78 protein-coding genes and 1 tRNA gene (1 of these 79 cut by a window edge) are annotated in these 51820 nt (G+C 70.1%); 4 read left to right on the top strand and 75 right to left on the bottom strand.

The genetic code is table 11. From position 1 onward, the window contains the following. The 4 genes from AB0P17_RS36735 to rfbB all read right to left on the bottom strand — a co-directional run. On the bottom strand, positions 1–1135 hold the 5' portion of the coding sequence (locus tag AB0P17_RS36735; protein ID WP_365818183.1) for a UDP-N-acetylglucosamine--N-acetylmuramyl-(pentapeptide) pyrophosphoryl-undecaprenol N-acetylglucosamine transferase. It extends 71 nt beyond the left edge of the window; only the first 1135 of its 1206 coding nucleotides appear in the window; the start codon lies at positions 1133–1135; its stop codon lies off the left edge, out of view. Positions 1136–1305: 170 nt separating this feature from the next. Then, the gene (locus AB0P17_RS36730) at positions 1306–2445 is read right to left on the bottom strand and encodes a DegT/DnrJ/EryC1/StrS family aminotransferase (RefSeq protein ID WP_365818181.1); all 1140 of its coding nucleotides are present in this window, start codon (positions 2443–2445) and stop codon (positions 1306–1308) included. Further along, on the bottom strand, positions 2442–3680 hold the full coding sequence (locus AB0P17_RS36725) for an ATP-grasp domain-containing protein (protein ID WP_365818179.1): 1239 nt from the start codon (positions 3678–3680) through the stop codon (positions 2442–2444). Before AB0P17_RS36725 ends, AB0P17_RS36730 begins: the two co-directional genes overlap by 4 nt. Further along, on the bottom strand, positions 3670–4698 hold the full coding sequence (gene rfbB, locus AB0P17_RS36720; RefSeq protein WP_365818177.1) for a dTDP-glucose 4,6-dehydratase: 1029 nt from the start codon (positions 4696–4698) through the stop codon (positions 3670–3672). Before rfbB ends, AB0P17_RS36725 begins: the two co-directional genes overlap by 11 nt. Before the next feature lie 479 nt (positions 4699–5177). Here rfbB and AB0P17_RS36715 point away from each other — a divergent pair, with 479 nt between their 5' ends. Beyond that, positions 5178–6302: a sporulation protein gene (locus tag AB0P17_RS36715; RefSeq protein ID WP_365818175.1), complete on the top strand. Its 1125-nt coding sequence runs from the start codon at positions 5178–5180 to the stop codon at positions 6300–6302. Positions 6303–6381: 79 nt separating this feature from the next. On the opposite strand, the gene AB0P17_RS36710 is transcribed toward AB0P17_RS36715, so the two are convergent. From AB0P17_RS36710 to AB0P17_RS36500, 43 genes are all read right to left on the bottom strand, one after another. After that, positions 6382–6645 carry a hypothetical protein gene (locus tag AB0P17_RS36710; RefSeq protein ID WP_365818173.1) on the bottom strand — a complete coding sequence of 88 codons (264 nt, stop codon included), beginning with the start codon at positions 6643–6645 and terminating at the stop codon, positions 6382–6384. Beyond that, on the bottom strand, positions 6642–6875 hold the full coding sequence (locus tag AB0P17_RS36705; RefSeq protein ID WP_365818171.1) for a holin: 234 nt from the start codon (positions 6873–6875) through the stop codon (positions 6642–6644). Before AB0P17_RS36705 ends, AB0P17_RS36710 begins: the two co-directional genes overlap by 4 nt. Before the next feature lie 14 nt (positions 6876–6889). Continuing rightward, complete coding sequence (locus AB0P17_RS36700) at positions 6890–7759, bottom strand: peptidoglycan-binding protein (RefSeq protein WP_365818169.1); 870 nt, start codon at positions 7757–7759, stop codon at positions 6890–6892. A 73-nt stretch (positions 7760–7832) separates the two neighbouring features. After that, a complete protein-coding gene (locus AB0P17_RS36695; RefSeq protein ID WP_365818167.1) occupies positions 7833–9632 on the bottom strand; it encodes a glycosyl hydrolase family 28-related protein in 1800 nt (599 codons plus the stop codon). Next, a complete protein-coding gene (locus tag AB0P17_RS36690) occupies positions 9632–10573 on the bottom strand; it encodes a hypothetical protein (protein ID WP_365818165.1) in 942 nt (313 codons plus the stop codon). Before AB0P17_RS36690 ends, AB0P17_RS36695 begins: the two co-directional genes overlap by 1 nt. Positions 10574–10576: 3 nt before the next feature. Beyond that, positions 10577–11737: a siphovirus ReqiPepy6 Gp37-like family protein gene (locus AB0P17_RS36685; RefSeq protein ID WP_365818163.1), complete on the bottom strand. Its 1161-nt coding sequence runs from the start codon at positions 11735–11737 to the stop codon at positions 10577–10579. Between the two features lie 3 nt (positions 11738–11740). Beyond that, a complete protein-coding gene (locus AB0P17_RS36680; RefSeq protein WP_365818161.1) occupies positions 11741–12700 on the bottom strand; it encodes a phage tail protein in 960 nt (319 codons plus the stop codon). Continuing rightward, positions 12701–15520: a hypothetical protein gene (locus tag AB0P17_RS36675; protein ID WP_365818159.1), complete on the bottom strand. Its 2820-nt coding sequence runs from the start codon at positions 15518–15520 to the stop codon at positions 12701–12703. Positions 15521–15654: 134 nt separating this feature from the next. After that, a complete protein-coding gene (locus tag AB0P17_RS36670) occupies positions 15655–16101 on the bottom strand; it encodes a hypothetical protein (RefSeq protein WP_365818157.1) in 447 nt (148 codons plus the stop codon). Positions 16102–16114: 13 nt separating this feature from the next. After that, the gene (locus tag AB0P17_RS36665) at positions 16115–16621 is read right to left on the bottom strand and encodes a hypothetical protein (RefSeq protein WP_365818155.1); all 507 of its coding nucleotides are present in this window, start codon (positions 16619–16621) and stop codon (positions 16115–16117) included. A gap of 2 nt (positions 16622–16623) precedes the next feature. Beyond that, on the bottom strand, positions 16624–17112 hold the full coding sequence (locus tag AB0P17_RS36660) for a hypothetical protein (protein ID WP_365818153.1): 489 nt from the start codon (positions 17110–17112) through the stop codon (positions 16624–16626). Next, positions 17113–17283, bottom strand: coding sequence for a hypothetical protein (locus AB0P17_RS36655; RefSeq protein ID WP_365818151.1), 171 nt, complete (start codon positions 17281–17283; stop codon positions 17113–17115). A 10-nt stretch (positions 17284–17293) separates the two neighbouring features. Continuing rightward, positions 17294–17746, bottom strand: coding sequence for a hypothetical protein (locus AB0P17_RS36650; protein ID WP_365818149.1), 453 nt, complete (start codon positions 17744–17746; stop codon positions 17294–17296). Beyond that, positions 17747–18565: a hypothetical protein gene (locus AB0P17_RS36645; RefSeq protein ID WP_365818147.1), complete on the bottom strand. Its 819-nt coding sequence runs from the start codon at positions 18563–18565 to the stop codon at positions 17747–17749. Between the two features lie 14 nt (positions 18566–18579). After that, positions 18580–19170, bottom strand: a complete 591-nt coding sequence (locus AB0P17_RS36640; protein WP_365818145.1) for a hypothetical protein — start codon at positions 19168–19170, stop codon at positions 18580–18582. Continuing rightward, positions 19170–19577: a hypothetical protein gene (locus AB0P17_RS36635; protein WP_365818143.1), complete on the bottom strand. Its 408-nt coding sequence runs from the start codon at positions 19575–19577 to the stop codon at positions 19170–19172. Before AB0P17_RS36635 ends, AB0P17_RS36640 begins: the two co-directional genes overlap by 1 nt. A gap of 78 nt (positions 19578–19655) precedes the next feature. Next, positions 19656–20900: a phage major capsid protein gene (locus AB0P17_RS36630; RefSeq protein WP_365818141.1), complete on the bottom strand. Its 1245-nt coding sequence runs from the start codon at positions 20898–20900 to the stop codon at positions 19656–19658. Between the two features lie 64 nt (positions 20901–20964). Next, positions 20965–21750, bottom strand: a complete 786-nt coding sequence (locus AB0P17_RS36625) for an HK97 family phage prohead protease (RefSeq protein ID WP_365818139.1) — start codon at positions 21748–21750, stop codon at positions 20965–20967. A gap of 8 nt (positions 21751–21758) precedes the next feature. Further along, positions 21759–23123: a phage portal protein gene (locus tag AB0P17_RS36620; protein WP_365818137.1), complete on the bottom strand. Its 1365-nt coding sequence runs from the start codon at positions 23121–23123 to the stop codon at positions 21759–21761. After that, positions 23120–23320, bottom strand: coding sequence for a hypothetical protein (locus AB0P17_RS36615; RefSeq protein WP_365818135.1), 201 nt, complete (start codon positions 23318–23320; stop codon positions 23120–23122). The genes AB0P17_RS36620 and AB0P17_RS36615 overlap by 4 nt, the downstream gene beginning before the upstream one ends. Then, entirely contained in the window at positions 23314–24933 is a 1620-nt protein-coding gene (locus tag AB0P17_RS36610; protein WP_365818133.1) for a terminase, read from the bottom strand. Before AB0P17_RS36610 ends, AB0P17_RS36615 begins: the two co-directional genes overlap by 7 nt. A 487-nt stretch (positions 24934–25420) precedes the next feature. Next, complete coding sequence (locus tag AB0P17_RS36605; protein WP_365818131.1) at positions 25421–25861, bottom strand: AAA family ATPase; 441 nt, start codon at positions 25859–25861, stop codon at positions 25421–25423. An 82-nt stretch (positions 25862–25943) separates the two neighbouring features. Next, positions 25944–26156 carry a hypothetical protein gene (locus AB0P17_RS36600; RefSeq protein ID WP_365818129.1) on the bottom strand — a complete coding sequence of 71 codons (213 nt, stop codon included), beginning with the start codon at positions 26154–26156 and terminating at the stop codon, positions 25944–25946. Between the two features lie 29 nt (positions 26157–26185). Further along, positions 26186–26452 (bottom strand): hypothetical protein, encoded by a 267-nt coding sequence (locus tag AB0P17_RS36595; protein ID WP_365818127.1) that lies wholly within the window; start codon positions 26450–26452, stop codon positions 26186–26188. Continuing rightward, positions 26446–26730: an HNH endonuclease gene (locus AB0P17_RS36590; RefSeq protein ID WP_365818125.1), complete on the bottom strand. Its 285-nt coding sequence runs from the start codon at positions 26728–26730 to the stop codon at positions 26446–26448. The genes AB0P17_RS36595 and AB0P17_RS36590 overlap by 7 nt, the downstream gene beginning before the upstream one ends. Positions 26731–26746: 16 nt before the next feature. Beyond that, on the bottom strand, positions 26747–27109 hold the full coding sequence (locus AB0P17_RS36585; RefSeq protein WP_365818123.1) for a hypothetical protein: 363 nt from the start codon (positions 27107–27109) through the stop codon (positions 26747–26749). A gap of 337 nt (positions 27110–27446) precedes the next feature. Then, positions 27447–27668, bottom strand: coding sequence for a hypothetical protein (locus tag AB0P17_RS36580; RefSeq protein ID WP_365818121.1), 222 nt, complete (start codon positions 27666–27668; stop codon positions 27447–27449). Between the two features lie 39 nt (positions 27669–27707). After that, positions 27708–27905 carry a hypothetical protein gene (locus AB0P17_RS36575; protein WP_365818119.1) on the bottom strand — a complete coding sequence of 66 codons (198 nt, stop codon included), beginning with the start codon at positions 27903–27905 and terminating at the stop codon, positions 27708–27710. A 13-nt stretch (positions 27906–27918) separates the two neighbouring features. After that, entirely contained in the window at positions 27919–28332 is a 414-nt protein-coding gene (locus AB0P17_RS36570) for a hypothetical protein (RefSeq protein WP_365818117.1), read from the bottom strand. A gap of 149 nt (positions 28333–28481) precedes the next feature. Further along, positions 28482–28877 carry a hypothetical protein gene (locus AB0P17_RS36565; protein ID WP_365818115.1) on the bottom strand — a complete coding sequence of 132 codons (396 nt, stop codon included), beginning with the start codon at positions 28875–28877 and terminating at the stop codon, positions 28482–28484. A gap of 151 nt (positions 28878–29028) precedes the next feature. After that, a complete protein-coding gene (locus AB0P17_RS36560) occupies positions 29029–29418 on the bottom strand; it encodes a hypothetical protein (RefSeq protein WP_365818113.1) in 390 nt (129 codons plus the stop codon). Between the two features lie 159 nt (positions 29419–29577). Then, positions 29578–29946, bottom strand: a complete 369-nt coding sequence (locus AB0P17_RS36555; protein WP_365818111.1) for a hypothetical protein — start codon at positions 29944–29946, stop codon at positions 29578–29580. A 156-nt stretch (positions 29947–30102) separates the two neighbouring features. Then, positions 30103–30474, bottom strand: a complete 372-nt coding sequence (locus AB0P17_RS36550; protein ID WP_365818109.1) for a hypothetical protein — start codon at positions 30472–30474, stop codon at positions 30103–30105. Positions 30475–30766: 292 nt separating this feature from the next. Further along, entirely contained in the window at positions 30767–31141 is a 375-nt protein-coding gene (locus AB0P17_RS36545; protein ID WP_365818107.1) for a hypothetical protein, read from the bottom strand. Positions 31142–31299: 158 nt separating this feature from the next. Beyond that, positions 31300–31515 carry a hypothetical protein gene (locus AB0P17_RS36540; protein ID WP_365818105.1) on the bottom strand — a complete coding sequence of 72 codons (216 nt, stop codon included), beginning with the start codon at positions 31513–31515 and terminating at the stop codon, positions 31300–31302. Between the two features lie 14 nt (positions 31516–31529). After that, a complete protein-coding gene (locus AB0P17_RS36535) occupies positions 31530–32120 on the bottom strand; it encodes a hypothetical protein (protein WP_365818103.1) in 591 nt (196 codons plus the stop codon). Next, entirely contained in the window at positions 32117–32620 is a 504-nt protein-coding gene (locus tag AB0P17_RS36530; RefSeq protein ID WP_365818101.1) for a helix-turn-helix domain-containing protein, read from the bottom strand. Before AB0P17_RS36530 ends, AB0P17_RS36535 begins: the two co-directional genes overlap by 4 nt. Before the next feature lie 77 nt (positions 32621–32697). Next, on the bottom strand, positions 32698–32922 hold the full coding sequence (locus tag AB0P17_RS36525; protein WP_365818099.1) for a hypothetical protein: 225 nt from the start codon (positions 32920–32922) through the stop codon (positions 32698–32700). A 3-nt stretch (positions 32923–32925) separates the two neighbouring features. Further along, complete coding sequence (locus AB0P17_RS36520; protein WP_365818097.1) at positions 32926–33519, bottom strand: hypothetical protein; 594 nt, start codon at positions 33517–33519, stop codon at positions 32926–32928. Continuing rightward, positions 33512–34057: a hypothetical protein gene (locus AB0P17_RS36515; protein ID WP_365818095.1), complete on the bottom strand. Its 546-nt coding sequence runs from the start codon at positions 34055–34057 to the stop codon at positions 33512–33514. The genes AB0P17_RS36520 and AB0P17_RS36515 overlap by 8 nt, the downstream gene beginning before the upstream one ends. Before the next feature lie 92 nt (positions 34058–34149). Next, on the bottom strand, positions 34150–34554 hold the full coding sequence (locus AB0P17_RS36510; protein WP_365818093.1) for a hypothetical protein: 405 nt from the start codon (positions 34552–34554) through the stop codon (positions 34150–34152). 40 nt (positions 34555–34594) lie between these two features. Then, positions 34595–34667, bottom strand: a tRNA-Ile gene (locus AB0P17_RS36505). Between the two features lie 94 nt (positions 34668–34761). Further along, a complete protein-coding gene (locus AB0P17_RS36500) occupies positions 34762–35880 on the bottom strand; it encodes a DUF932 domain-containing protein (RefSeq protein ID WP_365818091.1) in 1119 nt (372 codons plus the stop codon). 140 nt (positions 35881–36020) lie between these two features. On the opposite strand from AB0P17_RS36500, the gene AB0P17_RS36495 reads away from it, so the two are divergent. Continuing rightward, entirely contained in the window at positions 36021–36281 is a 261-nt protein-coding gene (locus AB0P17_RS36495) for a hypothetical protein (RefSeq protein ID WP_365818089.1), read from the top strand. 1 nt (position 36282) lies between these two features. Here the strand turns inward: AB0P17_RS36495 and AB0P17_RS36490 are convergent, their stop codons facing one another. The 26 genes from AB0P17_RS36490 to AB0P17_RS36365 form a co-directional block, all read right to left on the bottom strand. Continuing rightward, positions 36283–36849 carry a hypothetical protein gene (locus AB0P17_RS36490; RefSeq protein ID WP_365818087.1) on the bottom strand — a complete coding sequence of 189 codons (567 nt, stop codon included), beginning with the start codon at positions 36847–36849 and terminating at the stop codon, positions 36283–36285. A 282-nt stretch (positions 36850–37131) separates the two neighbouring features. Continuing rightward, a complete protein-coding gene (locus tag AB0P17_RS36485) occupies positions 37132–37398 on the bottom strand; it encodes a hypothetical protein (RefSeq protein WP_365818085.1) in 267 nt (88 codons plus the stop codon). Further along, positions 37398–37751 carry a hypothetical protein gene (locus AB0P17_RS36480; protein ID WP_365818083.1) on the bottom strand — a complete coding sequence of 118 codons (354 nt, stop codon included), beginning with the start codon at positions 37749–37751 and terminating at the stop codon, positions 37398–37400. The genes AB0P17_RS36485 and AB0P17_RS36480 overlap by 1 nt, the downstream gene beginning before the upstream one ends. Next, a complete protein-coding gene (locus AB0P17_RS36475; RefSeq protein ID WP_365818081.1) occupies positions 37748–38053 on the bottom strand; it encodes a hypothetical protein in 306 nt (101 codons plus the stop codon). Before AB0P17_RS36475 ends, AB0P17_RS36480 begins: the two co-directional genes overlap by 4 nt. Further along, on the bottom strand, positions 38053–38217 hold the full coding sequence (locus tag AB0P17_RS36470) for a hypothetical protein (protein ID WP_365818079.1): 165 nt from the start codon (positions 38215–38217) through the stop codon (positions 38053–38055). Before AB0P17_RS36470 ends, AB0P17_RS36475 begins: the two co-directional genes overlap by 1 nt. Before the next feature lie 184 nt (positions 38218–38401). Beyond that, positions 38402–38731, bottom strand: a complete 330-nt coding sequence (locus AB0P17_RS36465; protein WP_365818077.1) for an HU family DNA-binding protein — start codon at positions 38729–38731, stop codon at positions 38402–38404. A 66-nt stretch (positions 38732–38797) separates the two neighbouring features. Next, positions 38798–39271 (bottom strand): hypothetical protein, encoded by a 474-nt coding sequence (locus AB0P17_RS36460; protein WP_365818075.1) that lies wholly within the window; start codon positions 39269–39271, stop codon positions 38798–38800. Next, positions 39268–39537: a hypothetical protein gene (locus AB0P17_RS36455; protein ID WP_365818073.1), complete on the bottom strand. Its 270-nt coding sequence runs from the start codon at positions 39535–39537 to the stop codon at positions 39268–39270. The genes AB0P17_RS36460 and AB0P17_RS36455 overlap by 4 nt, the downstream gene beginning before the upstream one ends. Continuing rightward, positions 39537–39938, bottom strand: coding sequence for a hypothetical protein (locus tag AB0P17_RS36450; protein WP_365818071.1), 402 nt, complete (start codon positions 39936–39938; stop codon positions 39537–39539). Before AB0P17_RS36450 ends, AB0P17_RS36455 begins: the two co-directional genes overlap by 1 nt. 1 nt (position 39939) lies before the next feature. Next, positions 39940–40659, bottom strand: coding sequence for a hypothetical protein (locus AB0P17_RS36445; protein WP_365818069.1), 720 nt, complete (start codon positions 40657–40659; stop codon positions 39940–39942). Then, on the bottom strand, positions 40656–40937 hold the full coding sequence (locus AB0P17_RS36440; RefSeq protein ID WP_365818067.1) for a hypothetical protein: 282 nt from the start codon (positions 40935–40937) through the stop codon (positions 40656–40658). Before AB0P17_RS36440 ends, AB0P17_RS36445 begins: the two co-directional genes overlap by 4 nt. Beyond that, complete coding sequence (locus tag AB0P17_RS36435) at positions 40934–41269, bottom strand: hypothetical protein (protein ID WP_365818065.1); 336 nt, start codon at positions 41267–41269, stop codon at positions 40934–40936. The genes AB0P17_RS36440 and AB0P17_RS36435 overlap by 4 nt, the downstream gene beginning before the upstream one ends. After that, on the bottom strand, positions 41266–41652 hold the full coding sequence (locus tag AB0P17_RS36430; RefSeq protein ID WP_365818063.1) for a hypothetical protein: 387 nt from the start codon (positions 41650–41652) through the stop codon (positions 41266–41268). Before AB0P17_RS36430 ends, AB0P17_RS36435 begins: the two co-directional genes overlap by 4 nt. Before the next feature lie 14 nt (positions 41653–41666). Then, a complete protein-coding gene (locus tag AB0P17_RS36425) occupies positions 41667–42005 on the bottom strand; it encodes a hypothetical protein (RefSeq protein ID WP_365818061.1) in 339 nt (112 codons plus the stop codon). Further along, positions 42002–43285 carry a hypothetical protein gene (locus tag AB0P17_RS36420; protein ID WP_365818059.1) on the bottom strand — a complete coding sequence of 428 codons (1284 nt, stop codon included), beginning with the start codon at positions 43283–43285 and terminating at the stop codon, positions 42002–42004. Before AB0P17_RS36420 ends, AB0P17_RS36425 begins: the two co-directional genes overlap by 4 nt. 65 nt (positions 43286–43350) lie before the next feature. Continuing rightward, positions 43351–43863, bottom strand: a complete 513-nt coding sequence (locus AB0P17_RS36415; protein ID WP_365818057.1) for a hypothetical protein — start codon at positions 43861–43863, stop codon at positions 43351–43353. Further along, positions 43860–44399, bottom strand: coding sequence for a Holliday junction endonuclease (locus AB0P17_RS36410; RefSeq protein WP_365818055.1), 540 nt, complete (start codon positions 44397–44399; stop codon positions 43860–43862). Before AB0P17_RS36410 ends, AB0P17_RS36415 begins: the two co-directional genes overlap by 4 nt. Next, the gene (locus AB0P17_RS36405) at positions 44396–44767 is read right to left on the bottom strand and encodes a hypothetical protein (protein WP_365818053.1); all 372 of its coding nucleotides are present in this window, start codon (positions 44765–44767) and stop codon (positions 44396–44398) included. The genes AB0P17_RS36410 and AB0P17_RS36405 overlap by 4 nt, the downstream gene beginning before the upstream one ends. After that, positions 44764–45624 (bottom strand): recombinase RecT, encoded by an 861-nt coding sequence (locus tag AB0P17_RS36400; RefSeq protein ID WP_365818051.1) that lies wholly within the window; start codon positions 45622–45624, stop codon positions 44764–44766. The genes AB0P17_RS36405 and AB0P17_RS36400 overlap by 4 nt, the downstream gene beginning before the upstream one ends. Before the next feature lie 2 nt (positions 45625–45626). Further along, positions 45627–46649: a lambda-exonuclease family protein gene (locus tag AB0P17_RS36395; protein ID WP_365818049.1), complete on the bottom strand. Its 1023-nt coding sequence runs from the start codon at positions 46647–46649 to the stop codon at positions 45627–45629. 95 nt (positions 46650–46744) lie between these two features. Then, entirely contained in the window at positions 46745–46978 is a 234-nt protein-coding gene (locus AB0P17_RS36390; RefSeq protein ID WP_365818047.1) for a hypothetical protein, read from the bottom strand. Continuing rightward, on the bottom strand, positions 46975–47460 hold the full coding sequence (locus tag AB0P17_RS36385) for a hypothetical protein (protein ID WP_365818045.1): 486 nt from the start codon (positions 47458–47460) through the stop codon (positions 46975–46977). The genes AB0P17_RS36390 and AB0P17_RS36385 overlap by 4 nt, the downstream gene beginning before the upstream one ends. Continuing rightward, complete coding sequence (locus AB0P17_RS36380; RefSeq protein WP_365818043.1) at positions 47457–47753, bottom strand: hypothetical protein; 297 nt, start codon at positions 47751–47753, stop codon at positions 47457–47459. The genes AB0P17_RS36385 and AB0P17_RS36380 overlap by 4 nt, the downstream gene beginning before the upstream one ends. Next, positions 47746–48060, bottom strand: coding sequence for a hypothetical protein (locus AB0P17_RS36375; protein WP_365818041.1), 315 nt, complete (start codon positions 48058–48060; stop codon positions 47746–47748). The genes AB0P17_RS36380 and AB0P17_RS36375 overlap by 8 nt, the downstream gene beginning before the upstream one ends. A gap of 170 nt (positions 48061–48230) precedes the next feature. Continuing rightward, positions 48231–48416: a hypothetical protein gene (locus tag AB0P17_RS36370; protein WP_365818039.1), complete on the bottom strand. Its 186-nt coding sequence runs from the start codon at positions 48414–48416 to the stop codon at positions 48231–48233. After that, the gene (locus tag AB0P17_RS36365) at positions 48416–48676 is read right to left on the bottom strand and encodes a helix-turn-helix transcriptional regulator (RefSeq protein WP_365818037.1); all 261 of its coding nucleotides are present in this window, start codon (positions 48674–48676) and stop codon (positions 48416–48418) included. The genes AB0P17_RS36370 and AB0P17_RS36365 overlap by 1 nt, the downstream gene beginning before the upstream one ends. A 150-nt stretch (positions 48677–48826) precedes the next feature. On the opposite strand from AB0P17_RS36365, the gene AB0P17_RS36360 reads away from it, so the two are divergent. Both AB0P17_RS36360 and AB0P17_RS36355 read left to right on the top strand, forming a co-directional pair. Then, positions 48827–49309 (top strand): hypothetical protein, encoded by a 483-nt coding sequence (locus tag AB0P17_RS36360; RefSeq protein ID WP_365818035.1) that lies wholly within the window; start codon positions 48827–48829, stop codon positions 49307–49309. A 139-nt stretch (positions 49310–49448) separates the two neighbouring features. After that, positions 49449–49802: a hypothetical protein gene (locus AB0P17_RS36355; protein WP_365818033.1), complete on the top strand. Its 354-nt coding sequence runs from the start codon at positions 49449–49451 to the stop codon at positions 49800–49802. Here the strand turns inward: AB0P17_RS36355 and AB0P17_RS36350 are convergent. Continuing rightward, complete coding sequence (locus AB0P17_RS36350; protein ID WP_365818031.1) at positions 49780–51384, bottom strand: recombinase family protein; 1605 nt, start codon at positions 51382–51384, stop codon at positions 49780–49782. The genes AB0P17_RS36355 and AB0P17_RS36350 overlap by 23 nt on opposite strands. Beyond that, on the bottom strand, positions 51384–51743 hold the full coding sequence (locus AB0P17_RS36345; RefSeq protein WP_365818029.1) for a hypothetical protein: 360 nt from the start codon (positions 51741–51743) through the stop codon (positions 51384–51386). The genes AB0P17_RS36350 and AB0P17_RS36345 overlap by 1 nt, the downstream gene beginning before the upstream one ends. Positions 51744–51820: the final 77 nt, after the last annotated feature.

Raw genomic sequence — 51820 nt, 5'->3', positions numbered from 1 at the left:
GAGCGGCTGCCCGTGCGGCCATCTGCTCACGGCGCTGCGGGGAGGTGATGAGCGGTTCCAGTGCCCGGCGCAGTTCCTCGGGGGTCGCCCGTTCCCTCGTCAGTGCGGTGGCCGCCCCGGCTCCCTGGAGGTGAAGGGCGTTGTGCTCCTGCTCGTTGCCGGCCGACGAAGCCAGCGGGATCAACACAGCCGGTTTACCCAGTGCGGTCAGTTCGGCGATGGTGCCGGCGCCGCTGCGGGAGATCACGACGTCGGCCAGGGCCAGGACGTCGGGCAGTTCCGGACCGATAAAATCGCTCACCCAGTACCGGCCGCGCAGCTCGTCCGGGAGTGTTTCAGCGAACTGGCGTGACTGCTCCAGCGTCGTCGCTCCGCACTGGTGGATCACGTTGGCGGCCGTCAACAGCCACGGCAGAACACCGCGTACCAAGCCGTTGATCTGCGCGCTGCCCTGCGCTCCGCCTGTCACGTACACGCAGGGCAAGGCGCTGTCGAAGCCGGACAGTCCGAGCGACGCCACGGCCTGCTTGGGGTCTCCTGTGAAGACCGCCGGGCGTACGGGGTTGCCGGTCACCACCGTTGAGGCGGCCACGCTTTCCGACAGCAGTTTCAATGAGGACTCGGAGGAGACCGCGACCGCGGTTGCGAAGCGCGACAGGATACGGTTCGCCAGCCCGAGGCGCACGGTCTGCTCGTGCACCACGAGCGGAGTCCTCGTCATTCGGGCCGCGAGCCCTACCGGTACGGCGACGTAGCCGCCCGTCGACAGGATCACGTCGGCCTTGTAGTCGGCGGCGATCAGGCGGGCCTCCGCGACACCCTTCGGTACGCGGCCCATGTCCCGCACGTTCTCCCGGTTGATCATGGCAAGCGGGTTGGCCGAACGGCGCAGCTTGCCCGTGGGCACCGTCTTGAAGGGGATGCCCTCTGCCGGCGCAACGCGTGCTTCGAGCCCTTCGGCCGTGCCCACCCACAGGACATCGAGGGGCGATCCGTGAGCGGCCAGCCGGGTCTGCAACTCGCGAACCGCGGTGAGGGCGGGATAGGTGTGGCCACCGGTTCCCCCGCCCGTCACGAGTAGCCGGAACGGTCGGTGTAAGGAAGCCAGACGGCTGGAGAGGTCGTCGCTGTTCACTGGAGGAAGGCATCCGATCGTGAGGGCTTGGCGTACGCCAGGGTGCCGACGGGCTACGAACCTTGCGGACGATATCAGGCGTTCTCGCCTGAGTGAGCGGCCGTCAGAGCACGGCCGCTCACTGTCCATCTGATGCTGGCGCGACGGGTGTTGGTGACTATCGGCCCGTCTTACCGGAGGTGCCGTTGGACGGTGGTCAGGGCCTGTCCCAGGGCCGACACCGCCAAGTGCACGTCCTCGGAGTCCATGGCGGGGTGGAACGGCAGGCTCATGATCTCCTCGCCGACCATTTCAGTTACCGGCAGGGGGCGGTGCCATGGGGCGAACGCGGGCTGCGTGTGATTCGGCGGGTAGTGCACTCCGACCCCGAGGCCCTGGGCGCGAAGGATCTCGTGGATCCTGTCTCGCTCCGGCACCCTCACGACGCAGTTGAAAGGCACGGAGCGATCCACGTCCACGTCGACCCTGAGCACGTTCCTCATGCCGTGCAGCTCGGCCTCGTACGCTCGCCACAAGGCTTTGCGCTTGGCCGCGACGATGGGGAACTGCTCCAGCTGAACGCTGCCCACCGCCGCGTGAACGGATGACAGGGTGGCGCGGAGCCCGAAACCGTCGACCGTGTAGGTCGTCGTACGGCCGCGCTCCGCCTGCGACTGGGTGATGCCCAGAGTCCGCAGACGACGGGCCACTCCCGCCTCCTGGGATGTACGCGGGACGATCGCGCCGCCCTCGATGCACGTCAGGTTCTTGATCGGGCCGAAGCTGAAGCACGTCAGCGCGCCAGTGCTGCCGACCAGCCGGGTCCCGAGGCTGGATCCGAAAGCGTGGGCGGCGTCCTCGATGACGGTGATGCCGCGCTCACTGAGGACTTCCTCAGCGGCGGTCAGATCGACGGCCCTGCCGCCGTACAGCACCGGCATGACCGCCCGTGTGGCCGGAGTGATCGCCTCCAGCACCGCCCCGCTCTCGACACACAGAGTGTCCGGGCTGACCTCCACGAAGCGCGGGCTCGCGCCGCACGCCACGATCGACTGTACGGTCGCGCAAAACGTCTGCGACGGAACGATCACCTCGTCTCCCGGCCCGATTCCGGCTACCAGGAGAGCGATGTGCAGAGCCGCGGTGCCCGAGGAGACCGCCACGGCGTCGTCGACGCCAAGGAACGCGGCGATCCCGCGCTCGAACTCCTCGGTGACGCCGGTGTGCCCGTACTGGCCGGACTCCAGGACCTGGGCGACGGCGGCGGCCTCCTGACCGTAGAGGTACGGGCTGGCGTTGCGCCGGGCATCCGGCCTTGACGAGTTGATCATGACTCACCCTTCGCCACTGTGATCGGTTGGACGATCGGTCGAAGCAGCGCGCCGGCCGTCTCCAGAGCCGCGGACACATCCGCAGTCGACGGCCCGGCGGCGACGAGCATGCCGATCTTGTGGCCGGACTGGTCATGCGGCCGTACCAGGTCACCCGGCTGGGCATACAGCACGACGTCGGTGATCCCGGGGACGTCGCGGGCTTCGGCGACGCCTTCCCACGCGACCAACTCGCCGTTCGTGACGAGCGGTGAGCCGACCAACTCCACTGCCGCATGCACGTTGCGCGTCTGTACGAGATGACCGTCGAACGGCTCGCCGAGCGCGAGTGCGACGAGTGCACCCACGACGTTCACGCCGTAGGCGGCGGCGTGCAATCGCGGGATGCTGTCGCCGCTGAGACGCGGGTTGGCCTCGATGATGCGCCCCTGACCGTCCGCACCGAGGACGAGGTCGAAGTTCGCTGGTCCATCGACGATGCCTAGCGCACGGCACAACCGTTCGGCACTCGTCTCAAGGTGGTCGTGCTCCGCCGAGGGCAGTTCCACCGTGCCGATCCGCCTGACGACGAAACCCCCGGCGACGAACTCTTGCTCCTTGACGCAGGTCATCATCGACCTGCCGTCCTGCAGGAAGAGATCGATGGTCAGCTGCCGCCCTTGAACGAACTCCTCAGCGATCACGGTCTGAGAGGCGGAGTAGGCACGGGCGTGGGCGACGGCGGTGGGGAGGTCGTCGGGGCGTGCGACGAGGGTGACGCCTTTGCTGCCCGAACCGTCCACGGGCTTGATCACGAGCGGGAAGGCCAGCCCGGCCGCCTTTGCGACGACCTCATCCGGATCGCTCGCCGCAGCCCATCCGTAGTCGGTGATGCCACAGGACGCGACAACGGCATGGAAGGCGGCCTTGTCGAGAGCCGCGAATGCGTCCGCGGGGTACACGTACGGGGCGTCGTACCGCACGCCTAGTGCGTGCCAGGTGGCCAGCGCGGCGTCGCTCGCGCCGCCGACGATCCCGGCGGGGCGTACGTCGCCCAGCGCATAGGCGATGGCTTCGATGTCCCGGGTGGAGATCTGCAGCGCCGCGTCGGCACATGGGAACGCGGGAGCATCCGCTCTCATGTCCACAGCGATGGTCGGAATCCCGCGACGTCGCGCCTCCTGGTACAGGGGGATGTGCTCCTCCGACGCGCCAAGCACCAGCAGCGCGTTCTGTGGCAACTGGTCACAGGACATGGTCACGCTCCGACCTCGGGGCCGCGATGTGGACGGCCGGCATCGTGGCCTGCGGGTTGCGGGAGAGCGGTGCCCAGCGGTCCGGGTTACGCCGGTACCACTCCGCGGTCTCGGCGAGACCGTCGTCCAGGTCGCGGGTGGGCTGGTAGCCGAGGTTGTCGGCAATCTTCGTCCAGTCCATGGAGTACCTGATGTCGTTGGCTCGCCGGTCCGGCCCGTACGTAACCGAGCCCCAGTCGGCCCCGCACACGCGCAGGAGCGCTTCGGTCAGCTCCAGGTTCGTGAGGTCCGTCCCGCCACCGATGTTGTAGACCTCGCCCGGCGCACCGCCGCGCAGCACCAGTTCGATCCCCGCGCAGTTGTCCTCGACGTGCAACCAGTTGCGTACGTGCTGACCGCGACCGTGAAGGGTGACCGGCTCGCCCCTGAGCAGACGAGTGATGAACAGCGGGATGATCTTCTCCGGGTGCTGGTACGGACCGTAGTTGTTCGAGCTGCGCGTGACGCACACCGGAACCTCGTAGGTGTGGAAGTAGCTCAGGGCCACGAGATCGCTGGCAGCCTTCGACGCCGCGTACGGGACGCTGGGGCGTAACGGGTCGTCCTCGGTGGCGGTGCCGACCGGCAGCGGCCCGTACACCTCGTCCGTGGAGACGTGGACGAACCGCTGGATGCCGTGCTTCACAGCCGCGTCCGCGAGGGTCTGGGTGCCGAGGACGTTCGTGGACAGGAACGTCCTGGCCGCGGAGAAGCTGCGGTCGACGTGGGACTCCGCGGCGAAGTGCACGACGGCCGTGTGCTGGCTGACGAGGTCGTCCACCAGGCCGGCGTCCAGGATGGTCCCGTGTACGAATCGGAGCTTCGGGCTGAGGAACGCTTCGCCCAGATTTTCGATGTGCCCCGCGTAGGTGAGAGCGTCGAGAACCGTCACCTTGGCCACGTCGTCCGATCGCAGGAGACGTTTGACGAAGTGCGAGCCGATGAAGCCGGCTCCACCCGTAACAAGAACCTTGTCCATGAGCGTTCAGTCCCATCCGGAGAGGCGGATACGAGTCATGCCCCTTCCCGCGTCGGGAGAGGCACGGCACCAGGAAACCTCGCAGCGGTGCCCCCGCAGCAGGCACACAAGGGGGGCTCACAACTCACGAAAACCGGCCCCGGGACACGGCGTTGTGCCTACGCTCGCCTCAGCGCCCTGTGGCAACGGGCCACAGCCAGAACCCTGAGGGAGCCGCCGTGGCAGCGTCGCCGCGCCGGACCAAACAGCCGAACCAGGCCCTCGGCCGACTCATCACAGCCTCCGGCGCCAGCCACAAGGCGCTGGCCCACCGGGTCAACCAACTCGCCCAAAGAGCCGGAAAGAAACGGGAATACACCCATACGAGTGTCGCGAACTGGGTTGAGTACGGAATGCAACCCAAACCCCCGATACCATCACTGATTGCCGCAGCGCTGGGCGAGCGCTGCGGCCGACCCGTCAGCCTCGCGGAAATCGGGATGGACAGCCCCAACGTGCCGGACGCCACGGGCCTGGACTTCGCGAGAGATCCGCAAGACGCCATCCGCCTCGCCGCCGACTTCTGGAGTCACGTGGACCGCCGTGCACTCATCGGTACCAGCGCCTTCGCCATCAGCGCTTTCGCGACCCCTGTCACCAGATGGCTGGTCAGACAGGCAGACGACGAGGTCGCCCGGTACGACGGCCGTCGCGTTGGCCGCGCCGCCGTAGCCGAGCTGTGGGAGGCAGCCCGCGAAGCCCAGAGCTGGGACTCCAAATACGGGGGCGGCAACTGGAAATCGAACCAGGTCGCGGACTGCCTCACCCATCGTGCCGCGCCCCTGCTGCGCGGCCAGTACACCGAGCCCGTCGGCCGGGCCCTCTTCTCCGTCACCTCCGAACTGTCGCGGGTGGCCGGCTGGAGCGCCCTCGACATCGGTCACCACGACGTCGCGCAGCGGCACTTCATCCAGGCCCTCCGACTCGCCCGCGCCGGCGCGGACGTGCAACTCGGCTCGTATGTCCTGACCACGATGGCCCTCCATGCGGGCTTACGCGGGTACACCGGCGAGGCCATCGACATGGCGCAGGGCGCGTACGAGCGAGGCAAGCGGGCCGCGGCCCCGCGCGTTCTCGCGTTCACCAAGCTCATCGAGGCGCGAGCCCACGGCAAGGCCGGTGACCATCGCAGCGCCGCGCGGGCCCTCGCCGCGTCGGAGACTCTGCTCGACCAGGCACGCACCCAGCTCGATGAGCCGGAGTGGATCAGTTACTTCACCCATGCCCGTATGAGTGCCGACGCTGCCGAGATCTATCGTGACCTGCACATTCCTCACATCGCTCTTCAGTGGCATTCCCAGGCAGCCGCCATGTCCGCGCACTCCTTCACCAGATCTGTAGGACTTCGCTACGCCGTGGTCGGTACGGTCCATCTCCAGAATCGGGACCTGGACCAGGGTCTTAACCTGGGCAAGCAGGCCGTCGCCATACTCGCCAATGTCGAATCCAGCCGGGCGCACGACTACGTACGCGACTTCGTCACCGCTCTCGCCCCGTGGCAGAGGGAAAGCCGCGTCAACGACTTCATCAAGCACGCGCGTCGGGAACTCTCGATGAGTGCGTGACCAGCTCCGGCAGCGGCCGGAACACGAAAGAGCGCCCCTCTGTCCAGCCCTTTACGGCTGGACAGAGGGGCGCGGTGTATCAGCGGTAGAGCGCGATGAGACCGGATGCCGTACCCGCGACACCCGCGAGAACACCGATGGTGGGCAGCGGCCAGCGGGCCCGTTCGAGGGTGCGGAGCCTGGCTTCGTGGTCGGCGACGTCGGATCGGATGTCCTTGGTCTCGTTCAGGACCTCATCGAGTTTCAGCTCGATACGGTCGACCGTTCTGGCCAGGTCCCGCACCTCCTGATAGGTCTGTGCCGGGCTGATGTACACGCCCGGGTCCGGCGGCGGCGCGGTCACTGGCGGTCCCGTACGGTCTCCGTCAGGCCGGGCCCTTCGGCTCCGCCGCCGGAGGCGGCTATCCCGGTCAGGACTGCCAGAAGCGCGGCGCCCGCAGCGAGGGACAGGCCGTCACCCCAGTCCGCGGATACGACTCCGACGGTGTCGAGGCCGAGCGTGGCCGCCAGGACCTGAGCCCCGGTGCGTACGGCCCGCTCTCCGGTCGACTTCCAGAAAGCAGCAGTGAACATGGAGCGTCCTTTCATCAGGTGTTGTGGGGGACCTTGAGCCGGTCCCAGCTCGCCTTGCCCGGGATGCCGTCGGCGTCTCCGCCCTCGTACCCCAGCTTGCGCTGCCACGCCGCGTACGAGTCGCGATCGGCGGTCGACCACGCGGGGCCGGGCCCGACCTTGTACCGGCCGCACCCCTCCGCCACCAGCCTCTTGCCCATGGCCGTGACGAGCGCGCTGCGCCGCCCGGCCGCGAAGAACGCGGTTCCGGGGAACGGCTCGTACGCCGCCGGGGGCTTGGCCGGAGGCGCCGCGCCGCCGAGCCTGGCGCCGATCCGGGCACGCATCGAGTCCATCGTGAAGCCGCGCGGATCGATCTTCCCGGGCTGCCACTCCAGGTGGCCGATCACCGAACGCTGCGTCCAGCCATGCGCACGGCAGATCGCCGCCGAGACCCGCTCGATCGCGTCGAGCTGCGCGGCCGGCCACGGGTCCTTCCCGTCGCCGAGGTTGACGCACTCGAAGCCGTAGAAATGCCGGTTGCCGTCCGTGTCTGCCGCTCGGTCCGCGGGCAGGGCACGCTCAGCGATGACCGCCTGGAGGACGGCGTTGTCGCCCAGACCCGCATGGTTCGTCCGGCCGTGGCCGACGAGGTGGACGACGCCCGTCTTGTCGATGACGCCGTGGCACAGCGGCCCCGGCAGCGCGGAGTGCCCGTCCCGGCAGAGCGCCACGGAGCCCGCGGTTCCCGAGGTGACGGTGTGGTGGATCATCACTCCGTTGACCGGGCCCCACAGGCCCTTGTGGTTGCGGTTGTGCGTCCGCCAGTTGCCGACCTCGTTGACCTTCACGCCCTCGGCGCGCAGGGCCGCGAGGAGCGCGACGGGGGACAGAGGTATGGCCATGAGCCCTCCCAGGGCATGAGGAAGAGCCCCGGCCGGGCTGGCTCGGGGCTGGTGGTGGGTGTCTGGCTGCCTCTTACGCAGGCTCGACCAGCAGCCACGCGATGACGGACGTCTCGGTATTGCTGCTGGACGTGATGGTGAAGGACGTCCCGGCGGTGCGGCTGACGGACAGGTGTCCCAGGGCCCCGCCTGCTGTCTGGCGGAACACGGCGACGCGGGTGGTGGCGGTGACCGATGTGTTCGTGACGGTGACCGTGCCAGCCGCGAGGGTGGCGGTGCCCATGCGTGCGTTGGCGCCCTCGGCGATCGCCACGCCGCCGCCGGCCGCGCCGAGGTTCAACGCGTTGACGGCGCCCGCCCAGATGTTCCATTGCCCGGCGGACTGGCCGCTGGCCGTGGCCAGGTAGCCGCCGACGCTAAGGTTCCCGGCAACGTCCGTCGGCGGGGCGAACGCGTCGACAAAGGTGTCCGTAGTACCGGCGCGCTCGCCGATGTTCAGGCCGCGGCGCAGCACGGTGTTGTCGCCTGCGTCGGACCATCCCGCCTCATCTGCGTGCAGGAACCCGGCGTCCACGCTGACGTAGGTGCATCCGGTGGCCCGGAATCCGTACTGCGGGCTGTTCTCCTGGGTGCCGTCGTCGTCGATGCCGGGGTAGCAGTTGAGTAGTCCCACGATGACGGGCACGGTCGCGCCGTCGCAGGCGAATCCCGCGTACCCACCGCCGCCCGCGCCGTTGTTGCGGCCGTCGCGGCGGGTGACGATGTTCTCGAACTGGATCGGCGGATTGCCGGCCGCGTCGACGAGGAAACCGTTCGCCCCATTACGGTCGGTGGTGCAGTCACCGACCAGCATGCCGCCGGACCCGGTGCCTGCGGCCCAGTCCCCCGTGATGTGGAAGCCGTTGCCAACGTTCCACTCGGCGCGGCACCCGATCGCCTGCGAGTTCGCGGCGTTGGCGATCTCGAAGCCGGACGCACCGTTGCCGATGGCCTGGCAGTCGATGAGCGTGATGTCCGTCATTACCTCAAACGCGGCTCCGTGCCAACCGCAGTTATCGAGCATCACCCGGTGGAGCCGCCACGAGTAGGGGAAGAACCCGCCGTTGAACTCGGTGTGCACGCCGGCGCCGGTGACCCGGCGGACAGTCACGTCTCGCATGGCGACGTTCTGAACGTTCCCGCGGGCCCGGATCCCGTCGATACCCGGCTCGGTGAGGTCCGACCCGTCGATCATCACGGAAAGGATCCGGTGCTCGGCCGAGATGGTGGAGTATCCGCCGTCGATCTGGTCGAGGAAGGAGATCACCGCGCCGCCCGTAAAGGAGGCCAGGGGCTTGATGTAGCACGGCGGATCGGCCAGGCCGGGCACCGTCATGAGGTTGGTGTGGGTGCCCATGAGGGTGACGGCCGGGGGGATGGTCAGCGGTGCGCTGGTGCGGTAGGCGCCTGCGGGGAGGTAGACGATGCCGCCCATCGGGGCTGCGGCGAGCGCGGTCTGGATCGCTGCGGTGTCGTCAGTGACGTTGTCGCCCTGGGCGCCGAAGTCGCGCGCGTTGAGCCAGTCGCGCACGCTCCCTGCGGCGGCCTCGGTACTGCCGACGTTGTGTGCTTCCACCCACGCGCGACTTGTGCCGCCCGCGTCCGCCCACATCCCCTCAACGCCATCGGGCCCGAAGAAACGCGGGATGCTGCCGTACTCGGTGGCGGTGACGGAAGTGATGGGAGTGCTGCCGGCATCGAGGAGATCGCTGTACTGCCCGCCGCCGACGGGCGCGTCCCAGAACGTCACCACGGCGCCGACGGCCACAGTCCAGATGCCGTCTGACGGGGTGACGACGAAGTCGGCGACCCCTGCGCCGTATTCGTACCGCATCAGTCCACCACCCAGCTCATGCCGCTCTGCGTCAGGATGTTCTGCCCTTCCAGGACATCGGGGTGCTGGGTGAGCCAGACCTGCCCGGCATCCGTGCTCAGCTTGGAGTAGATCGTGGCCCGCCCGATCCGGGCGCCGGTGACGTAACAGATCACGTACTGGTCTCTCGTCGGATGCCGGTATGCGGACGGAATCAGGACCGGCAGCCTGCTCGGCGTGACATTGTCGAGAGTGCCCGCCGTCCGCGTGAATGAGCCGAGCCGCAGATGCACGGCGCCGTTCTTCATCTCCAGCACGGACGGCGTCCCGATCGCCCAGTTGGCGATGGGCGAATCCACAGAGATCACGCCCGATTGAGCGAAGACCAGCTGCCAGGCGGACCCGGTCCACAGTCGGACGCGTCCGGTGTCGGTCTCGAACACCAGCTCCCCGCGGTCCGGTTCCGGGTTGCGGGCGGTGGACAGGGCAGGGCGGATACGCGCGCCCACGTACAACTCAGCGCGGGCAACGGTGACGCTCCCGGCCCCGGACAGGATCGTCACCAGAGCGAGAGGGACTTCATACAGGCCGCTGCTGCCAGTGCTCTGCACCAGCGCGGGGGCGCCCGCGCCGGGGGTGCCCTGGCGGATGACCGCGCGCACAGTCCAGTTGTCCCGGTCCAGGCGCAGCACCACACGGTCGGTGCGGGTCTGGCCGCTGCTGTTCGCTGCGACGGGCAGGGTCACCGTGGATGTGCCGGAGTACCAGGCGTGGCCGCGCACGCTGGCACGCGCGCCTGAACGGACCGCGACGGTCAGGCCCACCCCGGCCGACACGACCTGTGTGCCCGCCGGGCTGCCGTATACGCCGTCGCCGGAGAACCGGGCGGCGAGCTGCTCGTACTCGCCGTCAGTCACCGCCCTGTCATTGTGTTCGGGGCTGGGCCAGGAGTCCTGTGCCATGCCTCACCTCCTGGTTTCGAGCCGCGCGAGGCGGCGGGTCAGGGTGCGCACCAGACGCACCATCTGGGGGTCGCTCGTCGCGGCCGGGGAGCCGACCACGGCAGTGACGTACTCGCCGCTGCCGGGCGTCGTTTGCAGATGAATGGAGCGCACGACGTCGGTGACCTCCAAACCGTGCGGCAGTGCCACGGTGACCCGGTCGCCCAGGTCGTAGTCGATCCCGGCCCGCAGATCCGGGGTGTCCACCGTGGCCGTCGCAAGTTCCACCGGGGCGGCGCCCTCCGCCAGCTCGGCGTTGCCCGCGGCGGTGAGTTCCCCGGCCGCGTCCGTGTCGGCGCCACCATCGAGGTACGCCTCCGTCCGCCACCACAGAGCCGCCGCGGCCGGGTCACCGCGTTCGACGAACGTCCGGGTTGTCGACCCTTCGGTCTCGGTACCGGCGACCAGGATGTGTGTCGCAGCCGGCGCCGATGCCTTGAACGCGAGCGAGCGGAGGTTGCCCAGGCCCAGGGAGAACCGTGCGCTGTCTGTGCGGTCGACGGGGGCGTAGCAGCCGAAGCGGATCGCGGTGCCGATCTGCTGGGTGCGGAAGCCGATGCCGCCGCCGTCGATCGCGACTCGGCGCGCGACCTCCAGCAGCGGTTCGAACCGCGTACGTACGGTCGTCGACGTGCCGACCCCGGCGGCAGTGGCCATGGCGAAGTTGGGGATCCTGCGGGCGGCCAGGGCGCCGGGCCCGCAGTTCTCGTTGACCAGCGTCCGGATGATCGTCTCGGAGTTCGCCGAGTTGATCTGCCGCCAGGTGTTGCCGTGCTGCCCGGTCCAGGCCGAGGCGGGTTCGGGCCAGGTGATGTATCCGGCGAGGACGGCCAGGTCGTCGGAGAAGGAGACGCTGACGCTGCCGACGCCGGAGTCCTGGTCGACAGACCATGCGTAGTCCGCCGGGATCTCCATTGGTCCGGCCAGCCAGATTGCCCCGTCACGGATCACGACGATCCGGTTGCCGGGCTGGAGCTGTGCCATCGCCTCCGGTGTCGCCGGCAGCGTCACCGTGCCGCTAGCGGGTTCGTTGAACCGCTTGGTCGCGTCGACGCTGGTCCACCCGGCGAGTGGGTCGCCTTGGACAATGCCGTACTCGTCGGTGATGAGGAGTTGGATCGTCATGGGTCAGGCCATCTCGTAGCGGGGGTAGAAGGTCAGATCCACGGCTGAGCCGGGGCCGGAGCCGTCGAGTTGGAACGTCACCGGGCAGCCGCCCGGAGGCAGCGACCACAGCACGGCCTGGGGCCAGTTGAGAGCGCCGATCCAGTTGTCCCCCGTGGCGGACCGCACGCTCGGCGGGTCGGTCGAGATGGTGACCGTCTCACCGGAGAGGAGAGCGCCGTGGCTGGTCTCGGTCATGTCGAGCGCGAAGGACTCGCCGGTGTCCTCGCGGATGAACGTGATCAACGTGGCGGGCCCTGTGATGGTCCAGGTCGGCCAGACGTCGACGTCGCCCGGGTTCATGACCGTGGTCGCGCCGAGGACCTGCGACGAGGACACCGACGGGTACGGGACAAGGTAGTCCACCAGGGCGCCGGTCTCGCGGTGCACCGACACCGGCGCGGCGTCGACGTAGTACGGATCTTCGCACCAGAGGGTGAGCACGGCGCTGTCCCAGGTGATGCCGGTCGCGGTGCGGCCCTGGCCGTCCCACCCCTCCTGGTAGTACACCCGGATCTGCCGGATCCTGCCGTTTGGCCGGGCGATCTCCAACGTCCCGGGCCCCTCGTGCAGCGTCCGCGTGAATGCCCGCCCGAGCGCCCGCCAGTTGTCCGTGAACGACGTGTGGTCGGAGCCCTTGACGAGGACGGGCCAGATGATGGTGCGCGGCTGCGGCTGGACGTGCCGCAGCCGCGCCCCGCCCCGCGGGTGCGGGTCCGACGTCAGTACGTACGGCGCCGCGCCCAGGCCGGAGACGCCTTCGGCGAGGGTGTACCAGTCGGCGGTGAGGTCGGTCATCGGCCACCGGGTGCCCGTCGGGTCGATGTATGTGACCGACGAGTATCCGACCTCGGGGATCTGCGTGGCGGGCGGTGTGTTCGGGGGGTCCGGCGGGGCGATGACTGGGGCTGTGATCAGGGGCATCTATCGGGGCCTTCCTACGCGCTGCCGCGCCTCTTCCTGCCGCTGGATCAGCCGCAGGTCCTCGACACTGATCACCGAGGCGCGCGGGTATACGTTGTAGGTGACCGTCGGCCGGTCCTCCCCGGTACGGGCCGCTCCCGCCGCGGCCACGGCTGGCCGGCCGGGCGAAGCCGCCAGGCCCGTAGGGAGACGTCCTTCGTTCACGGCGTCCATGAACTTCTCGCCGTACTTGGCGACCGAGGCGGCCTTGATCATGTACTCGCCGTTAGAGCCCCACAGCAGGATGGAGTCCGACGTGCTCGTGCCCGGACCTTGAAGGAGGCCCCCGCTCGGGTACCCCGGGATGGGGCCTCCTCCCGCGCGCCGGATGGGACCGCCCTGCGCTCGGAGATAGTCGGGCGCGTACGGCCCCGGGCCTGGCCCGTTCTGGAAGTACGAGGTGCGGACGTTGATGTACGCCGTCGCGGTCTTCCCGTCGATACCGTTGAGCTCCCGCTCGGCAGCGGCGATCTTCCGTTGAAGGTCCGAGATTTCACCCCGGATCCGCGCGGTCTTCGAGCTGGGCGCGTTCGCGAGTCGCTTCTTCGCGTCCGCGAGTTTGGCCCGCAGGTCATTCAAGTCGCCCCGCAGGTAAGCGGTCTTGTCGGGCGTTCTGAGAATCTGGTCCGCGAGCCGCGCCGCCTGGTCGCGGGTGAGTCCCATCTGCATGGCGTTCGCTATGAGTTGCTGCCTGCCACGCTCATAGATGCTGCTGACCTCATTCCACGAGGCGCCAGACTCCCGCGCGGCCGAGGTGGCCTCGTCCGTCTTCGCGGCGAGATCGGTCAGCGACGATGCCGCCGCCCGCTGCGCCTCCGTGTTGAGCGTCAGCTTCCCGTTGTGCACGTCGAGCACGTTGGCGTTCTCTGCCGCAGCCTTCGACGCGGCATCGATCGCAGCCTCAAAGCCGATCATGCCGGTCAGAGCTTGGCGGTTGACGTCATTCAAGGCGATGATGCTCTGCCGCAGCCCGTCAGCGCTGGCCTTCTGCGCGTCGATCTTGGCCTGGACTTCCTGCGCCTGCTGACCGAACATCCCCATGGACTCGGCTGCGAGCCGCTGCTCGAAGGCAGCGGCCTCCAGCGCCGCGTTGTAGTCGCCGAGGCTCGCGGTGAACTTGTCGGCCTGCTCCGGGTTCATCTCCTTGAGCATCCCGGTCAGCGCAGCCGCAGCCAGGTCCGCTTTACCGCCCGAGACGAGACCGGCCAGGGCCTCATCGATCCCATCGACGGTCTTGGTGTACTTCTCTGTCGCGTCCCCTGCATCCAGAAAGCCGCCGCTGACCTTGGCGCCCCAGTTGTTCACCGACTCCACGACGCTGGGACTGATCACCTCGGACAGTTGCTTACGCAGCTTCTCGAAATCCTTGCCGAGGACAGAGGCCGCCTCGCCCGTGACCTTGCCGGTGTTCCCGAAATGGCCGAGAGCCGTGGTCAGCTTGTCCACGTCCGGCGCGGTCTCCTTGCCACTGGACGACAGCTCTGTGAGCGCGATCAGCAGCAGGCCAATACCCGTACCCGCGACCGCTGCCTTCGCGGTCCGGGACAGAGTGGTGATCGCCGCGCCGATGCCAGCCAGCCTGCCCGGTGTACCGGCGGCTGCGGTACGCATCAGGGTGATCTGTCCGACAAGGGCAGCGAGACCGGCGCTTGCCGCCGCTCCGCCGGCCGCCGCCAACCGCACAGCCTTGATCGCGATGGCCATCTGGAGCATCACCGCGATCGCCCCCGGGGGCACCGCCGCCACGATCGCCGACAGCGCGTTGATGAGGTCCAGCATGTCCATACCCACACCGGACGCGGCATCCAGCACATTCAGCACGGCCTCGCCCACGTTGCGCAGAGTGTCCCCGACCAGCGGGCCGGCCTCCGCTACGTAGTTGAGGAACTCCTGCATGCCACCGCCGACCTGGCCACGGTCGACCCGGTCGAGAAACAGCGCGACGCTGTCGACCGCGTTACGCATCGTGTCGTTGGCGAACACGGTGAATCTGCTGTTCAGCGCATCGAACCCGGGCGAGCTGATGCCGCCGCCTACCATGGTGATCAGCCGGTCGAACTGGGTCGATGCACCCTGAACCAGGCCGGAGGTCTTGGGCAACAGCGCGTTGACGACAGCGACACCCTTGGTGAAGGGCCCCATCACGTCGTCGGCCAGCGAGTCGGACCACTCCTGATAGGAGTCCTTCAGCAGCCCCACCGCGACCGCTGCCTGCCGCGTCGCTGGCGGGAGCGCGTCCAGCCTCTGCTGATAGACGGCCTGCGCCTTGGCCGCTTCCTCCGAGGTACGACCGGACGTCGCCACCGCATCGTCGTACGCGGACTGGGCCTCGGTGACCTCGCTGATTGCAGCGACCTGCGGGACCAGCGCCGCCCCGTACGCTGCTGCTGCCACTCCGGCGGCGCCGAGCTGCGCGCCGACCTGGGCCGCCGCCCCGGCCAGCCCGGCGACGGCCGGGATGGCTGCGGGGACGAGGCTGATCAGACTCGACTTCAGTTCGTCACCGAACCGCTCGACTTTCTTGCCGGCGTCGGCGAACGACAAGGTGTTGACGCCGTCCCGCAGCCGCCGGGTCGCTTCCTCCGTGGTGACGATCCGGCCCTGGAGGTCGCGGAGCCTGCCATCGGCGTCCGTGGTGAACCCCGCGAGCGCCAGGGTGGATCGGGTGGCGGCATCGTCCAGACGGCGCCGTAGCCGGTCCGCCGCATCGCCTGCGCCGTTAAGAGTGCGGGACAGGGCGTCGCGGCCCTGGAGAACGAAGTTCAGCGTGTTGCCGGGCATCGACTACCTCCCTTGCTGGGCGGTGTGGCGGGAGATCCAGGCGACGGCCGACTCAAGCTCGGCGGCGCTGAGATGCTGAATCTCCCAGGGGCGGATGTGGAGGTAGTACGCGAGCAGCCACCGGTACTCGTGGATCAGCCCGCGGAGTCCGCCGGGGCCGCTGCCAGGTGGCCTTTTCCCAAAGAGTCGAGCGCGGCTTCGACATCGGCTCGATCATGGGCGAGCTTCCGCAAATGCGGGAGCATCGCGTCGATCGCCGCATCCTCGTTCGTCGCCAGGGCCTCGGCCAGGATGCTGCCGAGGACGTCGTCAATCTCGGTCCGCTCGATGCGCGCGGTGAGACGGCGGCGCCATCCGGGCACATCAAAGGTGCTGAACTTGAGGCCCGTCTCAGTGCGCTTGCGGACAGCCCACAGCACCGCTCGCATGGCAGTGGGGTCCTGGCCGCGGAGACGGTCCTCCACCTCCCGCCACGGGGTGCCGCCCACGGCCTCCTCGATGTCGGCCGACTCGATCGCGGACAGCTCCTCCGTGGACACCCGCTCCACCGTGCCGTCGTCGTGGGTGTAGGTGATGATCACGCTGGTCTCTCTCTCATTCCAGGTCGCGGCGCACGTCGTCGACGATCCGCTGTACTTCTGCTGTCATCCGGGGCGTGCCGGCTTGTACCGCTCGTGACCACCAGCCCGCCGGGCGTGCCGACTGTGTCGCCCACCGGCGGCGGTTGCCGAACACGGGGTGCCGGACCCGGCCCGACTCGATCACCCAGGGCATGTTCCGCACATCGGGCGGGAGACGTGATTTGTCCATCCAGACGCGGGCGCCCGGGCGGGCGCCCGTACGGACGCTGATCCGCACCGCACCGGCGAGTGTCGCCCGCAGGGGACGTGTCGTCGGGGACGGGCCGCCCCGCCCCCGACGGCCGGTCCCGGTCAGGTTCACCGTGCGGATCGCCTGCTGGAGATCCCGGTGCAGCGGCTCGGCCGCCCGCCGGATCCTGCGCGTGAAGTTCCGCTGGAGCCGGGGGCCACCGGCCGCGCGCAGGCGTCGGCTGAGTGTCAGAAGCTGGCCGGTGCCCGTGATCCGCACGTTGCCCGGCACGGCTAATCCGCCGCGGCGGGGATGGTGACGTTCTCGGCCGGCTCACTCGTGATGGCGAACTGGGCCATGATCTGTGCGGCGCTGTCGAGTTCCCGCACCTTGGCCTGGGAGGTGACCGTCACCGGGTAGACGTCCATCATCTGCGCGGGGACATCGCCCTCGTCCATCCACACGATGAACCCGGTCGCCTCCCGGGTGAGAAGGGTTCGCACGTCGTCGCCGTCCTTGGAGGCCCAGAACGTCAGCGACGATTCCGCAGCGGTGATCGCGCCGCCCACAACCGGCGTGAACCGGGATCCGAGCGCCGGTGTCGGCACGGTCTCCGATGTGGTCTGCCAGCCGGCCATGGCGCCGGTCTCGCCCTCCAGCGCTGTGCCGGCATTGAGCTCGGCGCGTGTCGGGTTGTTCTTGTTCGCGATCGTCGGCACCCACAGCACCCGGGTTGTGCCGCGCCGGTAGTACCTGACCGACGCGTTGATCGGCGTTGCCATCTACTTCTCCTTCGGGGTTTGCCTGCGGCCATCTGCCGTAGGCGTCTCGGGTTCGGAGGGTGGCCGATCGCCGACCACCGTCCAGCCCATTCGCTCGTACGCGGACACCGAGACGTCCGCGACCTCGATGTCCTGCCCTTCCGGCAGGGCGCTGTGCTGCATCCGCACCAAGGCGCGCTCCTTACGTGAATGCGCGGCCGGCCACCGTCAGCACCAGCCGCGCCTGGATACCGTCTGTGGTCTGGTCCTGCACCAGCTGGCTGGCCTCGATCGCCACCTCCAGCGACGGCAAACCGAGGCTCGGATCTGCGCGCAGCAGCTCCTCAAGGCGCGCGCCGATCTGGTAGGCCCGTACCCGCGCGGCCCGTACGTCGGTGTCGCCTCGTGTGGCAACTGCCGTGACGGGGACCTGGAGTTGTTCCTCACGGTCGGTGAGCAGGGAAGCCCAGCCGCCCACCGTCTGTGCGGCCTCGAAGGCGCCGTCGGGATTGCCGTCAAAGCCGATGAGGAGCCAGTCATCGGCGGCAGCCCCGCCTACCTCCGGGCCGTCCGTCACCATCACGTCGGTGAGGACCTCATCCGCTGTGCACCGCGCCACCAGGGCGTCGATCAGCTCAGGCACTCTCGATGTCATTTATGCCATCCCTGGGGGTATTTGGTCGGGATTGAGGAGCTGTACGGCCCGGTTCGGCACGGCGTATCCGAGGCCAGGGATCGGCTCGGTCACGGAGAAGTCGTCGCCACCGCCGGCCAGTCCGCCACGCCCCTGCACCAGACGGGTGCGCCACAGGTGCTGGAGGATGATCCGCGCGGCTGCGGTGATCGATTCGTCAACGGTGCGCCGCCCGGCCTTGTAGGTGACCCGCAGGGGGCCGTACAAGTCGCCGCCGGACGGAGGCCGGACGATTCCCGTGGACGGGTCCAGGTCGAGTTCGGAGACCTGGTAGGACGTGCCGCCGGAGAGCACCGCGGTTACCGATATGAGGGTGAGCGCGGGCACCTGACGCAGGGCCAGTGCTCGGACGCGGCGCACCGAGTGCAGCTCGGTGACCGTACGGACGACGACCGGCCCCACGAAGTACTCGACAGACCGGGTGGTGGCCCCAATCCAGAAACGCAGGTCGTCGTCGTCCTGGGGCGACCGGGCCTTCACCTGGTGTCTGGCGTCGGCCAGCGACAGTATCGCGGATGGCGATTCCTCCCGCACGTCGAACATGTCCGTGTACGCGGCTGCGGGGCCGGTCCACACCCAGCGGACGCTGTGCCGTCCGGGTGCCACGGTCGGGTAGTCGGCCTGGTAGATGCCGGTATCCGTTTCGCTGGCCTCGGGCAGGGCGGTTGTGCCGTCCGGCAGGGTGACGGTCACGGTGACCGTCGCGGCCGTGGTGAGAGCGCCGCCCGGGTCCCGGCACTCCGCGGTCAGGCGCGCGGTCGCGCCGAGGTCGTGCGGCACAGCTCACCACCTCCTCATCGGGTCTCGATGCCGTCGCTGCGGCCACCGCCACGCGAGACCTCGGCGGCCTTCTCCGCCGCCTCCTGGCGGCCGTCGGTGCTCTCCTCGTCGCGGGCGCGGGCCCGCGCGAGGAGCGCGTCCCGCTGCTTGCTGATCCCGGCGCGGTTCTGTCCGGCCGCCTCCGCGTCAAGCACGCGCAGCGCCTCCTCCTCGGTCACGTCCTGGAGGTAGGCCAGGACCTCCGCGCTGATGTGCTCACCCGGGTCGAACACGTCCGGCCCGGGGGCTGGCGGGGTGTCGGCCTCGGGCAGGGCGACGGTCACCGACCAGCGCACCCCGGCCAGGCTCCCGCCGTCCGGGCCCGGCACCTCGACCTCCTCGACCACGGCGCCCATCACGCGCAGCTCGGTACCGTCAACCGTGGTAACGACCGGTGCCAGCTCCGCCGGGCCGAGGACACTCGCGCCCTCCGGTTCATCGTCCGCCCGTACGGCCCGGTGCCCGTCAGCCCACGCGGCAGCCTGCTCCTCCGGGAGGTCCACCACGTCGCCGGCCAGCCAGGAGAAGTCCAGGCCCGCGACCGGCTCAAGAATGCGGATGCGCATCAGGGCCGCACCACCGGCATGACACGGCCGTTGGCGAGGATGACGAGAGCGCCGTACACGCCGCCCGTCGTCGCGGTGGCCACGGTCACGTCGACCCGCAGGTAGCGCCGCGTGCCCTTGTAGCCGATGTCCAGGGTGGACGAACCGCCGGCCGACGAGGTGAGGACGGGCTTGGTGCCCTGGAGGTCTGAGGCCGCCACCGACGTCCAGGTGGAGTTGTCGTCGGACTCCTTGATGTCGACGGTGTGAGTGCCGTCGGTGATCGTGCCCGTGACCACGGTGATCAGGGCGTCCTGGTACATGAGCCCGTTGTCGTTGCGGTCCACGGACGTGCCGTTGGTGGTCGCCGTACGGGCTGCGACCGGCAGGCCCAGGCGGGGCCGGATGTTGCTGTAGGCGTCCCTCATGGGGCGCTCCTCTCAGGTCTGGGCGGCGTACGGCCCGGCACCCCGCTCTGGGGTGCCGGGCCGTACGGGCCGGGGTGGTCAGGTCGCGGAGTGCTGGTACACGCGGACGGCGGAGGGGTCGTTGATCATGCCGTCCATGCGGGCGAAGCCGAGGAAGCCGACCTGGAGGAAGGTCGCGTAGCGCTCGACCAGGCGGAGCGTCTGAACGTCCAGGACCTGACGGATCAGGTAGCCGGCCTTGAAGTCCCCGAACGCGATGCTCCGTGCGTTCGCGGCCGGGACCGGCATGGAGTTGTCCAGGTTGTACGTGAACCCGTTGATGGTGCTGGGGAATCCGGGCGCCGGGATCGGCTGCCACAGCGGGCGTCCGTCCCCGTCCTTCAGCTTCCGGATCACCTTGAGCGTCAGGTCGTGCATCAGGTACTGCGCGCCCGGCCGGTAGGCGGAGTCCACGGAGTGCTCGATGTCGATCAGGTCGTCGTAGACCAGGCTGGTCGTCTGGCCGGTGGCCCCGGTCTTGCCGACGATGGCGCCAGTGACCAGGCCCTGCGGCTGGTCGACCCCCGTGCCGGTGGTGAAGCTGCGCGCGGCGCGGCGGCCGATCCTCTCCCCGAGCTTCTTCGGCAGCCACGTCTCCAGGTTGAACGCGGAGTCCTGGAGGAGCTGGAGGGAGACGCGGACCTGCCTGGAGCTGAAGGTGTGGGCCTTCAGCTTCCGCCCGCCGATGGTCAGGTCCTGCTCCCCGTGCTCCTGGTTCTCCCCAACGATCTCACCCTCGTTGCCGGTGTCGTCGTTCGTCGGCCACGTCAGATCCGCGCCGGTCGTGGTGGTGATGACCTCGGCGAGATTCAGCAGTCCGCCGAAAGCCGCCATCGTCTCGGTCATCACGTTGCGGAACTCGTCGGGGACGAGGAACCCACCGGAGGGGTCGGTGACCGTGCCCTGCGCGCGGTTCTCCCCCTCGTGGTCCATGAGCATGAGCCGCTGCTCGCCGGTGAGCCGGTCCATGCCGCCGCGCAGGTACAGTCCGAACGCGTCGGCGTAGCGAGCGTCCTGCTCCTCGCTGCCGGTCCCGGTGTTGTTGCCGGTGCCCGTCGCGGTGACGACCTGGCCGCGGTCCACCTGCTCCAGCCTGGCCATGCGGTTGAGACGGTCGATGTCGCCGGACACCTCGGTCAGCCGCTCCTCGGCGGCGTCCCAGTTGGCGCGCTCCTCAGCGGAGAGATCGCGGCCGGCGGCCTCGGCGGCAGACCGGATGTCAAGCATCCGCTGCCATACGGTGTTCTGCTCCTCGACCAGGCGAGTGAGCTGGGATGTGGGCACGAGGCCCCTCCTTCTGGGCATGCCGAACGCCCGGCCGGTGTGGGCCGGGTGTCGGGTGAGTCGGTTACTGGGTGAGGCCGTAGCGGGCGGCCAGCCCGCGCATGGCCAGGTCGACCGAGGTACGCGAAAGGCGAGTGGCAGCGGCCGGCTCGACTGGCGTGGTCTCGCGAGTGGACTCACCCGGCTCGCGGTCGGTCGTGCGGTCGGTGGTGAGCATGTCGATCAGCTCGGGCCGGTACTGGGCACGCTGCTCGATCGCGTGCAAGTCCCCTCGGTGCGCGAGCGCGTTGGCGACCGCGCGCAGCCCGGCCTCAGTGTCGCTGTACGCGGGGAACGTCACCGCGCTGACTTCAAAGAGTTTGACCTCGCGAAGCGTGCGCAACTCAGCTTGGACAGTCTGCCCGTCGGTGGTCTCGACATCGATCAGCGTCCAGTCGTCCTTCATCACCTGGAAGCCGAAGGACATGCCGGTGATGTTGCCGTTGCGGATGTTCGCCTTCAGGTCCTGGACGTACGACAAGGCCGGGTCGAGCGCGGAGTCCACCGGCAGTCCCTTGGCGTCCTGGGCCAGGGACAGCGTCCCGGCCGTCACGCGGCTGACCACGTAGTAACTGTCGTGGTCGATCAGGAAGCGCGCGTCCCCCTCACTGATCGTCTTGGTGAACGCGCCCGGCGCGACTTCCTCGTAGAAGCCCCAACGCAGCGGATTGCCGATGCTGGTGCGGCTGTTGAACACCGCGGCGTAGCCGCTGAACCGCTCCGCCGCATCCTCCCCGTCACCCGCCCGGATCGCGACCTCTGCGGTGGACAGCGGCAGACGGCGGCGCTCCTCGGTCGTCGTCCTCGTCAAAGTCCTCATCAGGCGTCGCCTTCCTCGGTGTCGTCAACGGCCTCCGGCCGGTGTGCGTCGGTGTCGTAGGGGGTCTGGAGCAGCCGGTGCGCCTCGGCCATGAGGGCGGCGGCGCGGGCCGCGTTGCTGCCGGCGGCCGGGGCGCTCTCCGCGCCGGGAGCGAGCGGGTTGGAGCCGAGGGGCGCCATGTACATCGGCTGAAGCCGGAGGTCGCCCTCCGGCCCGTCGATGGGCGGCAGATCTTCCAGGTCAAGGATCTGGTTGGCGGTGTAGGCGCCAACGTCGCGCATCGCCCGGTAGAACGTCGCCCGCGCCGCGCTGTCCCCGCGCAGCAGCCCGCCGAGCTGGTACTTGGCGTACACGTCCTTGGGCAGCAGTTCCTTGGTGATGCGCTGCTCTGTCGGCGCGAGCCAGGTTGGGCTGAGGTCCCAGGTAACAAATCCCTGCGCCTGCTGCTCTAGACCCGTGCCCCAACTGGTCGACTTCTCCGTCGACATCAGCAGGAACGGGGGCACGCCGAACATGCGGGCGATCTCGATCACCTGGAACTGCCGGCTCTCCAGGAACTGGGCGTCTGTGTTCGGCATCGCCACGGGCTTGAAGCTGGCGCCGGAGTCCAGCACAGCCACCTCGTGGCTGTTGCCGACCCCGCTCGTCTTGGCACGCCAGCGTTCCTTGAGCTGGTTCGCCTGGTCCGGGTTCAGCCGCTGCTCGGTCTGGAGCACCCCGCCGATCATGTTGCCCGAGCCGAACAGGCGGGCCGCGGACTTCTCGGCGGCCTGGCCGAGGCCGATGCCCTGCGCGGCCAGCCGTACGGGCGAGCAGCCCGTCAGCCCGTCGTACCCCAGCCCGGGGATGTGCAGGATCTCCCAGGACGTCAGCGCGTGCGAGACACCCCAGTCGTCCACCACCTGGAACAACTTCCTGCTGGGCTGGTCGTCGCCTTTGCGCGGCTTCACCAGCTCGACCTGGACCCGGTCGGGCGTGACGGGCCACAGCTCCCGGACCTGCCCCGCCCCGTCCCGCACCTTCTGCACGTACGCGTTGCCCCACAGGACCCGGTGCGCATAGGCCAGGCGCCACACCTCCAGCCCTGTCAGCTCCGGGTGCGGGTCCTTCAGCAACTCGGCGGGAACCTTCGTCCGCGTCCCGTCCTTGTAGGTCGGCAAAGGCAACGCCGCAGACACACCCGCGATCAGCCCGACCGCCCGCCAGACCGCGGGCATCCGCAGACTCGTGCGCTCGCTGACCGAGACACCGGCGTCGTTGGCCTGTCCGCCGAGGTAGTCCAGCAGCGCGGACGAGGTGAGCGGTTGCCCGGGGTTCTCCAGCGCGCGCCGCTCCCGCCCCTCGAAGAGTCCGAAGAGGCTCACGCCTGATCACCCCCGGTCGTCCTCCTGCCGTGCCGCTGGGCGGCAGCTCGCTTCTCAGCTGACGCGCGTTCGCACGCCAGCAGTCCCAGCGTTCCGCCCGCTACCAGGGCGGCCGGGATGCTCCAGATCCCGACGCCGACCACCGCGGCCACTACGAACACGACCTCAGCCGCGAACAACACACGCTCTGTCACCACAGGTTCGGCGCTCCTTCCAGCACTACGTCCTTGCGCTCCGCATGCGCCCAGGCAGCGTTCGTGACGGCCACCAGCGGACTGATGTCCACACTCGCGCCGCGCCGCGCCCAGGTCGTGCCGTCGCCGATCGGCCGGGTGTCGGCACCCGCGAGCGCGGTGGCCAGCGGCGCCTGGCCCAAGTGCACGGCACGCTGCTCCTCGATCAGGTCGATGAACTGCCCGTACGCGTTGGCGACATCGCGGGTCTTGGCCTCGATCAGCAGCTCCTCGTAGTACGGGTCGCCGGTCTCCTCCAGGAGCGCGGCCAGACGCTTCTTGAGAGCGGGTATCAGTGACGAAGGCGGTCCGAATGTGTCGATGACGATCGCGCAGGGATGCCACTTCTCCACCAGGTCCATCAGCCGGTCGACCACCCAGCCCGTGCCGGGACGGTGGTCGATGACCTCCAGGTGGGTGACGTCACCGGCCTCGGTGCTCTGCCCGTTGTGGCCGGCCGCGCTGATCGCCGCGTGCGACCGCTCCGGCGTCACGTCGACCCCGAACGCCACCGGGTCCTGCATGCCCGAACCGCCGTCCGCCAGCGCCTCCCACGTCTCCTTCGCGACGACCTTCCACGCGTCGTCCTCGGCCACCGGGTACGTGCCCACACCGAGGCGTTCACGGTCGAACAGGTCCGGACGCATGGTCGCGAACTCGCGCCAGATGTGGGCCTCCCTGATGCGGATGCCCATGGCGGGGTTGGCCCTCGCGAAGCTGCGCGGGTCGTCGCGGTCGTCGTGGTCCCGGCAGACGATCCGCTCCCGCTCATCGCGTGGGCACTCCTTGACGTGCGGATCGATGCCGTACCCCAGGTACACCAGGCTCTGGTCCGGTTGTTCGGTGTCCGCCAGGGCCCGCGCCCGCAGCGTGCCAAGCTGCTCGCTCTCCTCGCCGACGCCGGCGCTTCCGGTGTAGATCAGTTGCGGGTTGCGGCGGGCGGACATGGTCGGCAGCAGCGCACCCATCGGCGCGGCCCGCAGCATCATCCCCTCGTCCATGATGACCAGGTCCCCCGAGAAGCCTCGGCCGGAGGCGTCCGAGCGCGCCAGGAAGCGAATGCGTCCCCCGTTAAGGAACTCGAACCCCTCGTCACCATGGCTCCTGATGACGCGCTTCACACGGCGGCTGAGGTCGTCGTGCGCTCCGATGATCTCGTCCAGCCGGATGAACGACTCGGCCGCGGTCTTGAACTGGTGCGCGGTGTGGATGATCAGCCGGTCGCCGAACAGCATCACGCCGCCGAGCTGCCTCCACTCCAGGAAGCCGCCCTTGCCGTTCTGCCGCGCGACCTCCAAGACGACCTCGAACGCGGCCCACAGGCCGGCGTCGTCCTCGGCGAGTGAATGGTGCAGGGCGAGGCGCTGCCACGGGTCGAGGACCGTGCCGTAGCTCTCGGCGAGTTCGACGCACTCCTGCCCGGCCGGTGAGCGGAAGGTCAGCGCCTCGTGGTCCTCCATGCCGTCCCATCGGCCGGTCCGGATGCGCCGGTAGTGCGGGGTGGAGATGATCCGGGGAGTCTGGCTGCCCCGCAGGGACTCAGGCTCCCCGGGCCTGACGGCGGGCGTTGAGCTCATCGATCTTGTCCCCCCGTTCCCTGACCGGGGCCAGGCCCCGCACAACCTCCATGGCCTGCCTCAACTCCCGTGCGGCAGAGGCAACTTCACGGGCATCACGCGCCGAGTCCATTTCCCGTGCCAGCCGGAGAGCAGCGGCAGCCGTGGCATTCGCGACGGGGTCGACCCCGAGCTGCTTGATCTCGGCCTGGGTCGCCTTGGTGACAGCGCCCGCGCGTAGCTTCCGGGGCAGTGACGCATTGTCACCCAACACGGGCATCACACTCCGTAACATGTCAAAGATCGCAAACAGTGACAGAGTGTTATGTAACGGAGTGTGATCGGGGCTGGAGGTCTAGATCAACTTGCGCGGGGAGAGAGACGGGCGACAAGGGCTTTTGGGTCGCCCGGTGTTGCCCTGAACTTTTGATCCACTCTCTCCCGCTGCGAGCTGATCACCGGCTGGCAAGAGCGGCTGCGTCGCGCAGTCGTGATCGGCTCCGCCGTGTCACCACTGTCGGGATGACTGCCTGGTGACTGGGCGTGAACCGCCGTTGCGGTACTGGCTGTACCAGCGGGTGACCACGGCGTCCATGGCTGGCTGCCGCATGTCCTTCACCCGCTGGCGCACGATTGCTTCGCCCGGATCAACGACGACGATCCGGGCGCCGAGCCGCTTGTAGCGGGCGCGGGCCCTGGCCTGGGGCATGGTGTGGATCACGTACACGTCGGTGGTCTCCAGCACCTTCTCCGCCTCGTGTAGGGCCGCCTGGCGGGCGCGTTGCACGACGCGCAGCAGCTCGGGACTGTGATCGTGGTGGTCGGCTCCGGGGCCGGCCATCGCGAGGGCCATGAGGTCGAGGTCGATCACGATGTCACGGGGCTTGGCGTGGGCCCTGATCCAGGTGGACTTGCCCGCGCCGGGCGGGCCGGTGATCACGTACAGCACGGGCACCTCGGGCGCGGCGGGGGTGGTGGAGGCGGTGGCGGTGGCGCCGGTGAGCGACCTGGGGTGAGGGTGGTCTCCTGGGTCATGCCCGCCTCCTGGCGCAGCGCGGGCGCCCGCAGTCGATGATCTCGGGGTTGGCGAACGCCTCGGTGAACGAGGCGGCGTTCGCCCGGTGCAGGGCCGGGGCGTCGGGGTTGATGCCGGTGGCGGCTTCGAGGGCGGCGATGCGGTGCGCGGAGGGCCGGTCATGGACCGGGCAGCGGCCCGCGACGAGGCGCAGCAGGGCGGCGAGCACGGTGTGTCACCCCTTGGCGCTACCGGCCGTCACCAGCGGCGCGGGTGGGGTGCGGGCCGCCCGATACAGGTGGGGTTGTGGCGGCCGAGGACGCGGCAGGCGATGCGGCGTGGCGCGGCGTAGGCGAAGTCCCGGGGCTCGTACAGGGCGTAGCCGAGCCACCAGGAGAGGCCGGTGCGGGCCATCCAGGCAGAGTTACGGGGCGTAAGGACGCGGAGCCGCGGGTTCTTCATCTTCTCGGCGAAGCGCTGTTTGAGCGCGGCGTAGTCGTCGTCCGACTTCGTCATGGTCACCATCTCCGGGAGGCTCGGGGCTGCTTGATCGAGGTGCGGTTGCCCCGGGCGCTGTTGCAGCGGCGGTGTGCGCTCCGCGCGTTGGCGGGGTCCAGGAGGTCACCTCCGCGTGACAGGGGCACGAGGTGGTCGAGGGTGAAGGCGTCAGGGTGGCGGCCAGCGTCACGGCCGGTGATGTCGTAGCGGATGTCGTGTCCGCACCACCAGCAAGGCAGTCCGAGGGAGCGCTGTCGGGCGCAGAGACGGCGGTAGGGGCGCCCGTTGCGAGGGTTGCCGGCCAACGGGCACCCCCTTGGGCTATGGCTGGTCTGTCTCCGCCGCCTCGTCGATCTGCCGTTGCAGCGCGTCGCGTCCGTCCTGGTTGCTCTGCTGAAGGCCGTCCATATAGGCGTCGAGGTAATCGGTCTCCGAGAGAGCGTCGCACTCCGCGGGTTGCGGATCCGTGTCGGCCTCCGGGTCGAAGTCGGCGGGCCGCTGGCTGATGACGGCGGCGACGGCGTCGATGCACTGCTGGGTGATCTCGGCTTTGCTCAGGGCCGGGGCGGTTGATGTCGCCGTGGCGGTGGCGGTTTCCGTCGGTGCCGGATCGCTGTCGCCGCTACAGCCGGTGAGCGTGACGAGTAGGAGTGTCGCGGCGAGTGTGGTGGTGCGGATGCGCATGGTCCCCCCAGGACGTGATGTGGGGACCAATGGTGTCGTGGAGGTACTCGGTGTGTCCGGTCAGTGACCCGTTCGTAACCCCGGGCTCGCAGGGGATCGCTGCCGCGCTCGAAGCGCAGGACAAACCCGGCAGGGTCACCGTTGCAGGGAGTGCCGTCGAACCGCGCTGTTACGGCGCAGGAGTAGGTGGTGGCCATCCGTCCACCGGGGCGCAGCAGCGGGTGCGACGAGGAATGATGAGTGAACCGGTGCGGGGACCGACAGCACGCGCACCATGACACAGAATGCGCACGCTGATGATCACCTGTCAATTCCCTGGCTACAGGGGGTTGACAGGTCAGGCGGCGGGCTGGGCGCCACGTACGGCGTCCTGGACGTCGGCCAGGTCCCACAGGGCCTGTCCGGGGCCGGGGCCGCCGCTGGTGCGCCGGCCCCCGGTCGGGGTGATGCCGCGCCGCCGCGCCCACTCCCTGAACGGGGCGGGCTTCATACCGAGGGAGTAGGCGGCCTGGGTGGTGGTGACGAGGGCGCGGCCATCGCGCCCCTGGGTGGTGGGCATGGGGCCAGTGTGGCGCAGCGCGGGGTGTTGCGGGGCCGGTCAGTCTGGGTCGGGTTCGGTGGCCCCGGTGTCGAGCTGAAGGTAGGTGCAGCCACTGGGGTAGGGCCTGGGGTCGGTGGTGCGGAACTCGGCGGCGAGTGCGGCCACGACCCGGGCGGTGGTGTCGGGGTCGGCGGTGATGCGGATCTCGGCGATGCCGGGGAGGGTGGAGCGTGGCGGCCGTGGCGTTCGGGGCATGGGGTCCCTTCGGTTACTGGGTGGTGCGCCGGTAGGCGTGGCGGCGCTCCAGCTCGGCGGTGACGGTGCGTCCGTACCAGCGGTGGGCGGGGCCGGTGGTGTCGTCGGGGGCGGGCCAGCGCGGCGTTCCGTCGGCGCGAGTCTTGGTGCGGTCGGCGCGGATGGTGCCCGCGCTGATGCCGGTGGCGGTTGCGATCTCTCGGGCGGTGTAGAGGCGGCGGGGGGCCAGGGCGGCGGGGCGCCGGTAGGCGGCGGTGGCGATGGGGTCGACGTCGGCCGGGTCGTAGGTGTACGCGCCTCCCTTCCGGCCGTTCGGGGTGGGCCAGCCGGGGCGTTTCGCGAGGGTGCGCAGCGTCTCGTAGCTACGGCCGTAGCGGGCCGCGATCTCCCGGAGGGTTTCGCCGGGGGGCGGCGGGGTGTCTACCATGGTCGTGTCCCCTTTCTGGGGGTGGTGACCGGCAGGTTTTCGCGAGCGCCCCGTGTGCGGGGTGTCTGGGCTTCGGCTCGGGCCTGCCGGTCTTTTGCTGTCCGGGTACGGGGTCCGCCCCCGGCCGGTGGCCGGGGGCGGAGCGGTGATCAGTCCTGCGGGGGCTCCCATCCTTCGGGGTCAACCAGCCACTCGATCAGGTCGGCGAGCATCGGCTCGCCGGTCATCATGGCCAGCAGCGCGGCGTCCGCGCGGTACTGGTCGCCGCTGACCGCGTACGCGACGGTCAGTTCGGCGGCGGTGATCCAGTGGAGCAGCGCCGTGCACGCAATGGCCCGCTGCTCTACGGGGATCGGCTGCTCGTCCGCGATCTCGTACGCGCGGACGACGGCGGGGAGGAAGTCACGGAGCAGTCCCTTGCCCTGGTCCCCCTTCGGCAGGGACATCGGCACCGGGAGGGCCATCAGCGCCATGGCTATGCCCTGCGCGTAGATGCCGAGCCGGCCCATCAGGTCGCTGATCACGCGGTCCTGGTCGTCGGACATGGCGTCCGCCTTTCGGTAGGTGGTGGTCGGGGTTCGCGGCCCCTTCCGTGTGACTCCAGTATGGCACGAGCATGGGTTGAATTGCAACACCCGAGATGTACGGCCCCGACCGCAGACCGCCCCCGGCCGGTGGCCGGGGGCGGAGCGATGGTCAGTCCTCCACGGGCTCCCATCCTTCGGGGTCAACGAGGAAGTCGATCAGCTCGGCGAGCAGGGGCTCGCCGGTCATCATGGAGAGGATCGCGGCGTCTGCGTGGTGCGGTGCGCCGAATTCCCTGTACGCCCCGATCATCTCGGCGGCGTTGATCCAGAAGAGGAGCGCGGTGCGCGCCGTGGCCTGCTGGTACTCCGGGAGGGGCTGCTGGTCCACGATGCCGTATGCGCGGATGACTGCGGGCAGGAAGTCCGCGAAGAGTCCCTGCCGTCCCTGCGGGAGCGACATCGGGACGGGGAGCGCGGAGAGCGCGATGGCGATGCGCTTGGCGTAGGCCGTGAGCTGATCCATCAGCTCGGCGAGCATGCGGTCCTGGTTGTCTGCCATTTCTTTTCCTTCCATCGGGGGTGGCGGGTCGGGGTTCGCGGCCCCTTCCCTGTGTCTCCAGTATGCCATGACCTTGGGTTGAATTGCAACACGCAAAATGTGCGGGCCCTGAACGCGAACCGCCCCCGACCGGTGGCCGGGGGCGGTCATTGCGCCGGATCAGTCCCGGTTGCCCAGCAGCCATTCCGCGAGCCCATGGACAGCCTCATCGGCCATCATCAGGACGCCCATCACGCCCGCCGCGCGGGACTCCTCGACCTCGTGGAGGCAGAGGTGGTACAGGTCGACCGCCGCAAGCCAGTAGACCGCTGCGGCGAACAGTTCGGCCCGCTGATCATCCGGGAGGGGGATCTCCCCGATGATCTGCACGATCCGGCGGACGGCGGGGATGATCTCCCCGCTGGCGACCACTCCGGTGGGCAGGGTGATCGGGAGCGGGAGGACGGCGCACGCCTTGGCCAGCCCGGTGTAGACGCGGGCGATCTGGCGCCCCGCGTCCTCCATCATCATGTCGGCCTTGTCTGCCATTTCCTCTTCCTTTCGGTTGGGTGGTGGGTCGGGGTTCGCGGCCCCTTCCCTGTGTCTCCAGTATGCCATGACCTTGGGTTGAATTGCAACACAAGCTGCAAAGGCCCCCGCGTGAGGCGGCGCCCCCGGCTGGGTGCCGGGGGCGCCGCCGGATGACTACCGGCCGTCAGACCCGAGCCACTCGGCCAGGTCCACGAGACTGCCGCGCACCATCGCCAGGACCGCCAGGGCGGCGGCGGCGCGGCTCTCCCTGTACAGGTTGTTCTGGAGCACCCCGTACAGGTCCATGGCCCCGAGCATCAGCACGGCGGCGCCGTACAGTCCCGCGCGCTGATCCTCAGGCATCGGCTGGTCGGTCGCGATCTCGGAGACCCGCTGGATCGCGGCCACGATGGAGTCACCCATCACCAGGCCGGTCGGCAGCTCGATCGGCACGGGGAGGCTGGCGCAGACCATGACGAAGCCTGCGTACGCCTCTCCGATGCGGTCCTCGATCAGCTCCATCATCTCGTCGGGCGAGTCGGACATCTTCTCCTCTTTCCTTGTGGGTGGTGGGTCGGGGTTCGCGGCCCCTTCCCTGTGACTCCAGTATGCCATGACCTTGGGTTGAATTGCAACACTCAATCTCGGGGCCGCCCACCTTCCGCCCACCCCCGGGGCTACGATGGGCAGCCTGTCCCCCTCCGGGTGGGATGGTTCGACCGGCGCGGGGTTTCGCGACGGCGCCACGCGCGCCGAGGGCTTCGGCCCGGCCCCCGCCGGTCCCTCTCTCCTCACATGGGACCGCCCCCCGGCTGGATGCCGGGGGGCGGTCGTTGGATCAGTCAGACTCGTTGATCAGCAGCCACCGGTTGAGGGGGGCGAGCGCCGCGTCCGCGTAGAGCAGGTTCACAGCGACCCCCTCAGCCCGAGTGTCCCGGTACCCCGCCGCACAAAGTACGTAGAGGTCGATGGCGGCCAGCAGATGAATGCAGCCGGTGTAGAGCTGCTGCGTCTGGTGTTCCCCCATCGGCTGGTCGTGCGCGACCTCCGTCACCCGCTGGATCGCGGGGATCGCCAGCTCTCCGGGGATGTGCCGGTCGACCGGGAGGCCGATCGGGACGGGGAGCGCCGCACAGACGTCGACGAGGAGCGTGTAGATCGTGGCGATCGAGAGAGCCAGGCTCTTCAAGACCTCGTCGTTACGGTCAGCCATGTGACTGTCCTTCCACTGTTGAGTTGAGATGGTTCCGAGTTCCGGGGTTCGCGGCCCCTTCCCTCTGGTCTCTATTATGCCCCATCGCTGGGTTGAATTGCAACACCCCTCGGAGAGGAAAAGCCCCGACCCGTCAGGGCCGGGGCCGCGCGTACCTCTCAGGCCATCTTCCACTCGGACAGTCGGTCGTCACTCCCGACCACGGCGCTCAACCGCGCGCCGGGCAGCTGCTCGACCTCGACCCCGGCGGCCGAGGCGACGTCGGCCGCCGGGTACCGGACGGGCTCGCCCCGCTCATCCAGCGGGACGTCGGCCACGATCTCCGCCTGGTCGCCGATCAGCAGCAGGACACGGACATTCACTCGCTCGCTCATGATCAAAGATCCTCTCATCGGTTCTTCCTGGGCTTGCTCAGGTGCCACACACGATCATCGTCCGGGCACCGGTACGGGCGGCGCGGACTGCCGGTCCGCTGACGCGCACGCCTGATCTTGATCTCCAGCAGCCGGGCCGCCGCCCGCTGCTCCTCCGCGAACTGCACCAGCCCGCACCGGCACGCGGGCACGTAGGTCTGCCGCGCCGCGCCGCCGGGCAGGTACCGGTGATCCACGAAGTACTCGAATCCCCGGGCGCCGACCACGAACCAGTCGGCCCCATCGGCGTGGAGGACGTACCGGCGCAGGATCACACCGTCGCGCCGCGGCGTTGCGGTCAGCATCACCGCGGCGCCGCCGGGCCGGCCGCCCTCCAGCCGCGCCCGGCCGGCACCGACCGCCACGTCGGCGGTCCACCCCGCCGCCACGAGGCGGGGCCTGTGGGCCTCCACGCTCGCGCGCAGCAGGGTCAGCGCCGCTCCCCTGGCCGGTGCCCGGCGGCGGCGCGTACGGGCGAGCGCGTCGGCCGTCTCCGCCCACACGGCGGCCTCCGCCGGGTTGAGGAGGTTGTCCCTCCGGAGCGCGCGCTCCAGTTCCCCGGTCACCGTGTGCCGCCCGGTGCGGGACGGGGCGGGCGAGCGGCCCGGGGGTCGGGTCCGATACGGATGACCGGGCGGACGCCCCGGGGGCACTGGTCGTAGTCCCACGCGTGGCGGTACGTGTCGGCCAGCATCTCGACCGCGTACCGGACGGCGTCCTCGGGCGAGTGGTCGGCCTCGGCCAGCACGGCCAGGTGCTCGCGCAGCTCGGGCGTGAGCGCCACGGTGAGCCGCGCGTCCGACGGCGTCTCGTCCTGCGGCGCGCCGTGGCGCTCACCGGTGGGCGTGCCGTGGCGCACTCGGCCGAGGAGCAGGAGACCGGCGAGCGCCGTGGTGAGCCGGGCGTCCGGCGGCGGCGCGTCCGGGCCGAGCGCGGCCAGGTCGCGGCGCACGGTGTCTTTGCCGATGCCGAGGTGCGCGGCGATGGCGCGGGCGCTCATCCCCTGGTCGGCGAGCTGACGCACGGTAGCGCGCCGGGTGTCGCGCGCCGTGGCGGTCTCGGCCATGTCGTGTCTCCGTAGCTGTGCGCCGGTGGCGCGGCGGGTCTGCGGGTCGGGGTGCGCCGTGGCGCACGGTGGGCTGGTCACTGGCGCGCGCCGGGGGCGCCGTCGCGCGGGTGCGGTGCGCCGTCGGCGCGGCCGGGCCAGTCGTGGCCGTGCGCCTCTCCGCACCAGCACGTCTCGCGCGTGCCGAGGGTGGCGCTCGGCGGAGTCCGGTCACGGTCCGCGCGGTACGCCTGGCGCCGGTACTTCGCGGCGGACGACGCGGCGGCAGCGGCCTGCGCGCGGGCCCGCTTCGGGTTCCCCACGGGTCACCCCCGCGCCAGTGCGTGCCCGGCGGGCAGCCCGTTCGCCGTGCCCGCCGCGTCGTTGAGCCGGTGGACGAGGAAGCCGACGGCCGTACGGGCGTCATCGAGGAGGCCGGGCCCGCGCACGTGCGACGGAACGGCCAGCTCGTTGACGACGATGCGGACCTCGGCGGTCACCAGGACGGCCGGCCCCTCTGGCTCGGTCAGCCGGTGATAGGGGCCCTCGGTGGGCGCGTAGTGGTCGCGTTCCCAGTCCCGCCACCCGTACGGCACGCGGGCGGACAGGGCACTGTGCGGCACGGGCAGGGTGAGTGCCAGCATGAGCTGGCCGTCCTTGGTGAACGCGCAGTCGACACCGGCGATGTCGGGGCGCCACGTGACGTAGCCGGGCGACATGACCGGGGATGTCGCGACGCGCCACGCGGCGGCGGCGAACTCGGCGGCGGGCAACGGGGTGTTCGGCTCGCCGTACTCGTGGAACTCCCCGATGTGCTGGTCGAGGTAGGCGCCGTAGCGGGAGATGCCGTTGGAGGCGCGGTCCTGGTCGTAGCCGTCATCGATCCGGGCGAGGGTGCCCGGCGTCCAGCGCTCAGTCACGGTCGTCCCCCCGCCCGTCGGCGCCGGGGACCGGCAGGCCAGCCTCCCGCAGGGCCTGTTCGGCGGCGTACGCGCGCCCCTCGTGCCGGGTCGCCCGGAGGACTTCATCCAGGAGGAGCTGCGGGTGGACCAGGACCGGCGCACCCAGCAGCGCGGACAGCGGCGCCCGCTCCACGCCGCGGCCCATGACCTTCTCGGACAGCGGGGTACCGTTCGCGATCCGCCAGCACTCGTCACGCCACCCCGCCGCCAGGACGTCGGCGTAACGCAGGACCTCGGGGTGCCGGTGAAGGGCGGTCCACGGTGCGCTGGTGACGATGGGGCACGTCTCGTGGATTTCGGGGTTGCCGTCGTCGGCGCCGGGGTGGAGCCACCACTTCTCGCGCCAGTCGGGCGAGCCGCTGTCGTTCTGGCGGCTGGGCACGGTGGGGTGGCGGTCGATGCTCCAGGACGCGCCGTCGGCGTCCGTGGCGGTGTACCAGCCGTCCTCGGTGCGGGTCCAGTTGAGTTTCGGTACGGCGATCATGTCGGTCTGCAAGGTGGTCTCCTCGGGTGTGGGGCCCGGCGGCCGGAAGCGAGTCGGTGCGCTGGGGGCGCGGGTCGCGTTCCGGCCGTCGGGCGGTCGATGGGTCAGCGACCGGCGATCTCGCGGAGCTGGGCCAGCGCTTCGTCGCTGGACGCGTAGAAGGACACGCCCGGTCCGAGGGCGTCGTGGGCGACTTCCTCGACCAGTCGGGCGTTGCCGTCCTTGACGGCGTACACGCAAACCAGGAGTTCGCTGCCGTTGTTGAGCCTGACGGGGGTGGCCATCCCCTCCACGAGGGTCCAGCCGAGGAGGTGGGCGGCCCATCCGGCGACGCACATGGTGGTGCCGCAACGCGGCTCGGCGGTCGGCGAGAGAGTGGCACCGCTCGCGCTCGCGATGGAGACCCAGGACGTCATGTCGAAGGCGTCGGGCGCCTTCTCGATGGCGTCGAGGATGGCAGCGGCCAGTTCGGCGGGGGTCGTAGGGGTCTTGGTGTTCGCTTCGACCATGCGGGACTCCGGTGACTGATAGTGGTGGTGACGGAGTGGGTACCTGCGGCGAGATTCGAACTCGCGACCCTGGGCTTATAGGACCCGTGCTCTAACCGCTGAGCTACGCAGGCGGGTTGGGCCGCACCCCGCCGAGAGGGGGTGCGGGGTGCGGCCCGGGAAGCGGCCGGGGGCGAGGGGGGCGCCCTCCGGCCGCTGGTATCGGGGTCAGCGGCGCAGCAGCATCAACTTCCTGTGCGCCGTGGTCTTGATGTCGTCGTCGGTGCCCTCAATGAGGGCGGTCGCGCGGGCGATCTCCTCGGTCATCGTCTTGCCGGGTCGGCGCGGGGCGACGTGGTCGAGGTAGTCGGTGACGGCGCGCTCCGCCGCGTAGGCGGTGCGCCCGGCGCGCTCGGTCTCAGCCCGGAACATCGCGTCGAGCCGGTCATGGCGGTTGGCGGCGATGGTGCGGGCCCGGTCGGTGGCGTCCTCGTCCAGCGGCCACAGTCCGGCAACGAGCTGGTGGAACTCATCGATCGCCAGGTTGGTCCGGGCGAGCGCGGTTTCCTCGGCCTCGAACGCGGCGGCGTACCGGACGGTGAGTCCGAGGGTGCGCCGCGCCTCCTTCAGGTTGTCCAGCGCGCCGGAGGTGTGCCGGATCGACCAGCGGGAGCGGGCGTCCGCCAGCGCGAACCGCTCGGTGTTGCCGCAGACGACGCGCCACGGGGTGACAACGGCCTCGGCCTGACTCGATCCGTCATGCGAGTTGACCACGACGACGAAGAGCTTCACCTCGTCGTCCAGACCGCCACGGTCGATGATCACCGACGAGGGGATCTGCATGGTGACGAACACGCGGCGCCCGCCACGGAGCGCCCCGGCCGACTCCCAGATCACATCGTGCCCGGCCACCAGGTCCTCCAGGAAGGCGAAGATCTCCCGCTGCTGGAGGACCTGGTACCGGCGGCCGACGGTGCCCAGGGCGGCGCCGGTGTCGTCCCGGACGGTGATCCACCGGTCGTCCATGACCCGCCAACCGCCGTCCCACTCATACCGCGCGGCCCGCTTCTCCACCTGGAAACCGATGCCGCCCAGGTCCAGCACGGTGTCGATGTCGGTAGTGCCGCCGGGGATGACGTTGCCGAGGCCGTGCCACGCGGGGGTGCTGGTGTAGAGCGCGGCACGCCCCAGCGAGGTGTCGAGACCATCGCGGCCAATCACCTCCCCACGGTCGTAGCCGACGGTGGCCGCGTACGTGCCGTCACTGCGGCGGCGCGCACCGGCGGAGGCCATCAATGCGGAACGCTGCTGGTTGAACCGTTCGTTGACATCGACATCGGTAGACATTGCGACCCCTTCCGGCCGTCGTTGTAGCTACAACCCTACCGGCGTTGTAGCTACAACTCAACCCTCATCTCGAAGATTTTGTAGCTACAACACTCACAATGGATGTTGCTCGTTGTAGCTACAACCGCTACCGTGCGCGCATGACGAACGACAGCACCCGGACAACCGGCCCCGACGAACTCGCGCCCCGCCAGTTCCGCGCACTCACGACCGAATGGACCGGCTTCGGCCAGGCCACCAGCACCCAGCACCCCCAGGACGGACGCGGCGCCCGCGCCCTGGTCCTCCGACAGCTCATGGCCTGGTACATGCGCCGCCCCGGAGCACGGCTCCCGGAACGGCCGCCCGCCGGCCCCTGGTCCACCCCGCCCGCCAACGATGCCGAGGGCACGCACCGGTAGTTCACGACGCGCGGCTCCCGGTGAGCAGGTACAGCCGCGCGCCCTCGTAGCGGGCGGGCTGCCCGTCGTCGTCCGCGCACTGGTCGTTCACGCACCAGGCGCGCGGCCGGTCGAGGTCGGCGCGGCCGTACACGGTCCGCTGCCCGCACGCCAGACACACGGCCAGCCGGAAGTGCACCGACGGGCCGCGCTCTCCGAGGACGGTCAGCACGGTGCCGTGCCAGCGGGCGACCGTACGGGTCACCTCCGGAACCCGGCCCGCGGACTCCGCCCCCGGCGGGATCGCACGCAACGCCCGGTGCCACGGCTGCTCGTGCGCCGACCCCCGCAGCTCGGCATCAAGCCGTACGGCCTCGGCCTTGATCCGCGTCGACCAGCTCAGGGCCTCCAGCGACGTCGGCGGCCGTGAGCCCGGCGCCGCGCGCCCGCCGCCCCCGGAGGACTGGCGGGTACGCAGCGCGAGGGAGTCCAGTCGCAGCAGCAGCCCGGGGCCGCCGTCGCCCGGCGCCTGGTCGTCGCCGTCGTACCGGGTGAGGAGATCAGCCACCAGGCCGTCAAGCGTCGCCATGGCCTCCCCCTCTCTCGTTGGCGGGGGTGCCGTATCCGGGCGGGATCCCCAGAGCGAGGCAGCACGCGCGGCACCGGCGGCGGCCCAGCCTGTTGAGGACTCCCGGCATGTCCCAGCGGCGCCGGAGGCCGCAACGGGAGCGGGCGGGCGCCGGCGTATCGGAGTCCAGCGCATCCGACATCTGCTCAGGAGCGATGACCTCCCGGGCGATGGCGTGCAACCGCCGTGTCTTCCCGCACGTCAGCCACCAGTGCCCAGCGTTGGCCGCAGTCGGGTATGCGGTCATGGTCGGCTCACCTCCAGCCGTCGGCGTCCGCCGCCGTCCAACTGGGAGGCGTGCACGTGGAGCCCGGTGGCGCGCAGCTCGGCGCTGAGCGCCTGAAGCTGCTCCTCCTCGCCGGGCCCGTCGTAGAAGACGTTCACCTGACGCGGACCGGCCTGCACTGTGCGGAACCCCGGGTCCCACTCGCCTCCGTCGAACTCGGAGAACTCGTGTCCGCCGTCGATGAGGAGCTGCCGGACCGCGGCTTCCTTGATGCGCCGGGCCATCACAGTTCCTCCCGGTCGACCTGCGCGCGGGCGCGGATCAGGTCGGGGATGGACGGTTCCCCGGCGCGTCGGCTCGCGTGGTCCTGGCCCGTGATGATGTCGTACAGCTCATCGAACTTGGCGTTGACCCGGTTCACCGCGGCCTCCATCGCCGTGGTGGTCGCGTCGCCCAGCCGGGCCAACTGCGTCGCCACCTCGCTGCTGATGCGCTCGGCCGCCAGCTCGGGCAGGAGGCGACGGGCCGTCCTGATCTCCGCCCGGAGGTCCTTCAGGGTGCCGCGTGCCTCGCGGATCTCCTCGCGCAACTGGTCGCGGATCTGCTCCAGTTGCTCGGTGGTGGGCTGCTTCTTCATGTCCGCGACCCCTTCGCGATGCCGAGGCCGATGGCCGCGCGCCGCACGGCGAACAGCGGCCAGAGAGTGAGCATCACGACGTAGGTCACGGCGACGACAGCGACGATGACCGGGACGGGCAGGTCGAGGGCAGGGCCGCGCTCGGCAAGCTTGTCGACGGCGCGGAGCTGCCCCATAGGCGACATGTCGACTCCGGTACGGCTGGAGCGCCACGCGATGTAGGCCGCGCCGAGTAGCCAGTACGCGGCCAGGCCGAGGATGAGGGCGAGGTGGTTCATGCTCTCCGAGGTGTTCTCGATCATCAGATGCTCTTTCCGGAGGTGAGGGCTCGGAGCCCGGCGCGGGCTCCGAGACAGAGGGCCCTGAGTGCCCAGCCGATGCCCGCGATGACGCACATCAGGAGGACGCCGGCGAGGCCCGCGCTGGCCCCCGCGACGGCGGCGACGGTCAGCAGGGTGGTGCTCATGTCGGATCTGCTTTCTGGGGCTGGTAGTTGTCGATGGAGATGGGCACGGTCTGCACCGTGCGGAGTCGGCCGCGGGCGACCATGAGGTCGAGGTCCCCCGGCACGTCGTCGTAAAGGGGGTCCGGGGCGTCGGCGCAGTCGAAGAGCCCGAACTGCTACACCCGGGCGGCGTCGTCCGACGTGGTCACCGACGGGCGTAGCGGCCAGCGGGCAGCTTGCGCACGCTCGCGGTGGGGTCCTGGTCCCGCACCATTTCCCGCAGCCGACCCCGGGCACGGAAGCGGGGGACCACTGTTTCGGGCGCCGTCATCGGGGCGCCGGTCACGGGGTTGTGTGACCGCCGCTCCGGGAGCGTGGCCGGCACGAAGGTGCCGAAGTTACTGACGGTGATTGTCTCGCCGTCGGCGAGGCTGCGGGCGATGGTGTCGAAGACGGCGCCGACGGCCGCGCGGGCAACGCGGTGTGTGACTCCGGTGTCCCGTACGACGGCGGCGGTAAGTCTCTTGATGCTCACGGGTGTTGGTGTCCTTCGTGGTGGGGCGCGGGCGGCCGGGTCGTGGCACCGGCCGCCCGCGCCGGATCATGGGGTGGGCTGGGCGTACGGGGAGCGGTGCAGCGGGATGACGCGGCCCCCGTGGTGGTCGGCGCGGAGAGCGGCAACGTCGATGGGCTCGGTGTCGTGCTCAGTGCCGCGCGCCGTGGTGTCGGCCGCCGGCGCGGTCGACGTCCGGGCCAGGGAGCGGAGGGCACGCAGCTCCCGCAACTCGTTCTCCTGCTGGCGGGCCCGCCGCTCCGCGGTCTCGGCGCGGATGGTGAGGTCGGAGATCGTCGCCTCGTGGAGGGAGACGACGTCCTCGGCGCAGGCAGCCTTGTACTCGGCGCTCTGCCACAGGGCGTGGAACTGGGTCCGGTCGTCCATCAACAAGGCGAAGAAGTCGTCCGCCGCCTCCTGGCGGCGCTGCATCTGTTCGAGCTGCGTGGTGAGGTCGGCGATGCGGTCGTCGGCGCGGTGCGTGCCGGTGCCACGGCGCCACGGCGCGGTGATCGTGCTCACGATGAACCGTCCTTGCTGGTCTGGGGAGTGGTGCCGACGGCCGCGTGCCACGCGCTGATGTCGGCGGGCGGCATGCCGGAGTCGGGGTCGCCGTCGACGGACGCGGACTGTGCGGTCGCGGCGGCGAGCGCGAGCGTCGCGTGGGCCTGTGCCTCTGTGGCGAGCGCGGCCCCGGTGACCGGGTCGCCTACGTCGCCGTAGGTGAAGTGGTGTGCCAAGGCCGCCAGGCGCTCGGCTTCGCGGTAGTGCTGGGGTCCGGTTGCCATCACGCCGCTCCGTTCATGGCGTGCTGGTCCAGGGCCTCGGCCTCGGTGAGGTGGCCCGCCTCGAACTCGGATTCGACGTCGTCGTACTGGCGCTGACCGCAGTCGGGGCAGCCGCAGTACGTCCATGTCCCGTCGATCAGCTCGGCGGCGCACTGCTCGGGGCCGTCGTCCTGCTGGCGTTCGGCGACGGTGCGCGGCGGGTACTCGGCGCGGCGCAGGACCACGCTCAGGATGCTCGCGCAGCCGCGGTGCGTACAGCACGTGGTGCTCTTGCCCCACGGGCGCCACCACTGTCCGCCGCACTTCAGGCAGCGCATCAGGTCCTGGGTGCCGGTGTCGGCCGGGCAGCCGCAGGGGCGGGGCTCGCCGCAGGCTTCGCAGTAGTCGGAGGGATCGAACACGTCACGCCTCCCTGGTAGCGGCGGCGGACGGCCGGGTCAGCAGGAAGTAGCGGTCGTCATCCGGTCCGTGGGCCGTGAGCAGCCCACGGCGTGCGAGTTCGATGAGGTCCTTGCGCGCGCCCGTACGCCGGTTGCGTGTCGGATAGCCGTACTCGGCGTACAGGGCGTCCACCCTGCCCGTCGTCCACCGCACCGACCCGGCCTCGCGGATCGCGAAGAGCAGCCGGGTCGCGCGCCTGCTCAACCCGTCCTCGGGGTGCGCCGGAGTGGACTCGCCCCGCGCGGACGGGGTGTCCTTCTCCGTCATCCCGATCCGCTCGCGGATCTTCTCTGCGGCTTCGGCTCCGGTCATGATCCCGCTGTCCAGCATGGCCTGGCCGTATGACTCGAAGAGGTCGGCGATCTCCGCCAACGCCTCGTTCCGGTGGGCCTGGACGAAGTCGAGGCGCACGATCTCCAGCTCGGTGACCCGCGCCCGCAGCCGGATGCTCTCGTCTTCCGCGTCCAGCAGCCTCCGCAGGACAGGGGCGACCCGCTCACCCATGTAGGACGAGAGGTTCATGCAGTAGAGGTCTTCCCACTGCGGGTGATCGTGCTTCCGCCGGTTCGCCACCGACGTGCCGAACGACAGGATCAGGCTGTCCGTCGCAGGCTTCGCGTCACCGAGTTGCGCAGCAACGGTCGCCCGCTGCTCGGCGGTCAACAGCGTGTAGTTGGTCACTCGGTACTCCCGGTGGAGGTGGTCTGCGGGGTGCTCCGGCGCGGGACGTAGCGCACGAGAACGCTGGTCAGGTCGCCGTCCGGCTCGGTGCGGGCATCGAAGCTGCCGGGGGGCTGGTAGGCGGGCAGGCGTGCAGCGGCCTTGACCTGGCTGGCCATCGACTGGGCGCTGTTGCCGCTGCTGTACCGGCCGGCCAGTACCCAGGTGCCCGGCTCGGCTCGGGCGCGGGTGGCGACGTCGTAGTGATCGGCGCGGACGCGGGTTCTCCAGGGGCTCACGCGGCACCGTCCAGGAGGCAGGCGGGTATGGGGGCGGTGTGCTCGGTGAGAACCCCGGTGGTGACGTCGTAGTCCTGCGGGACGTCCCAACGGGCCAGCGGGAACGCGGCGCGCAGGGCCGCGCTCATGGTGGCCGGGGCGCCCTTCGGGAGGGGAACCTCCCGGCGTTCGCAACCGAGGGCCATCACGCACCAGAAGCGCCCGTCACCGTGCCGGTACGGGGTGATCCGTACCTCGGTCAGGTCGGCCATCGCCGCGTTGCCCATGCGGGCCCACAGGCGGAGCCGGGTCGCCTCGTCTGTCTGATCCGTGCGGAGCGGGTGAGTGGTCATGACGCACCGTCCGGGCGGATGGTGGTGTCGTGGGCCCCGGTGAGGAGCACGACGTATTCGGTGCGGGTCTGCGGCGACCAGCCGCGCTCGGCGCCGTGGGCCTTACGGAACTCGGTGTCGCGCAGGGCCGCGAGCATCTGCGCGCCATCGATGGCGCGCGCCCGTATGCCACCGTCGGCGGGGGTGACCGTGTCGGGGTGCCCGGCGGCGAGCTGGGCGAACGCGGCCTCGGTCGTGGGGTGTTCCAGGTCGTGCCGGGCCGGGTCGGCCACGGGCAGCGACGTGCGCACCTGCTCGAAGTACGAGCGCCAGGCGGTCATTGCGGAGACGGCGGGCTGGTGCGGGGTGGTGCGACGTGCGGCGATGTGCGTCTGTGCGGTCATCGCCATCATCTCCCTCAGTCGGTGGGATCGGTGTCGGTGTGGTGAAGGGCGGCGCGTACGGCGGCGGCCCCTCGGTGTGCGGTCTCGGGTCCCGGGGCCGGGCGGCGCTGGCGCCACGGCTCGGGGGCGGCGGGAAGCAGGTCTGCGGGCTCGGCGTCCGGGTCCGCCATGAGGCGGCCGGCCGCGGCGAGGACCTGGCCCCAGCTCATGCCCGTGAAGTGGGCGTGGGCGAGGACTTCCCGTACGGCGAAGGTGTCCCAGTCGGGCCGGGCGACCGCTGCGAGGGCGATCAGCTCGGACGAGGCCGGGCGCGGGTAGGGGGACGGCTGGTCTGGCTTGGGCTGGTGGTTCATGCGGGGCTCCGGGCGGGTGTCCGGGGGCGGCAGGTGCGGCACAGGCCGCCGGGGAGGGGTTCGCGGGCGGGGGCGCCGCAGTCGTCGCACTCGTGCCACTGGGCGGGCGCTGGGCCGGGCGGTGCGGCCGGTTCGGCCGGGGGCGGCGGGCGGTGCCGGGCGGCGCGGAGGTCTGCGCACACGTCGCATCGGTGGCCGGTGCGCCAGATGATCCCGGACTCGCAGGCGTCCAGCCCGCAGCCGCCGCGCACCAGGGCGACCTTCGTGAGCCAGCCGTACGGGCTGCGGACCGGCTCGGTGCTGGCGTACCGGGCCGTGAGGCGCGCTCGCAGCCGCTCGGGCTCACAGCCCTGGTCGAGCTGGCGGCCGACCTCGCGGCCGACCTCGCGGGCCTGCCACTGAGTCAGCCCGGCCGTCAGCACCTGGACCGGTGAGAGCACTTCCCAGATCCGCGGAGCGAGCGTCAGCTCAGGTCCCGTGTACGGGCGGCGGAACACGGCGGGAACGTGGTCTTCGACCGGGCCGCGCTCTACTACCTGATCTCGCCTACGGCGGATGAAACCACCGGCCGCCGCGTCATCATCAGGTGAGTCAGTCGTAGGTACTTCCTCTGTCGCGAGGGATCCGTCAGCAAGATCGGCACCCGATCCGTCAGCAAGATCGGCAGCGGCGAGGGGGAGCTGCGCCGGGCACTCGTGAACGGTGTAGGCGTGGCGGCCCTGGTAGCCCGCCCGCCGGTCCACGGTGATCCAGCCGAGGTCTTCGAGGCCGGTGAGGATGCGGCGCACGGCGGTGTCACTGAGCGGCTGCCCGCAGCGCTTCCCCGACCGGTGCCGCAGGATGTCGCCCAGCTCGGCCAGGGACAGCGGGTGGCCGGTCGCGACGGCGTACGAGATCGCCGTGTAGGCGCGCAACTGCCGGGGGTTCAGGGACTCCGGCGCCGTGGTGGGCACCCACACGAACGCCTCCCGCCGGGCGGTGGCCCGCACGCGGCGTACGGCGGTAGTGCCGCGCCCGCCCGGCAGTGTGCGCCGGTAGCTGACCATCTCCACGACGTCGTCGTCCGGCGCCGGCCGCATGAGCTGGGTGAGGGACCGCTCCACGCTGGAGCGGGATATGCCGAGCAGCCCGGACAGGTACCGGACTCCCGCCTCGCAGCCCTCGCGCCGCAGCCCGAGCCCGGCGACCTTCACGTACACAGCCAGCGCGGCGTCGCCGTAGTGGCTGGAGGTGACCACGCGCCAGGGCACCCGGACACGTTGCGGTCGTGTGGTCTCCACGGTGGTCACCTCCTTTCCGGGGTGCGAGGGGTTGCTGGGCGGTGCGGTGCGGCGGTGCGCAGAGTTCAGGAGTCGTCGTCCTGGTCGCGGGTCCCGTCGAGGGCGCCGGTCAGGCCGTCGGCGATCGCCTTCATCTCGTGCCGCAGTTCGGAGTCGATGAGGGTCGGGGTGTGCATGACGCGGCGGGCGTACGCGGCCCAGTGCGTCAGCGCGGCGCGGAGCCGGGCCGTCTCCATGTATGCGAGGTGGCCGCCGGTGAGCCGTAGCGTGTGGTCGTCCAGCTCCAGTTGCCCGTCGTCATCGAGCGTGCCGCGCGCGGTGCGCTGGAGGTGGAGGAAGCGCTGTGCCTCGCGTACGTATCCCTCCTGCTCGGCGGTGGGCAGCTCCAGGCCGACGATCCGTACCTTCACCGTTGGCTCCTTCTCGGAGCCGGGGGCGGGCTGCGTCCGCTCGATGTGCGCCATCTCGATGATCGCCATGCGGCGGGCGCCCGGCACGTCGTAGATCGGCCGTACGTGCGGCTCCAGCGCCTCGGACGCGGTTGCGCTGACCTTGGCGTCGAACTTGATCTGCGTCACGAGTTGCCTTTCACGGTGGGCCAGTTGGCCTTGTTGAGCCGGTCGCGCTGCGCGGCGGGCACGGTGACCTCCGGGGCGCCGAGCCAGTCGAGACCGGCCCAGCGCAGCCACGCCGCATCGCACTGGTTGTCGTCGGTGAACTCGCTGCCGCCGCTGCGCTTGTACGCGGCCAGGGCCATCGCGGTCTTGTCCGCGGTGCCCTTGCCGGTCGCGTACGCCTTGAGCGTCGCCGGGGTGAGCGTCACGTACGGGACGCCTCGGCGCAGCAGCAGCGCGCGCACGACGCCGTGCACCATGCCGGTGATCCCTGCCGCCCTGGCGTGGGTCGGCAGGTCCTCCAGCACCACCAGGTCGGGCAGCGGCCCGAGGCCGATGTCCGGCCCACCGAGGGCGATGGTGACAGCCTGCTCGATGGTGAGCAGGCGCCGGTCTCCGTGCTCCGAGGGGCCGCTGATGGTGCCCGTGGAGCCGTCCCGGTAGGCAATGCCGGTGGCGGTGATGGACAGGTCGAGTCCGACGACTCGCAGCGCCGTCACCGGGCGCCGTTCGAACTGGCGGCCCGCGCCTGCTGGTCCAGATCGTCGGCGGCCAGGTGCATGACGTCGGTGAGCGCCTGCGCGTCGACCCCTGCCACTGCGAGGCCGGCCAGCTTGGAGCCCGTCCGCAGGAGCACCGTAACGATGTCCGCCGGAGCAACCCCGGTCTCCGCTGCCAGTTCCCGGGCGAGCCTGCCGCCGAGGTTGGTCGTGGCCTGCATGCGTGGCTCGTGGGCGTACCGGCGACGGTTCTCCCGGAGTACCGACAGCGCCAGCTCTGGCGTCCAGTCCTCTTCCCGGATGATCAGGTCGGCGAGCGATTCACTCGCGGACTTCACGATCTGCTCGAAGCGTGCGTCATCGCTCACTGCGGCTCGCCGTCCTCGTCGTCACGGCCAGGCGCTTCGTCGGGGGCCCCGTTCCGGACGTCGACCGGCACCGTGCGGATGACGGTCGGGCGCCCCTCGTCGGCGTCGACGTCAGCGGACAGAAGGTCGACCAGTTCCGGGCTGGTGGGCACCAGCTTGGCCAGGCGCCGGATGCACGACTTCCCCCACTGCTGATCGAAGTTGGTGTGCCAGGCCGAGTCCCGCTTCCCCGTGCTCTCCGCGTAGGAGTACGCCTTGGAGTGCAGGTCCCGGATCTCGATGGCGTCCTGGCGGTTGAGGAGGATCACCTGCGACCGGCCGCCGCCGCTCATCCACGCGTACGCGTACGCCAGGATGACGTCACCGCGCTGGTCCTTCGGCAGCTCCACACGCGGCTTGTGGAAGAAGTCTCCGGGGCTCGGCGCGGTGGGCGTGTAGTCCCACACGTCCTGCTCGCGGATGAAGTCGACACGGACGGACTGGACCTTTCCGGAGCGGTGCATCACGTCGATCAGGCCCTGGTACATGGGCACGAACGTGGCCGTCTTCCCGAACGGGACGATCGCCGCGCGCACACCGTCCGGGGCGAGCCCGAAGCGAGCGCACGCCATGAGCGCCGTGTAGATCGTGTCCGTGTGACAGGTCCTCAGCTTGCCCATGGAGGTGAGCGCGGCCTCGATGAAGTGCCCCTCATCGACGTGCTTCGGCAGGGCGTGCGCGATGTACGTACGGCGCCGCTCCAGCCACTTCAACGTCGGGTCCTGCGTCGCCAGATCCTCGGCGGGCTCCGGCTGCTGGGACGGCTCCTCGGCGGTCGCGGTCGCCTCGCGTACCCGCGACTTCAGGTCGTCGGTCATGGTCATCCTTCGGAGGGCACGCGCAGCACGCGGGCCCGGTAGGTGCGGTAGATCTCGGGGTGGTCGGCGGCCAGCCGCTCGGTGTCGATGGCCGGGACCAGGTGCGTGTATTCGGCGGCCAGCTCGGGCTGCTCGGTACGGAAGCGGACCGGGGCGAAGTTGCCGTTCTGCCGCCAGGTGTAGGCCGTACGGCCCCCCATCAGCGCGACCTCTGCGGCGCCGAGCGTCGCGCGCATGCGGTTCTCGACCTCGGAGAGTTCGTCCTCGTCGGCGGCGATGCGGTCGCGCAGCTCGTTCCGCCGCGTCTTGAGGATCATCGTCTCCACGGGGTCGACCTCGGTGGTGGCGTCCTGCCCTACGTCCCAGAGGTGCGCGAGGAGTTCGGTCGTGGCCGCCGACCCGTCGGGCGCGGGCGGGACACCGTCCACGATGTGCTGCTGCCACCACTGCGCGCAGTACGTGACGAGGTGGTCGATCAGCTCCTGGTCCCGCTCCAGCCGGAACCAGCGCAGCCGGTTCCCGCCGATGAGCGCGGCCACGTAGCCGTGCGTGCACCCGGTGACCGCCAGGTACCAGTGCAGTTGGAGCGCCGGTGCGTCGGGCACCTCGTCGTCCCACTGCCGAGCCTGGTGCTCCGAGCGGTTCTTGCACTCGACCGGAGCGCGGGTACCGTCCGCCTCGACCGCGATCCGGTCCAAGTTGGCGAGCATCCACGGCCGTTCGATGTGCTGGAGCGTGCCCGGCGCCGGGGCGATAGGCAGGCCGGCACGACGGCCGAAGAGGCGCGCAATGGTCTCCTCCAGCTCTCTGCCGCACTCGGCGGCCTCGCTGTCGACGTAGTCGCCGCGGCCCTCCTTCTCCTCCCAGACGTGCAGCGGCCCGTCGTAGCGGTTCATGCCGAGGATCGCCGCGACGTCCGACCCGCCGATCCCGGAGCGGCGTATGGCGTGCCACTGCTCCTCGGGGGCGTCGGCGGGCAGAACGAGGCGGGCGGTGGGGAACTCGCCCGGAGCAGGCAGGATCACCGGGGCGGGAACAGTGGGCTGCCCCTCCCCTGCCTTGGCTCCTGCCGGTGGCACGCGTCCAGCACCGGCGGGTGACGTTGACTCCGGGCGAGTGGTCATGGGGTGGTGTCCTCGTCCGTAACGGCGGCAAGCGCGTCCGCGAACACGTCGTCGGGGTCGGCCCAGACGGCGCCGTATGCCTCCTGGTGGCGGGCGGCGATCTCCCGGGCCGCCTCCGGCCCGGCGCGGACTTCGCCGCGTTCGATCTGGCCGAGGATGCGGTCCGCGTCAGTGGCCTGACGGACGTGCCCGGAGGCGGGCCAGCCCACCCTGGAGGTTGGGGCGGTCATGACGCGCCGCCTCTCGGGATGCTGACGGTGGTGATCGTGATGCCGAGGGTGGGGGCCGTCCGAACGTGCTCGGCGAACTCCCGGATCTGTGTTCCGAACGACGGGGTGAAGTCCTTCAGCCGCTGGTTCGCGAGGGCCCGCCGCACGTCGGCGTGGATGCTGACGAGCATCACGTCCGGCATGTCGAGCGAGCAGACCTCGGAGCCAGCACCGTTCGGGCTCCACCCGGTGAGGACCACCGGGCCCGCGTACGGCTGGAGGGCGGCGCCGAACGCGTAGAGCACGCAGCTGCCCACGACGTTGCGCGGGTATCGCTCCGGGAGCGCCAGGCCGCAGTCGTTGACCCACCCCGCCGTGCCGAACGACGGCAGGAGACGGACGCGCGCCCGGCCCTCGGGCCCCACCAGGGTTTCGACGTCGACGGGCTCGGTGTCGTGGTGGATGGAGAGAGTTCCCTCAGGGCTGATGACGGCGTATCTCATCGGGAACCCCTCCCGCCGACGACGACGGGGCGGCGGGCCGCGTCGCGCTCCATCTGCCCCAGACGATCCGTCAGCCGCGCTACCTCGCCGAGGAGTGCGCGCACGTCGGTACGCGCATGGCGGCAGAACTCGATCGCGGGGCCCAGCTCGGTGTCGTCCCACGCCTCCACCCAGGAGAAGGGACCGAAGCCAACGGCGCCGTCGCCCCCGGTGACCGGCCAGGGGCCAGGACGGGTCTCAGTGATGCGGGTCTGGATCTCGCGCAGGTACGCGGGAGTCAGCGGCTCATGCACGTGCCGCCTCCTTGTTCCGGTGGGTGGCGTGGCTGTACTGGAGCGCGGTGCGGGGCGAGCCGGTCTGCGTCCAGCCGCCGCACGAGCAGGTCGCCACGTAGTCGTGTCGGCCCGTGCATCCGGCCTCGGTCGGCTTGCCGGACGAGGTGACGCGGTGCTCGCACAGCGACTGGTCCTCGTGCCGCGCCTTGACGGTCAGGCGGTGTGTGCGGCGGGGAAGCGGCGGCGTCTTGGCCGTCGGGGTGTCGTCGGGTCCGGTGGGTATCTCGCCGGGCGGAGGCCCAGTGTGTGCGATGCTGGAGCGCATCGGGTCCACCTTCTTTCTCTGATGGGTGTGGTGGGCCGGGCCGCCGGGTCGCATCCGGCGGCCTTTCTCTTCTGGTCAGGCCCCGAGGGGCCGCTCACTGCGGCAGCGGCGGCAGACCATCCGCCACACCGGGTTGCGGTGGTGACAGTTCGGGCACTGCCAGGCCACCGTCACGCGGCGTCCGCATCTACGCGGAGGAGCGGGGCCGCCGACGGGCGCAGGAGCGCGACCAGGCGGCCGATCTCCGCGTCGGTGAGGCGGCAGTGCGGGCAGTCGACCGGGCTGGTGTGGTGCTCGCAGAGCGCATCCCATCCCGCCTGGAACGCCTCGTCGGGCGTACGGCAGATCCCGGCCATCACGCCGCGTCCGGTTCGGGGGCTGCGCGCTTGCGTTCAAGAACGACTATCGGGCAGTTCAGGACGGCTGCCATCCGGCGCTGGATCGCCGGAGTGCAGTTGCGGGTGCCGCCCTCGATCTCACTCACCAAGCTCACTGAGACACCGAGGGCATCGGCCAGTTCGGTCTTCGTGAGGCCGGCCTTCTTGCGTGCGTAGGTGACGGCCTCGGGCTCGTGGTCAAGCGGCTGTTTCGGGGGTCGTCTTGGGAGGCTTGCCATGCTCAAACATTAATGCGAAGGGTAGCGAATGGCAAGATTCAAGTTCAACACTTCGCACAACTTCGCGATCATGGCCCATTGCAACTCCGCATGTGTGGGAGATGTGCGGACCACTCCTCCCATAGTGCGAAGCTGTGCGAAGGTGTATCCATGAGTAGCCCCCCACCACCCAGGCCCGAGGGTGAGCTGATCAAGCGAGCAGCGAAGCGGCTCCGCCTGTCCGGACGGAAGGCCGCCGACCTCGCACACATCAGCGAGGGGCGATGGCGGCAGATCGTCAACGGCTATCAGACCGTCAGCGCAGGAAACCACATGGAGGTGGAGGGACCCCCTGCCACCATCGCCCAGATGGCACACCCCCTCGGCATCAGCCCCGAGCAGTTGTCGGCCGCCGGCCGCGACGACGCGGCCCACGAACTGCGCCTCCTCCTCTCCGCCGAGCCCCGCCCGGCGGAGGTCCCCGCGGAGCAGAAGTTGGCGGACCTGGAGCCGTGGCAGCAGCAGATCATCCTGGGCGCGCTGGCCGACCGGCCGCGTTCGAAGCGTGAGCAGGCCCTTCTCCTGCGGGTCCTCGCAGAGAAGATGGAGCGTCAGGCCGCCGCCGAGGAGAGCCGGTCGAGCACGATTGAATGATTACGATCTGGTCACATCCCGCTTATCGATCAACATCGGTCACCACTCGTAACTCATGCTTCACTCTTAGGCACGGTCTGAACAGAGACCTTGTCCAGAAGCACGACCGAACCGAGAACGCTCGCTTTAGGGGATGGGAATGGTTCACATCATTCTCGCGGGCGCGATCGGCGCACTCGGCATCACCGTGATCCTGCTCTTCCGGCAGCAGAGGGAACTCCGCTGGCAGCTCACACAACTACGCGTCGACCGCGACAGCGACCAGATCATGCGCGCATTAAGCGCACAGGCCCGGGGGGAGCCCCTACACGAACCACTGCTGTTACCAGCAAAGCGCCCCCGCGGCCGCCGCCCATACCTGTTCATGGGCCTCGGCTGCGCAGTCGCCACAACGGTGGTGACCGCGACCGCGCTCCTCACCCCGGCCTCCGGTGCCGAGAGGACCGGAGGCCAGCCGACCGCACCATCCGTCACGCGGTGCGCGCCACAGTGAGAGCGGACGCCTGAGAAACCGGAACAGGCTCCAGGGGCCGGCGGATCAACTCGATCGCCGTCGGGTCGAACCCCGGCCCCCGCTGCGCCGTCGGATGCATCACGATCCGGTACAGGGAACGCGTGACCTCCGCCCGGACGTCCACACACTCCGCGGCCCACTGCTCCCGGGTGAAGCCAGCGACGCGCCGCAGCATCGCCACCTTGCTCGTCATACGGAGACTCCCCCGGAGGCCCGCCAACTTCAGGTCGAACGAGGCCAGCATCTCGGCGGCCAACGTGGGGTCGACATTCGGGTGGTCGGCCAGGTTCTTCAACTGCTCTACCGTCTCGGCGCGGCGCCGCTCCAGGGCAGCGATCTCCGCCCCGAGCCCCGGAGTTCCCGAGGTCTCCGCGGACGCCTCCAGCTCAGCCAGGAAGGGCTCACTGTTGAGCAGGCGCAGCACCGCCCCCTCCACGTAGGCATCCAGGTTCTCCTCCCTGCGTCCACGCTGGCACTGCTCGCAGTAGTAGATCCTGTACCGCCCGGTCGGCTTGTAAGAGAACGTCTGGTGAGTCGCCTTGCAAGTCCGTGCGCCCCCCTTGCTGGTGCAGCTGCTGCCTCGCCGGTTGTCGCCGTCGGGGGCGTGGCAGTCCGAGCACTCCCCGATACCGGTGAGGAGATGAACACGGGCCCGGCCGTGATAGCCGTACTCATCCAGGTTCTGAGCGAACAGCGCCCGCAGGTCCTCCAGCATCTCCAGCGGATAGACCTCGTCCCACACCGCCTCGTACAGCGACCCCTGGTGCGCCACCAGGCCGGCCATGCGCCAGGCGGTGAGAGCCGCGGTGAGCGTTCGCTGAGTCCACGCGTTGCCCCTGGTGGTGGTGCACCTCTTGTTCATCCACCGCAGGGCGGCCCTCTTGCTCATGCCCGCGAGGATCCGCTCAGCGACCTCGCGAAGCAGTCGGGTCTCCTTCGGCACCAGCTTGTCCATGTCGAGGACTTCGACGTCGCGTTCCTCGCCCGTGTCGGGGTCGGTGACCCGGCGGAACTCTCCGCTCGGCAGCCCCCATCCGAACGCACGCACACCACCGGGGCGCGCGCGCCCCTTCTTCGCACGGGCCAGGATGCCCCGCCGAACCCGGCGGCTGGTGTTGTCGGACTCTTTGCAGGCTTGAGCCGCCTCGATCCGGAGGATGAACCTGTCGTCAGCGGAGTCGAGATCGCGGGTCCCCGAGATGGAGGCCACGCGGATGCCCTTCTGGTCGGCGATCGCAATCAGCCGCTCCAGGTCGTAGGGCTGCCGGATCAGGCGATCACCGTGATACACGATGATCGCGTCGATCTCCCCGGCCTCGATCGCCTCCAGCATCCGTTCCCAGCCGGGCCGCCTTCTGGTCCGCTGCCACGCCGACCGGGAGTTGTCCCGGAAGATGTGAAGGTCGGACACGGACCAGCGCAGCCGGACCGCCAGCTCGCGGCAGTCCGCTTCCTGACGGTCCACCTTCTCTTCGCTGCCGTCGGGCGCGTAGCTGAGACGGCAGTAGATCCCCGCGCGTATGACAGCGGGGGCGTGGCGAGGGAGGGTCTTCAGCGCCATCAGTCCACCCCGGGCGCAGTCAGCGCCGTGAAGGCGTCCGCGGGGGTGGCGTCAGGGTGATGACGCAGGTGGTCCAAGGCGGCGTACGCGGCGTCGTCGGCCTCGCGGCGGTCGAGTTCGCCCATCTGTACCGCGTACTCCGTGAACTCGGGGTGGCCCACCACCGAGGCGGCGATTCCCTCGCCGAACTCGGCGACCAGCTCGGGCCGGACGCGCCCGACGCGCCGGGCGATGCTGTCCGCCTCGTGCTCGGTCATGATGCGCAGCAGTTCGGTGGTGAACGTCTCTCGCGGGTCGGTACCCGTCGGCGTGCTGGTGCTGCTGCGGCGGTAGGCCGTTTCCTTGCCTTCGTGTGCCATACGAGCGCTCCTGGTAGGACATGAGTGCGAACTGCAACTGTACTTCGCAGTGTTAGTGTTTGGCGGTAGTTGAGAGG

It is taken from the genome of Streptomyces sp. NPDC088124 (genome assembly GCF_040685895.1).
Taxonomy (GTDB): Bacteria; Actinomycetota; Actinomycetes; order Streptomycetales; family Streptomycetaceae; genus Streptomyces.
This window is presented reverse-complemented; position numbering and strand designations above follow the sequence as displayed.

Coding starts and splice junctions, on each gene's coding strand:
- AB0P17_RS36635 (WP_365818143.1), bottom strand. CDS start 19,577: ATGAGGGACGCCTACAGCAACATCCGGCCCCGCCTGGGCCTGCCGGTC.
- AB0P17_RS36705 (WP_365818171.1), bottom strand. CDS start 6,875: ATGTTCACTGCTGCTTTCTGGAAGTCGACCGGAGAGCGGGCCGTACGC.
- AB0P17_RS36545 (WP_365818107.1), bottom strand. CDS start 31,141: ATGGCTGACCGTAACGACGAGGTCTTGAAGAGCCTGGCTCTCTCGATC.
- AB0P17_RS36595 (WP_365818127.1), bottom strand. CDS start 26,452: ATGGTGACCATGACGAAGTCGGACGACGACTACGCCGCGCTCAAACAG.
- AB0P17_RS36695 (WP_365818167.1), bottom strand. CDS start 9,632: ATGCGGTACGAATACGGCGCAGGGGTCGCCGACTTCGTCGTCACCCCG.
- AB0P17_RS36675 (WP_365818159.1), bottom strand. CDS start 15,520: ATGCCCGGCAACACGCTGAACTTCGTTCTCCAGGGCCGCGACGCCCTG.
- AB0P17_RS36435 (WP_365818065.1), bottom strand. CDS start 41,269: ATGACCACTCACCCGCTCCGCACGGATCAGACAGACGAGGCGACCCGG.
- AB0P17_RS36610 (WP_365818133.1), bottom strand. CDS start 24,933: ATGAGCTCAACGCCCGCCGTCAGGCCCGGGGAGCCTGAGTCCCTGCGG.
- AB0P17_RS36425 (WP_365818061.1), bottom strand. CDS start 42,005: ATGAACCACCAGCCCAAGCCAGACCAGCCGTCCCCCTACCCGCGCCCG.
- AB0P17_RS36365 (WP_365818037.1), bottom strand. CDS start 48,676: ATGGCAAGCCTCCCAAGACGACCCCCGAAACAGCCGCTTGACCACGAG.
- AB0P17_RS36715 (WP_365818175.1), top strand. CDS start 5,178: ATGGACAGCCCCAACGTGCCGGACGCCACGGGCCTGGACTTCGCGAGA.
- AB0P17_RS36495 (WP_365818089.1), top strand. CDS start 36,021: ATGACGAACGACAGCACCCGGACAACCGGCCCCGACGAACTCGCGCCC.
- AB0P17_RS36510 (WP_365818093.1), bottom strand. CDS start 34,554: ATGGTCGAAGCGAACACCAAGACCCCTACGACCCCCGCCGAACTGGCC.
- AB0P17_RS36585 (WP_365818123.1), bottom strand. CDS start 27,109: ATGCGCATCCGCACCACCACACTCGCCGCGACACTCCTACTCGTCACG.
- AB0P17_RS36490 (WP_365818087.1), bottom strand. CDS start 36,849: ATGGCGACGCTTGACGGCCTGGTGGCTGATCTCCTCACCCGGTACGAC.
- AB0P17_RS36640 (WP_365818145.1), bottom strand. CDS start 19,170: ATGCGCATCCGCATTCTTGAGCCGGTCGCGGGCCTGGACTTCTCCTGG.
- AB0P17_RS36650 (WP_365818149.1), bottom strand. CDS start 17,746: ATGACATCGAGAGTGCCTGAGCTGATCGACGCCCTGGTGGCGCGGTGC.
- AB0P17_RS36540 (WP_365818105.1), bottom strand. CDS start 31,515: ATGAGCGAGCGAGTGAATGTCCGTGTCCTGCTGCTGATCGGCGACCAG.
- AB0P17_RS36345 (WP_365818029.1), bottom strand. CDS start 51,743: ATGGCACACGAAGGCAAGGAAACGGCCTACCGCCGCAGCAGCACCAGC.
- AB0P17_RS36455 (WP_365818073.1), bottom strand. CDS start 39,537: ATGGCAACCGGACCCCAGCACTACCGCGAAGCCGAGCGCCTGGCGGCC.
- AB0P17_RS36550 (WP_365818109.1), bottom strand. CDS start 30,474: ATGTCCGACTCGCCCGACGAGATGATGGAGCTGATCGAGGACCGCATC.
- AB0P17_RS36470 (WP_365818079.1), bottom strand. CDS start 38,217: ATGAGCACCACCCTGCTGACCGTCGCCGCCGTCGCGGGGGCCAGCGCG.
- AB0P17_RS36370 (WP_365818039.1), bottom strand. CDS start 48,416: ATGGCCGGGATCTGCCGTACGCCCGACGAGGCGTTCCAGGCGGGATGG.
- AB0P17_RS36400 (WP_365818051.1), bottom strand. CDS start 45,624: ATGACCGACGACCTGAAGTCGCGGGTACGCGAGGCGACCGCGACCGCC.
- AB0P17_RS36565 (WP_365818115.1), bottom strand. CDS start 28,877: ATGTCCGACGACCAGGACCGCGTGATCAGCGACCTGATGGGCCGGCTC.
- AB0P17_RS36350 (WP_365818031.1), bottom strand. CDS start 51,384: ATGGCGCTGAAGACCCTCCCTCGCCACGCCCCCGCTGTCATACGCGCG.
- AB0P17_RS36555 (WP_365818111.1), bottom strand. CDS start 29,946: ATGGCAGACAAGGCCGACATGATGATGGAGGACGCGGGGCGCCAGATC.
- AB0P17_RS36685 (WP_365818163.1), bottom strand. CDS start 11,737: ATGACGATCCAACTCCTCATCACCGACGAGTACGGCATTGTCCAAGGC.
- AB0P17_RS36660 (WP_365818153.1), bottom strand. CDS start 17,112: ATGGCAACGCCGATCAACGCGTCGGTCAGGTACTACCGGCGCGGCACA.
- AB0P17_RS36730 (WP_365818181.1), bottom strand. CDS start 2,445: ATGATCAACTCGTCAAGGCCGGATGCCCGGCGCAACGCCAGCCCGTAC.
- AB0P17_RS36580 (WP_365818121.1), bottom strand. CDS start 27,668: ATGCCCACCACCCAGGGGCGCGATGGCCGCGCCCTCGTCACCACCACC.
- AB0P17_RS36500 (WP_365818091.1), bottom strand. CDS start 35,880: ATGTCTACCGATGTCGATGTCAACGAACGGTTCAACCAGCAGCGTTCC.
- AB0P17_RS36360 (WP_365818035.1), top strand. CDS start 48,827: ATGAGTAGCCCCCCACCACCCAGGCCCGAGGGTGAGCTGATCAAGCGA.
- AB0P17_RS36700 (WP_365818169.1), bottom strand. CDS start 7,759: ATGGCCATACCTCTGTCCCCCGTCGCGCTCCTCGCGGCCCTGCGCGCC.
- AB0P17_RS36575 (WP_365818119.1), bottom strand. CDS start 27,905: ATGCCCCGAACGCCACGGCCGCCACGCTCCACCCTCCCCGGCATCGCC.
- AB0P17_RS36725 (WP_365818179.1), bottom strand. CDS start 3,680: ATGTCCTGTGACCAGTTGCCACAGAACGCGCTGCTGGTGCTTGGCGCG.
- AB0P17_RS36530 (WP_365818101.1), bottom strand. CDS start 32,620: ATGGCCGAGACCGCCACGGCGCGCGACACCCGGCGCGCTACCGTGCGT.
- AB0P17_RS36480 (WP_365818083.1), bottom strand. CDS start 37,751: ATGAAGAAGCAGCCCACCACCGAGCAACTGGAGCAGATCCGCGACCAG.
- AB0P17_RS36475 (WP_365818081.1), bottom strand. CDS start 38,053: ATGATCGAGAACACCTCGGAGAGCATGAACCACCTCGCCCTCATCCTC.
- rfbB (WP_365818177.1), bottom strand. CDS start 4,698: ATGGACAAGGTTCTTGTTACGGGTGGAGCCGGCTTCATCGGCTCGCAC.
- AB0P17_RS36485 (WP_365818085.1), bottom strand. CDS start 37,398: ATGGCCCGGCGCATCAAGGAAGCCGCGGTCCGGCAGCTCCTCATCGAC.
- AB0P17_RS36690 (WP_365818165.1), bottom strand. CDS start 10,573: ATGGCACAGGACTCCTGGCCCAGCCCCGAACACAATGACAGGGCGGTG.
- AB0P17_RS36570 (WP_365818117.1), bottom strand. CDS start 28,332: ATGGTAGACACCCCGCCGCCCCCCGGCGAAACCCTCCGGGAGATCGCG.
- AB0P17_RS36375 (WP_365818041.1), bottom strand. CDS start 48,060: ATGCGCTCCAGCATCGCACACACTGGGCCTCCGCCCGGCGAGATACCC.
- AB0P17_RS36390 (WP_365818047.1), bottom strand. CDS start 46,978: ATGACCGCCCCAACCTCCAGGGTGGGCTGGCCCGCCTCCGGGCACGTC.
- AB0P17_RS36385 (WP_365818045.1), bottom strand. CDS start 47,460: ATGAGATACGCCGTCATCAGCCCTGAGGGAACTCTCTCCATCCACCAC.
- AB0P17_RS36430 (WP_365818063.1), bottom strand. CDS start 41,652: ATGACCGCACAGACGCACATCGCCGCACGTCGCACCACCCCGCACCAG.
- AB0P17_RS36355 (WP_365818033.1), top strand. CDS start 49,449: ATGGTTCACATCATTCTCGCGGGCGCGATCGGCGCACTCGGCATCACC.
- AB0P17_RS36680 (WP_365818161.1), bottom strand. CDS start 12,700: ATGCCCCTGATCACAGCCCCAGTCATCGCCCCGCCGGACCCCCCGAAC.
- AB0P17_RS36560 (WP_365818113.1), bottom strand. CDS start 29,418: ATGGCAGACAACCAGGACCGCATGCTCGCCGAGCTGATGGATCAGCTC.